This window comes from Psychromonas marina, assembly GCF_030161115.1.
Taxonomy (GTDB): Bacteria; Pseudomonadota; Gammaproteobacteria; order Enterobacterales; family Psychromonadaceae; genus Psychromonas; species Psychromonas marina.
In genome coordinates this window covers 1-57,671 of record NZ_BSPQ01000010.1, presented here as the reverse complement: position 1 = coordinate 57,671, position 57,671 = coordinate 1, and the positions used below count along the sequence as shown (strand labels likewise).

Genomic DNA, 57,671 nt, shown 5'->3' with positions numbered 1-57,671 from the left:
TCTTCGCTGGTATCGGTCACCAGACGTGGATCAAGGAACCAGTCTTGCTCATTGGTTTTCTCTAATTCCCCCGTTGTCTCATTATAATCCCAAACATCTTTTAACAATGCTCGAGGCACTTCACGTTCAATGACTTGTACCGCACTAATCAAAAAATCACCGCTATTAGTATTTTCATCAAATCCATAAACGGCATAATCATTGCTATTAACGGCGACATCACGCTCTACAGACCAAATACCCATATCATCGAGGCGCTCTATGGTCTTATGTGATTCTGCAACCGCGATGTTATCGATACTGTCATCTACCACCTGCCAAGTTAAAATGGCATATTCTGCCTCCAGACTTTCAACACGAGGGTCATAAAAAGTAATGGTCCAACTATTCCCGTCTACCACTACAGATGCTTGATAAACAGCAGATAAAGAAGCTAACGCTATTTCAATGTCTGTTGAAGTTGCATTTGTATAGAGATAAACACTTTCTCCCGCCACATTGATTTGCACAACCTCTTCGGGCGTGGTGAATACAATTTTTTGTACACTATTATTAGTGACTTCAGAAAAATTTTGAGCAGCGCTAACTTCACCTCCTGCATTAAAGTCATAATATAGCTGCAGCGTTTCATCTGAATAAACACTAATCGCCCATTGATCCTGTGCATCATTTAATGACACATCAATAGAGGATACTTCTATCCCCTCACGGTTAGCGTAAGCTAGCAATTTCTGTTGAAATAAAGCGGTTGTTAATGGCGTAACCATTGTTGATGGGTTAGCACCAGCATAAAAATCTGCACTATTTAAATCGAACAAACCTGCTGAAGTACGCGTAATTTCATATTGCGTATTGGTATCTGTTATTGCATAACTCGCATTTGATGACGTCCAGTTAACCCCATCATAAGTAAAGGTAACTTCTACAAGGTTCGCATTCTGAGTTAGGCTCAACTTAATAACATCATCAATCGCAGGAGTCGTTGTTGGGTATGCCACTGTTGCAGGGGTTATAGAACCATCACCTGTTGGACTGGTAATTGTTAATAGTTCATTAGCGTTCACCAAGCCTGCTGTGAAGGCAAATTTAAGATAAGTATTATCTGCAGGAACAGGCACTGCGAAGCTGTTGCTGACCGCAACAGATTGTTGGACATCAGCCGTTTCCATCGGCATAATAATAGGCGTAATTTCAACTGCAAAATATTCTGTTTGTCCGGTTGGCATGATAATAGTAAATTGTATGAAGCCTTCAGGATCCGAACTAATCACTGCATTGATACTCGCCGCTTCCAACACTGAAATACCGGTGAATAAACTACTCAGATCATCCGCGGTATATTGAATGGGATAATCCGACTCAGTTTCTGTTCCATCTAATTGGTAGGCAGTCAGGTCAACAATCGCAGTTGCACCGTTATAACTTACCTTAACTTGCTCGAAACCTAGCGGAATTGATAATAACTGCTGAGAATAATCCAGCTCCATCTGTTCAAGTTGTTTGCTACCAGAATTGTTACCATTATTAAATGTATATTGCACGGTTAAGTCTGGTGCAACTACGCCTTGAAAATCAACAATCCAGCCTGTTTTGTTGCCATTTTGCCCCGCTGTAACAACAATATCAGCTTCATCAATAGTGCTTACTGCGTTTGCAAATTCAGCCGCAGTTAAACCATCAGATAAATCAATGTGTGCGCCTCCAAAATTTATGGCACTTGCGGTAGACATGTTTTCAAAAAATAGGCGAGTATTATCTAATTGTGGCGTAGTGCTATTCGATCCTAATACTAGTTTTTCCGTTTGACCGGATAGCCCTATTAAGTCGTAATGTAAAATAACATTGAGTGCCGGATTGGCGCCAAAATCAATGTTCCAATTCGAGTTGTTATAAGTCAGCGTAAAGTTCGCCTCATTTAAGCCCAACGCGGCCGCTATTGATGATTTAGTTGTCGTAATATTACTGCTATCTAAAGACACCGCAGTGGTTGCTCCTCCAACAATTTCAAGGGCAAAATTACTGGCACTATTAATATTCGGAAGTATTAACTTACTACCATTTAATAGCGTTTCTACTTGTGCATTTTCACCCAACAAAGTCCCTTCTTGCCATTGAGAAATCAATACCAAGGGTTGAGAGGTACGACTAGATTCAGCCTGAAGACCAATACTAACCCCATCCGTAAGGTCTGCATCAGACACAATCAGCGTCCAATCTGTAGCACTTAGGTCATCAGCTAGCACTTCAATGGTTACACCAGAAAGTGTGCCAATAGCATCTAATAACTGTTGTTTAGTGGTTGTTGCACTAATAACAAAAGATGACTTGATAGTAGAGAATATATCGATGCTACCATCAAGCACATTATTATGCTCTAAGCTGAAACGGACATCGCTTAATACACCTGTTTCTTCACCAACATATAATGCATTTTGTCCTTCACTGGCCGTTAGGCTACTTAAAGGTTCAAAATCAACACTAGTAGTTAATTGCAAGCTAGCTTCGAGTGAGCCAGCAACGACTATTTTCCATTCATCTGCAATATAGCTAACTTGTGCATCAAACCCGGTTAATGCTTTAACCTGTTTAGCAACTGCGTTAACCAGTTCAGCATTATAATTATCGCTATTACTATCAACAACAATATGACGAGACTCCTGATCTTTGCTCAGAGAGACATCATCGAAGTTAATTGTTTTGTAGAGTCCGTTATAGAAAATATGAACGGATTCACCGATTGAGATAATAGAATCAGTGAAGTGATAGGTATTCGATGGCGATGCCTGTTGCGTTTCGGTCAGACTCCATACCGGCAAACCATCTTGGGTACTAACCACTAATTTAACCTGTGGTGAATTTTCAAAACTACTGATGATTGTAAGTAATGCATTCGTAGCAGCACTCCAATCAACAGCTTTTCCAGTTAAGTCAGCAGTATCTAATGCAGCCACAATTTTTTCGTGAACGGGTAACAAGTTGACTTGCTCTGTACCCATTTGTAGAGCTGCTGTTTTCATCCAATCAGACCAAATTAACTGACTGTCTATCATCGCTGTTTCAAGGATTAATGATGGCGTACCATCGCTATTAAAAGCATAATCCCATACACCGGCATCGGCTTCTGCAATACGTAAAAATGCAGCTAAGTCACTTGAATCTGCTTCTTTATATTCTTGTCCTGAATAAGCTTGTTGCTGATAATGATAAGCAAATTGTTTCGCGCCCGCTGAGTCAATTTGTATAACCCAAGGAGAGCCCGTTTCACCAGCATCTGTTGATGATACAGACACACTGACATTATCAAGGGCGTCATTAATAGCCGTAGCGACCTCTGCCGCTGTCATCCAACTGTAGAGGGTTACAACATTATTAAACTCTGTATTTTCAAGGTTGTTGATCAGACCACTGTCTATCGCTGCAGTGTTATAACCATAAAATAGAGTTACTCTATCTAAGCCCCTTTCAAGGCTAATTTCTTGCGTATCGTTACCTACAACTTGAGTTGCCGGAATATAAATATCATCAAGAATAGGCTCTGAAGTAACTGGATCAAATGAGTAAATACCACTTTCTAGAGAAACACGGTAGAAATATTCTCCCTGTCTGGCATCCATACTATCACTGGTGGTGACGGCTGAATCTGCATATACGCTATGATCACCTTGGTTATCTGTATACTCAACCGTTAATAAAGCATAATTTGCCTGATTGTCAGCAATAAAACCAAACTCATCAAGGTTCAATAATAGGCGCTGTTTACCAAGATGGGTTAACGAGCTAAGGGCCAAATCACTTGACGAAAGCTTGTTTTCAGCAATACCTACAAGCAGTTTAAGCCCATCAGTAATACTCTGTTCTGAATTATCAGCAATATCAACGCTCGCACCCAAATAATTAATGCTGATATTAGTCGCGCTAGCGGGGATGATAGGAACATATTGCAAGTGATTATCTGCTCGAGTCACAGCTTGGGTTTTTCCTTCACCCGAATCAGCCTGCCACATTGTTTCAAGTTCAGAACCCGCATCTACGTCCACGACTAATAAGTCGGTATCGATTAAATCACTAATGTGCAAATCATCATCACCGGCTTTTAACTCTAGTGTTAAGCTTTCTACATTGGTCAGCGTGATTTTATCAAAAGCAACGTCGGGGTTAGTTTTATCATCACGAACACTTAACACAGCAGCTGTACTAGCGATGTCTTTAGCCAAAGTAACTTCATTTGCATTGTCGTTCAGTATGGCACTCAGAATATCTGCATCTGCACCACCATCGACAATAATATTACTGCCCGCAACGTAGTTCCAAAGAATAGTATCTTCGCCTGCCTCACCGTAAAAACTACCGGTACTTTCACGTGCATCAATAAGATCATCACCTTCGCCTGCATGCACCTCATTTTCACCTGAGCCACCAGAAATTTGATCGTTTCCCGAACCTGCATAAATAATATCATCGCCACTTCCGCCCATAATGACATCACCATGTACATTTTGTAGCTTGAAATCTTCTTCCAGAATTTCTGTTGTAGTCAACGTCACAAGCCCAGTGTCAGCATCATATCTACTACTGTCAAAAGGTGTGCCATCGGGTTTGTAATAGGAACTGATTATGCCAGCAGTCGTTGTCGGAGCAACGGTTTCATCACCTGAATCAATAAAGTCTGCGCCACCATAAGTGGCAATCGTATCCATACCACCACGCTTATTGCTCTCTTGTAAAACAAGTGCATAAACCGCTGCTCTCTCTGCTGCATTAGACATATCAATGCCAGCGGCGGCTAAATTTAAAAGAGTGATTGCATTAACCGTAGTTATCGTGTCATCAGCAAAAATAATATCGTCAGCGGCACCACTAAAGATCGAATCATTACCGGTTCCCGCAAGTGCAACAAAGCTTTTATAACCAACATCTTCACCATCAAGGTATAAGCTATCGTTCCCCTCATCACCAATCATCATAATATCGGCTTTGATAGTGGAATCAACAGAGATAATATCGTCTCCAGAATCCCCTTTGAGTATGATATTACCTACCGTATCGCCGCTATCACCGGCATTAATAACGATCGTATCGTGCCCTAAACCACCATTAATGAAGATATTGAGTGGCGTAATTTGTGGCTGAAAGACACCTGCTGAGAGGGTCGATGTATTGATATCAGCTTTACCATTCAGATTGATTTCAACAACATCATTACCATCACCTAAGTCTGCAAAATCAATACTATTTATAATTCCATCGAGTTTGCTGATTCGGTAAGAATCTTGATTACCAGTGCCTTTAACTTTTAATGTATTAACTGCATTAGCACCATAAACTTCAACACGCTGCCCTGTGCTGACAATGATAATATCTTCATCATTACCATTTGTAAGGCCTAATAATGTTGTCGACAACGTTGCTAGCTCTGAACTTGTGTAATAATCAAAATCAAGCATGCCGAGCTTGAATAAAGATTCAATTGTCCAAGGCGTATCACGATCAAGTCCTTGAACAGTAAAGGCATTAGCTACATCAGAATCATCCCCCCAATACTCAAGCGTTAACTCCTTGCTAGCCGCATCATAACGAGTCAGATGTTCGGGAGATGTGTGTACACACTCCCATTCAAAGGATGCAATGACTTCTTCTACAAATCGATCTCTTGCTTCAAAAATAGTAATAGTTGCAAAAGGAGTCTCAATGCCTACCCACAAGAATGCTTCTATAAACAGTGCTAACTGTCCGTGAACATCAAATAGACACTGCGGTCCGTGAGTGATACGCTCAATTAACTCTGCGCCGTATAACTTACCGTCACCAATCGGATTACCATCTTCAAACTCGGTTAATTTATCATTCAAATCAAAGCCAATAACAGCTTCGATACCACCAATAATCCCAGCTTCTACAAAGCCGCCAAGGCCCAATGATAGGCCTGCAAAAATTTGTGCCGTCAGGGTAACCTCATCCAAATCACCGGCTGTATTCTCAGCGCCGTGATCATCGAGATAGAAACCATTCATGATGCGCCAAGCTTGTGATGGATCGTAGTCAGATTGTTGGAATTCGATGAAACCACTGGTATCAAAACCAAAGTCAAAATTAGTTTCTACGCCAATCGAGCCACCTATGATGGCATTCAAACCAGGATAAATTGGGTAAGATTTACTGTATAAAAATTCGAGATCAAGATCAGGTAAGTCATACCAGAACAAATCAACTGTTTTACCTGTTAATAAACCCAATGCAGATGCAGGATCTTCAAGAATAGGTAAACGGAAACGTCTTGTATCATTAAGCGTAACACCAGGCCCTGCGGTATTTTTGTCTAATCCTTTCTGATCTGGCCCAGCAGCAACAGAACTTGAACCTTCTCCACCACTCGCCGTTGACTTCTGGCTACCATCTGATTTTTTAGTATCTTCTGCAGAGACTTGAGAGTCCTTAGCCATAAGGAATGCTTCTGTGAGATAAAAATCACCAAAATTAAGCGTACCGCCCATCCCATCAACTGAATCAATAAACTCGATGGTTGACTTTAATACAGCCAATACTTTTTTAGCAGTATCAACCACTTCTGCTGGTAATTTTAGATAAGCTAAATCTAAAAATTGCATGGTTGTGAAGCCTAAATCAAGCTCCATTGTTAATAAATCGACTACGGGACGCAGCGGGTCAATAATATCTTTGATAATTTTGAGTGAGTCACCCAAAAAGCTATCCATAATAGAGCCTGCATCAAGGGTTACATCCCTTAACACAACTTCTGGCAGACCCGTTTCAAAATTAAAACCATTGTTACTAGACCACGTTGCATTACCCAAAACCTGATCATATTCAATAAAGGTATTCATCGATGGTAAAATAGCGCCGGCGGTTGTCGCTGCAACGGCAAATACATCAGCATATGCAACCGCACTCGCATTGAGTCCCAAGGAGATACCTTCACCTCTCCATTTTCCGTCACCATCCGCATCTTTAATATCAAGCCCTAGATGACCATTAATGCCCGCTTCACCATATAGATCCATGGTGAGAAAACCGAGGGTAGCGCTGACTGAAGTATGATTAGCTAGTAGATCAGGGTCGGTATAATCAGTACCCGCTTCATAAGCAAAAGTTGAACCATCATTCTCCGTGGTAAAATTGGCTTTAAGGTCAAGAGTGATCTCCTCCCCTTCACTATTAATCCCACTGGTATCAAGATAAATACCACCGCCATCAATACCTAATCCAATGCCCATTAGATAATCAAGAGCAACTTGTATTTTGGCATCAACATCTAAATTAAGACCTTCCAGGCCAACAGAGAAATCAATAGCAATATCTTCGGGATTAACATAACTGCTAGTAACTACCCCATCTTCAATGACTTCTACTTTGTCACCAACAAGGACACCACCAAACATAATATTAAAAGATAACGCACCTTCAGGAGATAAAGTTAACTGTATATCATCACTACTTTGTGGTCGTTTAGTGATGATTTTTCCATCCTCACTATATTGAAGATTGCCATATTCATCTAAAACCGGTACGACAAACCCAAACAATGAATCATTAATGTCTTTAAGGCCTTCGTATAGCGCCTCTCTGATAGCATTAACAATCACATCGAAAACGCCATCATCTTTATCAATCATTTGCTCTAAAAGGTTGGTCAGGCTAACTTTCCCATCCGTAATGGTCTGGCCATCAGGAATAACGTTATCAGTGACATAACCTGTAGGGACAGCTAGACGTACATCCATTACTGCTGAGCGCACACTGTTTAAACTTGCGGCCATATCATCGAAAGCTTCCCCCCCAATTAAAGGCAATTCAATGCTACCTATACCCTCTGCAACTTTGTCTATACCGCTAAAGAAACCATTTAATCCACTTAATACAACTTGCGGATCATTCAATAGTGAATACAGCAGTGCAATGCCACCAAAATCCATTTTGAATTCAGGTACTTGATAATTTATGCCATTAAAATCAAAGCCATCTTCTAAAGAGATGCTTGCCCCTGCATCAAAATGTAAGACATTATCAGCATAACCATCTTTATTTATGTCGGAGGTTGTTCCACCAATCGGTAATGCCTTGATTGGGAAGTACATAGGTAAATCAACTAGCACATCTGCTTGGCCTTCAACGATAAAGGCTTCAACAATGTCACTAAAGTCAATCCGACCATCATAAATAACATCTCCATCAACAAGTTCACCCGGCTCATCAAAGCCAATGGCAAATTCTGCATCTACGGACATACTTCCTTCGTCAATGATAAAACCAATATCACCTAACCCCAGATCACTGTGTATTCCGAGCAACATTTCGATATCAAAGGCATCCCCAGTAACGCCTGCGAAAAACCCTGATGTTGACTCTAGGTATAAGTCCGGAGCAAAAACATTAGATAAGTCAAAACCAATTCCGGCGGTAAGTTCTGCATAAGCACGAAGATCAATATTGGTACTGGCTTCAGCAGTTAGAGGCGTGATATCAAACGCATCACCAAGCCCTAAATCTTCAAGGTCAAAGGTAAGCTCTAGCTCGTCTGTATATTCATAAGCGAGATCAAAATCAGCTGTGAAGGTAGAATTAGCATAACCAAAACTCAATGGCGTAAAGTCACTACCGAGACCAAATGCACCTTGTAATTCCTGATTTAGTTTATCTGCAAGTTCACCTATCCCAGCGCCATCCGTCGCATTCAAAAATGCTCTAGTATCACTAATTGCAGCACCTAACTTCTCTACAAAGTCAGCACCATCGCCCAGTAAATCTGCCACTGACTGATCAATTATTTCAATATTTTGATAAAGCGAACCAGATTTTAGCAAACCGTTGGTTAAGGTTAAGCTGTGATCAACACCTACACCAGTAAGGTCAGTGACCGCTGCATTTTCACTAAAGGTTCCTTGGCTATCTAGGTAGCTTGCAACATGAGTCCAATGCTCTTCATAGGCCACAACTTCTGTAACACCATTAGCATCTATCTCTTCTCTTCCCCAGAAGGAGATTGAAGGATCACCGCTAATATATTTATTTAACGATATATTTAACCCATCTGAATTTAATACGTTGCGTGTACTAGCATCGCTATCATCTCGTCTGAATTGAGAAACAAACCCTGCAGCAGAAACTATAGCAGCATCAATTTCAGCTTCGTAAAGATACAAAGTACCAGAGTCTTCATAACCTAGATAACGCTCATCACCTGTCGCAACATCCTTCCATCCACTGATTGTACGAACCGTACCACCATCATTGACCTGCACAGAGGTGATGTTTGCATTCAATTCAAAATCACTTAATACTGTCGTTTCGATTAAGGTTGATGCAGGCATTTCGTATAATGGCACACTATCCGCACCACCAATCTGTACTGCAACATAACGTTCAGCATAAATATCATTTGGACTCAGGCTGTTAACCCAAACGTCTTCATTGATACCAACAAGATCGGTAAACATGTCTTCTAGTGCAGCTAAAATCATATCTAGAGAAAGTCCAGATAGTTTTAGAAGGTCTTCCATGCCTTCAACGTTAAGCGTCGTTGGGATAGACGCAAACAGTTCAAGTATTCCAACATCTGAACCTAAATCGGCACTGCTTGCAGAGATAATACCGGTATTGGTTTCAATACCCGGTAAATCAAATTTAGGGGTCACGGGTAACAACAAGCTATAGCCAGCTGTTCCATCAAGATTGGGTTGAGAAATGCGAGCGCCAGTAGAGTCGTTCAACAAATCAAAAATGGTTAAAGTACCATCTGCAGATATACCAAAACTTGCCTCCATTGCCACAACCGCATTTTCTGCAGTAAGTCCTATAGGCCCTAAGCTAACGCTCATATCAAAGGTACGCTGTAATGAACCAAAAACGCCTTCTAAGTCAACGCTTATCTCCTCTTCGAAGATCAACTCGACTTGATCAGATTCATTAACTCTAATCTCTTCGATGGTGTAATAACCGCTATTACCGGAAACGCCATCCCAGAAAAGCATCTCCCCAACTGCGTAATCTTCAACTTCTCCTTCTACAGTAACAGTGCGAGTAGCTTCATCAACGGCACTGACATTATTGAGCCCGCCCCCAACTTCAAGCGTTCCCTCTACGCCGATATTGGTCACATAGAACGCACCATCAGCATCAATACCAAAGGCAAAATCAAGGTCGATACCCGCCGTGAAATCGAAATCATGGACGCCTGCATCAAAACTAAAATCTAGTGGTAGGTTAAATTTTGGAATAGGTAAATCTATCCCCAACTCAGCAAGATCAAAGGACAAACCATCTTCGCCGAATGAACTCAAGCTCAGTGTTTCTTCCGCAAGTTTAAGCGTGACACCTATCTCACTGGTTCCTCCACCTGTACTTCTTACAAATGAATAATCACTGTCGCTGTTTGTATTCAAATAATCAATCAGTTCATCTATCGATGCACCAGGCGCAGCTGAAGTGAAAAAGCTATCTGTAGCGGTCTTAATCAGATCGACCTTATTACCAATAAAAGTACTGTCCAATGCATCACCAACAATGGATCCACCAAATAAATCAACCGCACTTAAACCAATAATAGGTATTTTAAAGCCATCGAGGTAACCGTCAATTTGGTTGCCAAGGTTATTACTCCAGTCGGCAAATGCATCTAAGCCTATTGATAATTGACTTGAATTAGTCGTTGCCGTTAATAAAGGTAATAGGCTTGCGTCTATTCCCGTTAAATCGTAACGCACCCCCTTATTGATTTGGCTGGCTAATAAACCAGAGTCGGTATGCTCTAAGCCAAGTGTATGACCAATTTCATGCAACATGACGGTCAGCAAATCTATGCCAGTTTCAGCATCATTACCCGCGTTCGCAACCCCGTTAGCATCAAATTCATCGTCGAAACTCTCGGTCAGGTCGATAAACCAACCATAACCAGCAGCAGTATCATCAAGCGTAATTAAGTCTGTTGAAGAGTTCGCAATCAAGGTTGGAGAATAGGTAGATAGGTCATCAAATTGGTAGTCTAAGGCATCAACAATGGCACTAGACACCCCCGCAGTAATCCATCGATTTTTCGCTTCCGCCCATAGGTCATCTGTATCTGAGCTTTGCGCCTGCACTAAAGGGTTAGCCGTTCCAATCGCAGCAACACTTAAGGCACTTGTTGAAGCCTTGGTTGGTATATCTGTAATGCCTTTTTCTGCATCCAACTCAACACGTAAGAATGAAACGTTGTAAATGCTCTTAGGGGTAATTATTTTTTCGATGCCTTGGGCAATAATAGTGCTAGTGACTGATTCATTGAGTATGGTTATTACTCGAAGGTTTTCAGAAATTTGTTGCTCAGTAATATCTCCTTTTATTTTTGAAAAATCTAACGTGTCTTCTCCATCTCCACCAATAACAATATCAGTACCAAAACCAACGACATTTCCATCACTGTCTTTAAGAGAATCATCAAAAACGAATGTATTTTTTTGGTTGTTACCAATTAACAAGTCATTTAAACGTCCGCCACCTAAATTCTCAATCGATTCCATGGTGACGTTTTGGCCAGTATCCGCAGACTTGATTAAAGAGCCAATCGCAATCGTTTCATCGGAGGCGTTATTTTCTAATATTTCTACATTGGTACGCTTATAACCGGTGATATTGAACTCTGCAAAGGTAAGTGTAAAACCGCTTGTAAGATTGCCAGAAACAATAATAGTAGCCCTTGGGGTTGTATCCCCGTAAGCAGTATCAATAGCCGCTTGAAATGTAGCCTCATCAAGCGTAGCAATATCGATAACATCCGTCGTAGGTGTCGGTGACAATAAATCAGAAGGGTTAATAATAGGCAACTGGAGTTTAAATGTACCCGTTGTATTCTGCACAACGTTCAAAATATAGGTTTCTTGGCTCAAGCTTGAACCGCCATTGGACCTATGAAGCGTTATCCCGCTACTTTTTATTTCAACATTTTCATGGATCATATCCATGGTATAAAAATCATCGCCATTTTTTAGTGCATCAGCAATGTATATTTGAATAATATTTCCAGTAATGGTCACCGCGACATCGGTTATGTTAGTAAGGCTTTCCAGAGCAGTTTCAATCATGGATGATGTTGCAGGCCAGCCCATGGCATTGGTGGTTTCAGCACCGTATTGCAACGCAAAAATACCACCATCCGCGTCAACTTGAATCTCTATACTGTTTTGATTACCTTTGAAGGTTTCTTCAAGCAGTGATTTTTCTAGACTGATATCAGTATAAGTAACTAAAGCCTGAACACCGTCTTCCACAAAGGATAATGTAAAGCCCGTTGCTAAATCTCCCATGACACTGATCGTGGCAGCAGAAACTAGATCGCCATAGGCATCATCTATGGCTGTTTGTAATGTCACTAGGTCAAGTGTTGCGGCATTCAAAGCAGTCGTTGTTACAGAAGGATTAACCCCATCAGGTAAGGTTAATGTAAATGTGCCAGCCGACCCCATCGCCAACTGCAGCAACTGAGTCGCAGGACTAGTCAAGTCAACACCCGCTAATGTTTCTGTAATAGATATTCCAACAACAGCACTATCATCAACCATAATTGCTTCACGATCACCTACATCATCAAAAGTAATCACATAACCCGAAAGTAAATCAGGCGCAACAGTCACACCACCTGCTGTGGTGATAGATGTCAGTGAATTTAACTTTGTTTCAATAGTAGCGGCCGTTAAGCCTAAAATAGAAAAGGTTGTCGTATCCGTTCCAAAACCTAGGGTTATATCGCCACTAAGTCCAAATATTTCCAAGTGTTGTTTTTCAAGGATATTTTGTGTTTGAGTTACGCTTGCATTTGCTGGTTGGGTACCATCATTCGCATTTGCAACTAACCAAGCTTTATTTTTATTAAGATCAGCAACTACGCCCGTTGAGCTATTAGAAAATATGACGGTATCTGAATCTGCTTTTCTGGTTTCTAAGAAAGAAAATGAGTCGGGATCACCATCACCGATAACCGTATCTGTTCCTCCAGCACCAAGCACGAAGGTGTTATCGCCATGATTACCTTTTAATATATCATCAAATGGACTGTCATAAGCACCGCTTAGGTTGGTGACCGCAAACTGAGTTGTTAGCCCACTTAAACCTAACCATTCATCGACACCTAATAGACGGTTTCCATCAATTCCGGTTGCACTTCCAAAAATCAATTCCGCAGCTGGAATCGTACCAAATGTACCAGCAGGAAGACCGAGTTCTTTAGCAAGATCTAGCTCAGGGTGAAGTTCAAATTGAAATTCTGCTCCATTCACATTTGCAGCGACCGATGATTGATAATAATCTACAAACAATTTACCCGAAGCGGCTAAGGTTCCTGGTAAAGTAGCGCTACCATGGAATGTAATGACATTATTTTTCTTGCCGCCAATTAAGTTCTCAATACCATTCGCAAAAATATAATTACCTAATGGAATATCACTTGGAACGAGGCTACCTAAAAGGCCATCAAAACCAAGGCTACGAGCCATGATGATATTACTGCCAATCGCAAACGGAGCATCGGTAGGCTCTGTTCCATCCGCATTTTGTAGGCCATGAAACAGATCCACAAATTCATCTAAATTATCAGAAGAAATTTCATAAATATCAATCTGCATATCAGAGTCAACACCAGACAAATCTAAGGTGTCATAAAAACCAGGGGCTACGCCATCAATTTTGATATCAGGAATTTCTGCAACAATGCCAACACCCCAGTTTCCACTAAACTTGTAGGTATCACCGCCGGTCAAACCAGACATCACGTGGATACCAGGTGCAAGTACATCACCAGTTAGTTTTTTGATCAGATAATTGGCAACCGCCTGTCCAGTTGTGGAGTCACCATCGACACCCAGCGCATTGGCAATAATATTACCTGTTACCGCAAACGTATTTCCACCAAAAGAGATAGAACCTACTGCCGCGCTAATAATCGCTTTAATCGCATCAACTTTACCGCTCAAAGAATCATTAGACCTGAACACATCGTAAATTTGTTTGGCGTCTTCTGTTGAAAAACTGATATTGCTACCGAGCATAAAGTTAGCACCGGCGCCGTAGTTTATATTACTGATATTCTTAATTGTGCCAGTGAAGCCAGGTAATGTTTGACTGTAATCTGCAGCTGCAACAATACTTTGAATCTCAGGGGAGTTACCATCAATCGTAACCTCCCAGATTCCATTGCCAACTTTTTCAACAGATACCGCTGAGAAATTTAGAGTGGGGGTACCTAGCGCTTTGTTGATAGCCGTTTCCATTTCCAAGGCTGTGGTCGTATTTTTCAAGGTAACGGTTGTATTGCCACCTACCGCTAAACGGAAGGTTTCGCTGTCATTTAGTTGACTTGATATCGTTTGGATTTGTGGCTTAGCGATAGCAGGATCTGCGGAATCAACTCTCTCTTGAGTAATGGCGACTTCAATATCTTTAAAAACAACCTTTAGCCCATTTTTAGGAAATTCCATTGGATCTTTAAATGTGACAGTCCAAACTTTTTGAAACTGATCAGAGGCTCCTTCAATGACAATAACGTCGGTGATGCCAACCAGCTCTTTAATTGCATTTTGCACTTCTAATCCGGTAGCATCATGCTGAATTTCTCCACTGGTTGAATCGCCATATGTCAGATAAAAACTGCCACTGGATAATTTACTAGAGATTGTCTGAACACCAGAAACATCTGCAGTACCTTTAACGGTTTCATTAATAACAACGCTGTTTGTTTTACTCTCCATTAAGCTCGCAACGTTAATTAAACTTTGCGCGGCAGTTTTCCAACCTGCGGAAGTAGGATCTGCAATTGCATTAGAGAAATCTATGGTATTAATAGCAGTAAAATTAGGTATCGTTAAGTTAAGGAAATCCAGTAACGACGGACCTTCACCTGTAATAGGTGTAAGTGCCAAATCAACTATTTTTGAAAGATTGAATAAACTTGTGCCAATGTTTGAATTTGAACGCAATCCTTCTCCACCAATCAAAGTACCGGCAAAGCTCGCTTCACCATTCACTTTGAAAAGATTATCGTTGCGACCGCCATAAATAACTGTATTGGCATCTATATGTGAGAAAATAACTGGATTGAGTCCATTAGACCCTATTGTCACTTTTAAACTTGTATAAGCATTACCATCAGCATCTACCTTATTGTTAAATTCAAACTTCAATGCTTTAGTCGAATCTCTAAAATCGATAATAATGGCTTGATTAGCATTAGAAGCGGCAGCAGTGTTAATGTTTAAAGGGCGATCAGCATCGGAAACAAAGCCACGAATCCACTCTGGTATTTTAGCGGCCACTTTACCATCTGAAGGACCCCAATCGTCTCCAAAATAGAAGTTTTGAGCACCAGTACCAACAACAATATTTTCAAGGTAATCAAATTCTGTGTCGGATACAGTGAGCGTATTTGCACCTGAATCAAATGTTGCTTTAACATCTCCATCTGACTGCTGCGTACCAATTAATTGATCCGGAGAGATACCATCAGTCCAGGTCAGGTCACCCGTTCCAGAAGTCAATCCACCTCCGGAAAGAACCCATGATAAATCATCGCTTACACGAGTAAAATCAACCGTATCCGTTCCACCATCTTTCAATTCATGGAGAGTATCTTGCCCCCAATTATCAGCAAAGATGTAAGTGTCGTCACCCTTACCACCAGCAACAATATCGTTACCGATATTGGCGATTAGCGTATCATCTCCTGAACCTAAGGTTATATTATTGGCTTTTAGATTAGCGAATAACATAATGCCGTTTTTAATTTTACTGGTATCAATATCAGCAGGATTATCGGTTAGTGGTCCATTAATCGAAATAACGTCCCCTTGGCTAAAACCAGACCCAATCGCTTCGCCCTGTGCATAGCCCATTTCTGTAATAACAAGTGCGTGTGAACGTTGTTCAGCACTATTTATAAAGGAGGATAATGCATATTGAAATGTTGCCCCACCGCCACTGATAAGCGTTTGACCATTAGCGCCGATGATAGAATTAATTTGTATATCATGCTGATTCTGATATTGAACCATGCTGCGATTTGTCTTATTGGCGGAAACATCATTCATTTTGAAGGCAGTAACAATACTGGATGTGTTATTTAATGACTCTACCGTTAACGTCAAAATGCTATTGGTAATTTCAACCGATATAATCGATTCGCCATTAGCAACAATATTCAGCGCTTGTTGTAACTGTTTTGCGAATAGATTGGCCGTATCTTGGTTAGTAAAATCAACACTTGTAATACTGGTGGTTTTTCCTGCTGCTAATTCAAAAATAAGAGCTTCATCGGCATTAACTGCCGCTAAGCTAATCTCATAAGATTCCTTCGTTAACTGCGTTGCATAATTTAAACCTGTTGCATAGGTTAATTGCGCATCATTAATTGATAGGACATTAAAATCAACATCTGCAGTGAATTCTGAATAATCTAAGATATTTTCATAGTTGGCAGGTACGATTGGCGAATCGTTTTTAATGATATGCCCAAGCAAAGCATTCTCATTATAAATTTGATAAACGTTTTTACCTTGCCCAGTTTTAATATCCTTAATGCCCCAAGCATCTAGCGTATAGGTGTAACCGGTTGTGTCATCAAAAGCAGTGACGGTTACATGACCATTTTCCTCAAGCTTAATCACTAAGTCATGCGTAATATTGCTCAAATCAAGCGTGGATATCTGTTTAGCCGTGTCTGAAAAACTTTCATCTGCAATTTTAACCTTACCATTACTGCCACCGCTTTTTTGATAAGCCCAATGGTCATAGACAGTGTAAGTATTTGCCCCACTACCAGGAATTATTGTTTCAATGAATGCCCCACTAGCAGAATTAGCATTATCCGTTATCTTGATGCCAAGTGGTTGTGAACCAGAAGGGTTTGTAGCGCTACCGGAAATAACGATTGAACGTTGTATTTCTATTTCCAAAGCATTGCTTATCGCACTAAAATCGACGCTATCAGCTTTACCCGAGGGGTTAGTTTCAATAACGGTATCAGTCCCCCATCCAGGCAGGAAGGTATAAATATCATTTCCGTCACCCCCCTCCATCCTGTCATTACCGCTGCTACTACGAATGACGTCACTACCTGCTCCAGTAAAAATAGTGCTCGTTTCACCAGCTCTTTGTGAGATCTGAACAATATTATTACCACCATCTGCATTAAAATATGCAAGATGACTCAGGCTGAAAGCTTGTTGAACCCCCTCTTTATTACCATCAACGGTGATTTTATATTCGCTAGTAGTGCCTACTTGCGTGACACGGCCATCAATATCATCCAAAAAATGAACCGATAAATCAGGATCACCTAGTAAATCAAGTTCACTTAACAAACCACCTTTAGCAATCAGTAAAGCAACATTGTCCGATGAACTCGCTATTGATCCAGCTTCAAGCACTCCCAATGAACCACCATCAAGAATAACAGCAACATTTTTCCCTGCTAATAAACTAAGTTCTACACCTGCCGTATTTGTAGTGGAACCGACACCTGCTTTTGCAACGTTTTCTATCGCTTTGGTTGGCGTAGTACCTTCTGATGAAGAGGTTTTAAGTTGACCAAGTGCAACTGACACTTGATTGATAGCGCTTACATCAAGACTTTCCAAGCGCGATTGAAGCGTAATTGTCGTACTATCATCAACAATTATCCCCTTGAGCTCTTTTCCTTGTTCAAATTCAATGGTTACCGTTTTACCGTTAGCAGTAATATCCATACGCAGCTTTGCGGCCACTTCTTTTAATACAATTGATGCATTGGTAAAAGCCTTTAAATCGACAATCGTATCAGAGGCATTAACAACAACGGTTCCATTTTCAGGGTGAATCATCTGACCATTAGTAAGGTGAGCACTGGTAATAACTAATTTGTTATTTACTACCGCGACATTTTGAGGTTCATCTGCAGCTAATAGCCCCTCAAACCTTGGATCATTAGCCGCAAAAGCTAACTGTTCCGTAGACATAATGTCGAGTTGATGCGTGATATAACCAGATTCGGACTCTAGAATCCAATCGCCACCAATGAAACTATTACCAGTCAAGTCATCAGAAGCTGCAATATCAGCTTCGGTAACACCCGCTAATCGATCCACAAAACTAATGCCGACTTCACCCTCGGCAATATTACAGCCGTAGATTAATATATCGCCATCGGCTTTTAATGCTCGGCCCCAAGCTTCAAGTTGCTGACGGTAACGCTCTAAGGAGTAACTACCTAAACTTGCCGTCCCCATACGCATTAAACCAGCTGCACCATGCGATAAAATATGTAATGCAGATACCTCTTCGTAATCGTCTAATAACTCCGCTAACTGCTTAATTCCGTCACCTTCACCATCCAATAATACAACCGTGACGCGTTGTGCCTGTGGACGTTCATAAAGATGCTCATCGCTACTGTTTTCACCATCCGTACTTTGAGTGACATTTTGAAGTGCGCTATCTTTTTCACTTGGAAACCATTCTGCAACTAACGCATTACCAGAACTAGTAGCTTCTGAGTGCCACTCTAACTCATCAGCGGCATCCCCCATAAAGGTGCTTAGCAGTGCACGATAATCTTCAACTGAGCGGTCAATAACGACAAACTGGTGGCCATTTAATTGTTGAATATGTTGAATTGTATTGGCCTGCGAGCCTTGTGCTTCAACCTCTACTGTATTGGCCTCTGGCGCTATACTTAGCTCTGGATTTACCTGACTTGTTTCTGTTTCAGCCTCAGTTGAAATTGAAACCGTTTGCTCACCTAAAATCTGTGCAACGCTACTCTCTTGATCAGTGATTAATTGATCTAATTCATCGCTGCTTAATTGTTCATTTGAAAGTAATTCGGTTGTGAATCGTTGATTCGGATTAGAAGCGTAAAGGTCAAGGTCAGCAGGTTGGAGCGTAGTCGTAGAAGTTAGGTCTGAAGATGCGGTGTTAAAAGAGGTCGTAGTTGCAGTGATTAGGTCTGGACTGGTTTCATTGCCGATATCATTATCAACATGATTATCAACATCATAATCATGTTGGCGAACCAACTGTAACTCTTGTTTGTTACTGGCTTCTGCTAGCCCCGCATCAATCAGTTGCTCTATCATCAACTCGTCATTAAGCAATTCAGCGCTTAACGCTAATGGAGCCGCATCTGCTGAGAGCAAATAGCGATTTTCCATCTGCTCCATCAGATACGTATTACGTCGACGCGCAGTCATCACTTTTCTATTCCACAGGTATTGACGTAAGTTCTGTAACTTATCGTAACGAGATCTAAATAGACGGTATAAAATAGCTGACATAATTTCTTCCAAATATTACTTTGTTAACGAAGAGAATCTTGAAAAATAAACAACCTAACAGCGATAGAGATGACAATTAAAAAATAACGCTAAGACGATAGTTCTATCACTATCCATATTTTCAGGATCACACTGCTTACTTAATACGAAAAAACTAATAGCGGCATTATTTTCCCTGCTATTAGTTTATTTTATTTATAACTGCTTGATCAGATATCTTAATTACCCTTCAAGCCAACCATTGATAGTGGAAATATCAGCTTCCTGCAGATCACCTGCCGCAAACTTAAGACGCAATACATTTAATACATAGTTGTAGCGAGCTTTGGTTAACGCTTGCCTTGCGTGGGACAAATCTTGTTCTACATCTAATACTTGTACCAAACTATTCTGGCCCACTCTGTAACCTGAATCTCTCGATTTTAAAAGACTCTCCTGCGCTTTTACCGATTGAGTTAATGCATTAATTTGTTCGATCGCTTCACCAATTCGGTGGTAAGCATCATGCGCAGAACGCTCAACAATACGCTGCTTATCATTACGGTCCTGCATCACGCTATTACGTTTTTCTGCACCTTGACGTAATTTTGAAGAGGTTTTACCGCCAGAGTAAAGAGGGATTTTCAATTGCAGCATCACATTGATTTCATCAATATCACTACCACCACCAAATACCGAACCATCGGTATTCGTGTTTTCAGCTGAAGCCACTAAATCTAAAGTAGGATAGTGCCCACCACGCAGTGCTTTTACTTCACGCTGTGCTTCTTCAAGGGATAATTTAATTGCTTGTAATTCAAGGTTATTCTTGGCAGATTTGCTCACCCATATTTCAGGGTCGGTAGGGACGGGTAATTGAAGGTCTATTTCAGGACGAAGTCTTGCCAACTCCCCCGGCATGCTGCCCAATGATTCACGTAGTGCATAACGGCTATCCATTAAACGACTTTTAAGCTCTACTTCTTTACTTAATGCATTAAGGTATTTAGCTCTCGCTTCTTCCACATCCTCTTTTCGCCCCACACCACTTTTACTTTTTTTCTCAGATACATCTAAATGCCTACTCATCGCTTTTTTTTCTGAGTGTACGGTCTCTAATTGGTCGCCCCGTTCAAGCACCAAAAAATAAGCTTCCGACAACCTCAATAACAGCTCCTGCTTAGCGAGATTGAACTCTATTTCTGCACGATTAGCACTAATTTTAGACTGTGAATAACGCTGCCAACGGGTGTAATCAAAAACCGACTGGGTCAAACTTAATCCGTAGGTCGTGGTGTCGTAGCGATCAGAGCCCGATGCAAAAACATCATTATCAGATTCATTGATCGACTGATCCGTGAGCTTATATTCATATTGAAAGTCTAAGGTAGGTAGTAAGTCAGCACGACTTTGACCAATAATCTCTTGATCTGCGAGATACTTATGGGTAGCCGAAAGATATTTAGCATCCTGTTTAGCGCCTATCCTCATAACCTCAATCAGATTTTGCGCATATGAAAGTGGTGACGAGACAGTTAACAATCCACTGATAATTAACAATGCAGCAGGTCTGGTCATTTTTTTGTTGATCGTTGCTTTTACTGAATCTAAACGCATATCTGTTGTCTTCCCTAGATCTGATCCATTTTTATTAATGCAGCCTGTTATGCTTCAGTTACTTTACCCAGCAATTTTTGTCGCTAAGGTCGTTCAACAGACTATCCGTCCTATCGTTAAACCTTAATGGTGATCGAGCCAACACCACACAAAGAATCAGCATTTAACATAAAATTAACACTCTCAAAGGTTAAATTTAGTACGCTTTGGTGATTAACGCACATCAGTTAATAACAAATATTTAACACTTGCAAGACTGACATTGAGCAGATAATGAATGTAATGTCATTTAAAATGCATTTTTATTTTGTTACTAATTGATACAAGAAGGATTAATTTACTTTTTACATTTACAAAAAATTCATAAAAACAAGAACAAGCACAGGTATTAATTAAATATGCTTTCCATTAAATGCATGTAGGGAGGTGTTGAAGGAAGGATTAATAAGAAATAGTGAGAGACTCTGGAAAATAGCGTTCTATAAAAAAATTTATCAGTTAAAAGCGAACAACTAAAAACTATCCGCTATCAATCAGTAATAAAACCAGGCCGCAGCACTATAAAACCCTAAAGCAATAACAGGTGGTTGACTGGTATTTTTTATCGGCTTGTAAAAAGGATGTCGGTTGCGGCCATTGTGGGTTATTGGGTGCATCTGGTAAGTATTGTGTTTCTAAGGCGATACCTGCATTGTTTTCATAAACTCTTGTAGCACGGCCGGGTGTGCCAAGTAAAAAATTCCCCGTATACAGTTGCATCGCAGGTTTATTGGTTTTCACTTGCAGTTGTAACGAAGCATCTGGCGCGGTAAGTGTTACTGCCACTTTTTTAGCGTCTTGATAACCCTCTTTCAATATAAAAGCGTGATCATAACCGAGTTGATTCTTCTGCTGCACATCGGTTAAAAAATCTTGTTGGATGGCTTTTTTCTGCAGAAAATCAAAACTGCTATTTGTCACGAATTGCAGCTCACCAAGTGGAATGCCATTATGATTCGTAGGCAGATAACGATCAGCATGAATTTGCAAAGAGTGAGACAAACAATCAAGTCCTGACTGATCGCCCATTAAGTTGAAATAAGCATGATTAGTCAGATTTACCGGACAACACTTATCTACCACTGCGCTGTAGTCAATCGTCACTTCATTTTGCTCGCTAAAATGATAACTTACATTCACAGAGAGATTACCCGGAAATCCCTGATCACCATCCTTAGAAAACAACGAAAAAGTGATTTTATTATTGTCTTGATGAATCACTTGCCAACGGCGTTTATCAAAGCCCTCAATACCACCATGCAGGGTATTTTCACCTTCATTTCTCGCAGTGTGGAAGCATTGCCCTGCGTTTGTAAATTTCCCGCCTTTAATACGATTGGCATAACGGCCAACAGTTGCACCAAAATAAGCTTGCTGCGCAAGGTGTTTTTGCATCGAATCAATACCCAACAACACTTCACGCAATCCATCTTGCATCTGAATTTTACAACTTAACCAGGTCGCGCCAATATCCATAATAGCGATGCTGGAACCATGCTGATTTGTTAATGTAAAAATGTTTGCTGGCAAGCCATCAGAAAAAGGCTGCAAGGTCATATCCTGTTCAATCGTCATCTTTTTTCCATCATTGTTGTAGAGTAATAATAACTAAGCAATAAAAGTACCGACAAAGATAAGTACTCTCTTTTAAGTTGCTCAACTTTTAGCATTCATTTTCAGATACACAATGACAACAAGAAAATAGCCAAAATAATCAAAGATAGAAGCATAAAACACAGCCCCACCGCTACCACTTTAAAATCAATAGCTTGTGATAATTAATTCGCTATTAAAGTGAAATCGTGTACCAAGGTAACATAGCTAGCTCGTTGTTAAATGGGGCTATATCCTCCAAAAATTAATACTTTCATCACTGATCTATTATTTTTTAAATTGATAATTTGTCACTTAATAGTCAATGCTCGGCAAACAATAGCTTCAACAAAATAAAATGTATACGTTTACAGTGGATGTTTTTGTAAAACATATCAACAGTGTTAAATAGCGCATAAAAAGGAAGATTGCATAAATTACTCAGAGATAAAAAGAGGTACCATCAATAATCAGGCGTTACCCAGCACAATCAATCTCTTGATAAGATCCTAAAGCCACTATCGCTAAGTTGACAGCATTCTAAAAAGAGATAATATTCTGAGCATAGGTACAAGCAGTGATCCTTGTACAACTTTGTTTATTACCTAGCATTCATTTTAATAAGGTAAATATGTCCACAATTAAAGACGTTGCAAAAGAAGCAGGAGTGTCTATTGCAACGGTGTCCCGCGTTGTAAATAAATCCCCTAAAGCGAGTAAATCAGCGGTTGAATCTGTTACTAACGCAATGAAAAAGCTAGGTTATCGCCCAAATGAAGCGGCGAGAGCTTTAGTAAGTCAAAAGAGCAATATTATCGGTGTGGTGGTCAGTGATGTTTCCGATCCATTTTTTGGTTTGTTGATCAAAACCGTTGACAAGATAGCTTATCAACATGGTAAACATACCCTTATCGGCAACGGTTATCATCAGGCAGAACAGGAACGAGATGCGATAGAGTTATTAATTAAAAATCGTTGTGATGCATTGATTGTACACGCGAAAGCGTTAACCGATGAGGAGCTGATTCACTACGCTAAAGAGGTCAAAGGCATGGTGTTGATCAATCGCTTTATTGAGCAGATAGCGGATCGATGTATTTCCCTTGATAACTATCAGGGGGCTTATATTGCGACGGAACATCTGATTAAAAACGGCCATAAAAATATCGCCTGTATTGCATCAAATCATCTTATTGAAGATGCCGATGCACGTAAATCTGGATACTTAGCCGCGCTTAAAGATCATGACATCATCCTTTCTGAAGATTATATTGCAGCAGCAACACCAGATGCTGAAGGCGGTATAGAAGCGATGAACAACCTATTAGAAAAGGATATCAATATCACTGCAGTTCTCGCTTACAACGATTACATGGCAGCAGGTGCACTTTCGGTTGCGCAGGAGAAAGGGATCCAAGTACCTAAACAACTTTCAATCGTAGGTTTTGATAATGGTTTAATTGCACGTTATCTTTATCCACGCCTAACAACGGTCAATTACCCGATAGAGTTGATGGCAGAAAAGGCAGCTATCTTGGCTTTAAAACGGGCTAATAATGAAACCGTTGAGACACAACAGTTAAATTTCTCACCCACCATTGTACTGAGAGACTCCGCTTGTAAAGCAAATAACTAACTTAACTCTATTGCAATCAAATGAGCGCTTAACGAATCGCAGCACAAGCTAAAAAAGCCAAGCTTATCAATAAGCTTGGCTTTTTATATTATCTATCAAGTAAATGAAAGTACCACATGGTAATGGTAATGCTGTTTAGTTAACAGAAACTCCTGATGCACACTTGGACTCCAAGAATCATCTCCCCCGACTCCCATATGAAAACCATCTAAACGCAGATAAAGTTGTTGCTCATCAATCAGTTCATTGGTGTGTTTTGCCTGTGCAATATTTGCTTGCTGGTAACGACTAACGGCTAAATGAAAATCACCTGTTACCATTAAAGGCCCCACTTGCGCTTCTTTCACATCGCAACGTAATCCGTTTTCAGAGGGGAAAATATAATCCGTGTGCAGCGCTTCAACAGGACAACTATAACGCCCAATGTGTGCTGACAGCGTTCTATCAGGATAATTTTCGTGGGGTCCTCGACCAAACCAAGAGACGGGTTTATCCGTTTTCGGTAAAATCAATTCCATGCCGATACGTGGCAGAGGTGGCAACGACTTAGCCACATCAACATTCACCGCGATGCTCACTTTTCCATGATGATCGATTTTGTATTGCCAGTGCGTTGCAATAATTAACTTGTCCGCTGAATAGTGGCCAAACTCTACATTTATCAATACCTGATGCTTTAAGGTAACCGCTTCTATACTCAGGCAACGACATACTAGGTCGTTTATTCCAGCGCTTTGCCAGCGTGAAACCCATGCCTTGGGATCAACACAATTCGCTTCACTGGTGCCAATATCATTATCTAAAGGTGCGCGGAAAAAGTTATCTTTAGGCCCAGCTAATAGCCTCTTTTCTCCCGCCACTAACCAATCAGTAATTACGCCCTGCTGCTTATCCATTTTCACAGTGAAGTTATCACCACTAATGGTTAGCGTGTTTTCACTTTCACTCACACAAGGCGCATCTGAGACAACTGGCGTTAATCGCGCTAATTGTGGGATGGATGGCAAAACAAACTGCTCAGTTGCAACAACAAAACCTTTCTCTGCCCAAGGTTTATCTTTATTTAAAACTACCTCGATATTAAGAAAATAATCACAACCGACTTTTTGATCAGGATGATTTTCGAGCAGCGTAAGCAGTTGCGAACATTGAGGGGCAATATCTAACTCGACTTCACCACTCACCATAACCTCGCCATTCTCAGTAATCGTCCAACGTAGGTTTTCATCTGAACTGTCAATAAACAGCTGTTCACTGTCGACTTTAATCGTGACGGCATCCGCTTCAATAAGGCTAAATTGATAAAATTGCTGGGCTTTTTTCACCTCATAAATACCTGGATGTAAGCTTCTATCGGGGAAAACTAAACCATTAATACAGAACTGTCGATCGTTGATTTGATCGCCAAAATCGCCACCATAGCCCCAATAATCAACCCCATTTTTATCTGTTTTGGTTAAGCCTTGGTCAACCCAGTCCCAAATAAACCCGCCCTGTAAACGCGGGTAGTCGCGGAATGCTTGCCAATACTTATCAAAGCTGCCCAAGCTATTACCCATTGCATGTGCATATTCACACAGGATTAAAGGTCGCTGTTCATTAGGCATAGACAACCATTTTTTTATCGCTATTTTAGGTACCACATCAGGTGCATTAGGCAGTAACTGATCCTCATCAACACGTGCATACATCGGCACAATAATATCGGTTGCCGCGGTGTCAGCCCCACCTCCCTCATATTGTACCGGGCGAGTTGGATCTTTGAGCTTAGTCCATTGATACATCGCATGATGATTATGTCCAATGCCAGACTCATTACCTAGGGACCAGATAATGATCGAGGCATGATTTTTATCACGCTCTACCATGCGTGTCATACGACGCATATAGGCACTCAACCAACTGTTATCATTGGATAAGCGCGACATGGGAAATTGCCCATGCGTTTCAAGGTTCGCTTCATCAACGACATACAATCCATATTGGTCGCAGAGCTCATACCAACGAGGATGATTAGGGTAATGTGCGGTTCGCACCGCATTAAAGTTATTTTGTTTAAGTAGCTTAATATCCATTAACATATCGTCGTCGTTAACGGCATGTCCTTTCTCAGGATGGTGCTCATGACGGTTAACCCCTCGTATCAATAGCGGGCATCCATTTACTTTAAGCTGACCATCACTAATTTCAACAACACGGAAACCTACGTCGTAGGCTTCTCTATCAACCACCTCTTGATCGCTGTTGAGTAGCGAAATAACCGCACGATATAGATAGGGTGACTCAGCACTCCATTTGTGTGGCGAAATAATTGCTATTTTATGCTCAGCCCTATCCTGTGCTCCACCTTTCTCATCAAAAATACGCTCACCAAAGGCTGCACAAATGGGCTCTGTTACTGGTAAACCCTGCGCATCAAACAACTGTACTTGTGCTCGAAAGTCGCTACTAATTTCACTTAGATAAGTCACCATATTAAGCTGAGCATGATTAAAACAGGCATCTAAATCGGTACTGATGGCAATATCTCGCAGTGAGATAATAGGTTTACTGCGCAGCGTGACATCTCTAAAAATACCACTCAACCACCACATATCTTGATCTTCAAGATAGGAACCATCAGACCAACGCAGCACCATCACCGTTAGTTGATTGTTGCCAGCCTGTAACTGTTCACTTAAGTCAAATTCAGCGGGTAAACGACTGTCCTGAGAATAGCCAATCCAAACACCATTACACCAAAGATGAAAGGCTGAATTCACACCATCAAAAGTGATTGTTTGCTTACGCCCTTGCCAAGTATCGGGAAGATCAAAGTTTAATCGGTAAATGCCGGTTGGATTATCAGCGGGAACAAACGGGGGATTATCTTCAAAGGGGTATTTTACATTGGTATAGATGGGTTTATCGTACCCCTGTAACTGCCAATTACTTGGTACAGTAATATTGGGCCACTCACTGTCATCAAAATCAACCTCAATACTGTCACAGGGAACCACTTCCGGTTTAGTAAATAATTGAAAACGCCACTGACCATTTAAAGTGTGTTGAAATTCAGAGGCCTGATTAAGCAGCGCAGCTTGTTGGGAATGAAAGGCATGCAAAGGTGCGTGTGCTTCTAAAACATGCTGATGAGTCACATGCTGATTTTCCCAATCGCGGGCGTTTATTATTTCCGGAAATGTTCTCATTTTATTCCTCGCGCTAATAGACTATTTAGTGAGTAGAGCTTTAACCTTAGTGACAAAGTGTACACCGCCCAAACATCATGTAAACGATTACACTGGTATCTATTTTAATAAAAATCGAATAATTAGAGCTAGGTTATGCTTCTTTCATTTAAAAAGGATTGAAAGTAAAAAAATGCACTTTCAATCGGGTGAACTTCAAAAGATAGCTATCAAATTAAACAACTTTTGTTTTTTACGTCTAACTTCTCTAATAATTTTAAAATGGTGACGCAGTTTTTACAGTAATCTAGTCGCATCTATTTATTCACTTTAATAAACGCTGAGCAAGCGATTGTTTCCATTACACTGAGGGCCGCTTATGTATAATCTTTTAGTTGCAGATGACCACCCTTTGTTCAGAGATGCGATCGCTAATATTATTACCACTCACTTTAATGGTTCAAGCATCGCGCAAACTGAAGATATCGAATCGATGCTTGCCTTTGTGGCAGACAATGAGGAGCTGGATCTGATTCTATTGGACCTCAATATGCCCGGCATGTCAGGGTTGAAAGGGTTATTAGCATTGCGTAATCAATACCCAACCATTCCAGTGGCCATTATTTCTGCAGAGCGAGATAAACGCACCATATTACAAACACTCTCCTACGGGGCGGTCGGATTTATCGCTAAATCCTCACCGAAGGCAAGCATTGTGGAAGCACTTGAAAGTATCTTTGCGGGTAATATTTACCTGCCTGCAGATATTATGCGCTTGCCTGAGGGGCAAAAATCTACCAGTGAGTTTGTGGTGTTACCAGAGAAAATAAGCGCATTAACGCGCCGAGAGTTAATGGTGCTAAATAATCTTGTTCAGGGAGAAGCAAATAAACAGATCGCATTTGCTTTAAACATTTCAGAGGCGACGGTTAAAAGTCATGTCTCCTCTATTCTCAAAAAATTGGGCGCATCTAATCGCGTTAAAGTGGTACTCGGTTGTGCAGATATAGATTTTAACCAATATCTTAAGCGCTAACCATCATCTCGTCGTTAATCTTTCCCATTCAGCAGATGTAGTAATGATATTTTCAGCTTCAGCGCTTTAACGGGTTTATTTAATAACAATAAACCATGCTCTTTAATTTTGTTTTTTAAGGACTTATTGTAATTGGCGGTGATCATCAATACGGGCAATATGGACCTGCGTAACAGATTGATCTGCTCAGCAACCTGCAAACCATTGATGCCATCATCAAGGTGGTAATCAACGATTAACATATCGGCATGATCATGACTCAAATCCACCTGTTGTTGTAAATCTGACAGGCTAACAGCGGTGACAATAATACAACCCCATTTTTCAAGCAGTGTTCTCATTGCTAGGCAAATATTAATATCATTATCAACCAACCAGATAGTCCGTGCAGCGAGTTCGGTATTGATTAATGTAGGTTGTGGCAACGTCGTTATGTCGGGTAAATCATCGTTACTTGCTAAGGGCAGCTGCACAGAAAACAACGAGCCTTTGCCAAGGGTGGAGGAAACTTTAATCGGATGATCTAATACCTTAGATAATTTTTCAACAATGGCAAGCCCCAAACCAAGACCATTACTAAATGCACTTGGTGATGATTTTAGGCGCTTAAACTCTTTGAATATTTCCGCCTGTTGATTCTGTTCAATACCCGCACCATTGTCCCACACCTCGATGCAAATATTATTCCCTCGGCGTCGACAACCGAGTAGTACTTTGCCTTTATCTGTATACCGAAAAGCGTTAGATAATAAGTTACGCAATATGCGCGCTAATAAAACACTATCGCTATAGACTAAGCAATCACAGCGTACATAACGTAACTGCACCGCATAAAACTCACTCTGTTGATGGTATTCATTAGCTAAGTTGTCTAGTAGTTCAGAAAGCTTAAAGCAGCCTTTATCCGCCCGCACCACCCCGGCATCTAATTTGGAGATATCAACGAGAGTACAGATCAGGTTTTCTAAATCATTCAATGAACTATTTACCGAGCTAACTAAACGATTAACGTCTGATGTTAGTGGATGCTCAACAATCGAACTCGTAAAAAGCTGTGCAGCATTAAGGGGTTGCAACAGATCGTGACTGACAGCAGCGAGAAATTTTGTTTTCGATAAATTAGCCTGCTTTGCTTCTCGAATCGCAATGTGTAAATCACTTTGCGCTTGACGCCGCTCTTCCACTTCAGCAACTAGCTTTTGATTTAAACTTTGCAACTGAGAGGTACGCTCTATCACTCTAACCTCTAGCTGATCGTGGGCTTTTTGAAGTGCTAACGCATTTATTCTACGTTCGGTAATATCTCGTATTAACACAAAAAAACCCAGTGCATTTCCGTTAGTATCAAGATTAGGCACGTAGGATTTAAGCAGATAACTGAGCTCTCCAACGCGGTTTATCTCGCGACTTTCAAAAATGACACTTTCTCCTTTTAAGGCGCGTTTTACATAGGGCTGAATCTGTTTATAGTTTAGGCTTTCATCGAGCGCTGAAATATCAAGCCCGCGTGTCGTGCTGCCATACCAATCAATATAAACTTGATTGGTAAATTCAAACTTAAGGTCGGCACTGATATAAGCGATCATTGCGGGTACGTTATCGGTAATTAAACGCAAGCGACGTTCATTTTCCTGCACCGACAAAGCATAACGATGACGCTCTGTAATATCGGTGTAGGTTTTAATTATTTTACCGTCATGTAACTGATGAACCCTCACCTCCAGTACCGTTTCATCACTTAAGGTTTGCACATAGGACTCTTTGCCTAAATGAAACTGGGTACGCAGATCCAGTTCCGTTAATCTTTGTAGCGCAGATAGATTGCGCTTTGAACTCAACTGTTGCTCACTCAACTGGCTGAGTTGCACAAAACGGTTATTCCATACTTCAATCTCATTTTGACTGTTGAATAACACCACGCCCTGCGACAAGTTATCCATCAAGTTTTGTAACTGCTGCGATTTTTGTGCCATCGCCTGCTCATAGCGGACTGTTTCCGCTTCTTTTAATGCACTGATATCGGTATAGAGTAAAACGCGTCCGCCCTCGACCGTGCGCCGCTCATTCAACTGAAACCAACGTCCATCAGGCAGTTGATAAACGGGTTTTAGTACCTCACTGCCATTAATGGTTTGCCTATTGTTGGTGCTTTTTTCTGTCACTGTTTTCAGGTTCAACACTGTCTCTGAGGGTAATTTTGAGCTAAGTAGAAAAGCCTCAAAATTGCTGTTCTGCAGAATAATCTCTCCGCTGCTATCTAATAAAACAAAGGCTTCTGAGATACTTTCTATCGCATCGGTAAAACGTTGCTTAAATGTTTTTAGTTGGCGGTTACTTCGCTCTAGTTGCGCTAAGGTTTCATTAAGTATTTCCGTTTTTTCTCTGACCTGCTCTGCTAAATGTACAGAGTGCTCAAAGGTGGCATAGGGTGCAGATTGATTGCCCCCCTCTTCTACCCGTTGCATCAAGGCCCGATTAATTTTTAATAGCTTGGCATTATCACGCTTTAATTGTTCATTTTGTTGCACTAATTCGACTTCACTCATCCCCATCTCCTGCGATATAAACACCACTAAAGGTTTGGTTAAGATGGATGCCATTGATATGTTCACCATAGCTATTAAACCCTGCTATCTGATATTCACGATTTAACGCCTGTGCTTGATGATGAAGGTTTTTATGATCGATCTCTAAACGCCTTAATACGCAATCACATGCCAGCACTAATTGTGGTTTTCCATAACGTAAAGTAAGCTGTGCGAGTTTGTCGGTCAGTGTCCCAAAAATATCGCCCATCTCTACCACCGTTAATACGATGCCAACATCTACGGCGCAATAAAACGTTAAGCTTAAGTCAGCTGGGTTTACCTTTTGAATCGCACGAATATAATATTGCCCACCCACTTTTACTGCGAGTGGATTAAGTGCAAATACCGTCGGACAGAGATCCTTAATATCCAAATTCAATAGCCGCGCATACTCTTGTGCTGCGGGCTCTGCATTGAGTTCATAGACAGTACGGCTATGCGCATCAACCTCGGTAACCACCAACTTATCTTTGGGTTGATTAATATGATCGCAACTAAACACCTCAAAGGAGAAGCTGCTGCTCACCATAATCACAACAGCAGCTTGCTGGAAAAACTGACCATCATAATAAACGTGGGTATTGATAAGATCATCATCTCCACCTGCAGAGCCACCAAAATGAGAAATGCCCGCTGCAGCAGAGTTTAAAGCCGCTAAAAAATGTTCCTCTTCAAAAGAGAGACCATCCAGCAAAGTGAGTAGAAAGGTTTTATCTGACTGTAAATTAGATTGTGTATTTACCTGTGTAGATAAGCTTTTGGAATTGCACTGTTCACTGAGTCTATTAATCGTTTGCTGTGCTTCAAGCAGATCAAATTCAGCCATCGATTCAACCAATTCTGCACTAATAGAAAAATAGCTTGCTGAAAAGCCGATAGCAACAATCGAGTGTGCCTGATTGCCATCATGGCTCACCTCACCTGCGGTAGTACAACCAACCACTTTAACATCACTAAATAGGTGCTGCATCGACTTTGATAACGTATTTAATGAGTAGGCAGAGGAGCAATAAAAGAGGATAAAGCCAATATCAGGGTTGTTAAGTTGCTGATGAATATCTTCACAGGCAAGTTGTGCATCGATTAAATTGCTAAGTGCGGTGATGGTTTTAATATTGCTCATGCTTTACCCTATTTTTGAACTGATTTGCTTAACAGTAAATTTCAAAAAATTGTGACAAAAACAATAACAAATATAGAAAATAGATAATGTGTCAGGGACAGAGGTTTTAAAAGAGAAAAAGCAGAAGGTTGTAAAGAAAAAAGGCTTGAAAGCTAGATGCTTCAAACCTTAAGCCTTCCAGCCCTTTAATTATTGTTTAAAAGAAACCCAATGGTGATGTGCTGTAGCTTACTAATAAGTTCTTCGTCTGCTGATAATGATCAAGCATCATCTTATGTGTTTCACGACCAATACCTGAGGCTTTATATCCCCCAAAGGCAGCATGCGCAGGGTACAGATGGTAACAGTTAGTCCAAACACGTCCAGCTTGAATGCCTCGTCCCATTCGATAAGCAAGGTTTGCGTCACGCGACCAAACACCCGCGCCTAAGCCATAAGCACTGTCGTTGGCAATCTCTAACGCTTGCGCTTCATCTTTAAAAGTCGTTACCGCGATAACCGGACCAAAAATCTCTTCTTGGAAAATACGCATTGAGTTATCCCCCTGCATGATGGTCGGTTGGATATAAAAACCATCATTAAGTGAGTCATCAAGCACCTCTTGCGCGCCACCTGTAAGTACTTTAGCGCCCTCTTCTTTACCGATTTCTAAGTAGCTCATTATCTTATCGAACTGTTGTTTGGAAGCTTGAGCACCGACCATTACTTCACTATCAAGTGGATTACCACGCACAATATTACGTGCTTTTTCTATGACACGTTCCATGAACTGATCAAAAATATCTTCCTGGATCAAAGCACGCGATGGACAGGTACAAACTTCACCTTGGTTAAAGAAACCTAATGCAAAGCCCTCTGCACATTTATCAAGGTAATCATCTTCATGTTGTACGATATCACTAAAGAAGACATTCGCTGATTTACCACCTAATTCCACCGTAGAGGGGATCAGGTTCTCAGCTGCACATTTTAGAATATGCTCACCCACCGGTGTTGAACCGGTAAAGGCGATTTTAGCAATACGTTTGCTGGTCGCGAGTGCTTCACCCGCTTCTTTACCAAAACCATTGACGACATTTAACACCCCAGCAGGTAACAGATCAGCGATCAGTTCCATCAACACTAAAATGCTCGCAGGTGTTTGTTCCGCTGGTTTTAAGACAATACAGTTACCTGCAGCTAACGCGGGAGCGAGCTTCCAAGCAGCCATTAATAACGGGAAATTCCAAGGGATAATCTGACCTACAACGCCAAGCGGTTCATGAAAATGATAAGCAACGGTATCATTATCTATCTGCGATAAAGTTCCTTCTTGAGCACGAATACAGCCAGCATAATATCTAAAATGATCTGAGCTTAAGGGCACATCTGCCGCCAGCGTTTCACGCACGGGTTTGCCATTATCCCACGTATCAGCAACCGCAAGCAGCTCCAAGTTTTCGTCAATACGATCCGCAATTTTCAATAATATATTTGAACGTTCCTGTACAGAACTTCTACCCCACGCATCTTTTGCAGCATGTGCAGCATCAAGTGCTAAATCGATATCTTCAGCAGTGGAACGCGGAATTTGACAAAACACTTCACCCGTAACAGGGGTCGTATTGTCAAAATAGTTTCCTTTCACTGGAGCGACCCATTGCCCACCGATAAAGTTTTCATATCTTTGTTTAAAAGTAACAATAGCGCCTGCACTGCCTGGATTTGCATAGATCATAATTAACCTCTTAAATAGTTGGCCGATAGTTTCTACCTGCCTAGTTATTTGGATGTGCGTCAGTATTTACGAGGTTTATATTAGCGTTATTAAGCATCAGTGCACCATGCACCATCAGCATGAAAAAACTCATACTTTAGTAGGAGAAAAAGTCGGTAATAAATTTAAAAAATCAGATAGGAGGACAAGCCATACTGGCAGAAAGTATCTATAATAATATAGGTTTCATAAACAATTTTAGGGCGTCATATGGACATGGATAAATTACAACTAATCAATACAAGAACGCATTGTATGGACTTATCTAGCGATCAACGTATTGTGCATTCATTAGACTTAAGTGGCACGATTATAGATGTCAGCCCTGGTTGGTTAAAAGCCACAGGTTATGAGAGAGGCGAAGTAATAGGAAAACACTTTGTTGAATTTCTTGATAGAGAATCTTTGATGAAAGTACAAAATAATTTTCCCTGCCTTAAAGATTATGGTTTTGTTAACAGTGTACCGCTGCATATCGTGCGTAAAGATAGGGTAGTCATCTATGTGAAGTTAACAGGTACCTCTAAGTACAATGAACAAGGGGTTTTCGAAAGAACTTTTTGTGAAATGAAATGTGGATAAAATAGGCATTTTTATACCCTCACAAACAAAAAAAGCATGCTAGTTTAATTTTGATCAACTAACATGCTCGCGGTATGGCGATAAAATCGACGCGTTAACCGCAAAACTCTTTAATGGCAACAATACTGTCATAGTCTCTTATTGATAAACCTTGCTCATCAAATAGGTGCAGATTATCTTCTTCAATATACAAGTCCATATTATCCCCGCGCTTCACTTGTTGATCCGAAGGAATATGCACTTTAAAACCATCAAAATTTTGATAATGACCAAATAGATAGGTGCTATTACCTAGACGTTCTACATTATCGGCATGAAATGATAGTGTTAATGCATTTGATTCGCCGCTCACTAACTGAATATGCTCTGGTCGAATACCTAATTTAATCTTGTCACCTTTTTTGCATGTATCTACATTTATATTGAGGCTAACATTTTGCCCATCGGGTAACGTCAAACTTACTTGAAAACCATCAATATCAGTCGCTATCGCATCGATAAAATTCATTTTTGGTGAGCCGATAAAACCAGCTACAAATTTATTACCCGGTTTGTAATAAAGATCCATCGGCGTGCCAACTTGCTCAACTCTACCGTCTCGCAAAATAACAATCCGATCTGCTAATGTCATCGCTTCGACCTGATCATGGGTCACATAAACCATGGTATTGCCGAGGTGTGAATGCAGATTGGCTATCTGTAAGCGCATCTCTACACGCAACTCTGCATCTAAGTTAGAAAGTGGCTCATCGAATAAGAACACTTCAGGGTCACGCACAATGGCACGCCCGATTGCAACACGCTGGCGCTGCCCACCAGAAAGCTCTTTCGGTTTACGAGATAATAAAGGACCAAGTTGTAACACGTCACTCGCATGTTTTACCTGTTTTTTAATTTTACTCGGCTCCACATCTGCCATCTTTAAACCAAAGCCCATATTTTCTTCCACGGTCATATGTGGATAAAGCGCATAGGATTGAAATACCATTGCAACACCGCGATCGCCTGGTTCTGCATGGCTAACATCAACATCTCCAATTGAAATGGTACCATCTGTAATCTCTTCCAAACCCGCAATCAGGCGCAGCAGAGTCGACTTACCACAGCCAGACGGACCAACAAAGACGGTAAACTCACCATCCTTTATATCTAAATCAATACCGTGGATGGTCTCAACCTCTCCAAAACGCTTTACCACTTTATGTAATGAAATTGCAGCCATGAATAATATCCTTTTCAGTTTAAATTTTTAACGTTTTTAAAGGTAGTTAACTCAGTCTTTCTGCTCATATAAGCAATTATTCCATCATAGTGGATGTTATTGTTTTCACAAACAGAAAATGTTTTCATGAACAATAAATTGTTTTCACAAACATTTAACAACAAACCAAAGAAACAACTAAAAACCAACACACTTTAAATCATAAATATCACTTTCAAGGTAATAGACTAGTTCAAATAATCGCCCAAATACACCCACAACCCCACTAAAATCGAGAAAGATCACAAAAAACACTGATAAGTTGGCCTATGTCTCATTTCAAACACTAACTAACGTAAATTTGTTACGTTATTGTTATTCTCGACTAATCTATTAGCCAATGATTGCGAAAACATAGGTAACACAATCACCTAATAGCCAAGCAAAGAGTTATCTGATAAACAAAAAATGGAGCAGATATGCAGGATCAAAATACGCCCACCTTAAGGGCTAACCAATTAAGAGATAAACCACCGATTACTCGGCGCAGATTTCCTAAGCAGTTAACGCCTTGGCTATTTATGGCACCGGCTTTGTTACTGTTCAGCTTATACGTTCTATACCCAATAATAAGTAGCTTTATCCTCAGTTTTTATAATTGGGATGGCATGGGAGATAAAGTTTGGGTTGGCTTTGGCAATTACGTTGAATTGTTTGATTCAGAAACCTTTTGGATAGCGTTGAAAAATAACATCATCTGGATGTTACTGTTTATGTTGGCCCCACCAATTGGCCTTGCCATTGCACTATTTTTAAATCAAGAAGTACGTGGGATACGTCTCGTAAAAGCACTGTTCTTTTTTCCTTTTGTTATCTCACAAGTGGTTATTGGCTTAGTTTTCACCTGGTTCTACGACCCTAACCTAGGATTATTAAACAGTATCTTAGAGGTTTTTGGGATTCAAACCATTGCATTATTATCCAGTGAAGAATATGTCACCTACGGCATTATCGCCGCGGGATTATGGCCACAAATAGCCTACTGTATGATTCTTTACCTAACAGGTTTAAATAGCCTTAGTCCGGATCAAATAGAAGCAGCACGCCTAGATCGCGCAAAAGGGCTAAAAATGTTGCGTTACATTATCTTGCCACAACTTTCTCCTGCGACATTTATTGCAGTAGTAGTCACCGTGATTGGCGCACTACGTTCATTTGACTTAGTGGCAACAATGACAGCTGGCGGACCTTGGGGTAGCTCAACGGTACTCGCTTATATGATGTATGAAGAATCAATATTTAATTATCGAATGGGTTACGGGGCAGCGGTTGCCGTAGTGCTATTCCTTATCATGGCCGTTTATATCGCCTACTTCCTCACCCGTATGTTAAGGAGTGAAAGCTAATGTATCCAAAATCAATTAAAAACTCATCACGTTTTGTGAACGTGGCTTACCGTATATCACTACCGATTACTATTTTATTATGGCTGATGCCACTGGCTGCAGTAATGATGACATCAATACGCTCAATTCAAGATATTAATCAGGGCAACTATTGGGGATGGCCAACAAGTTTCAACTTTATTGAAAACTACATGATGGTCTTCCAATCAACAGAGATGGGACAATACCTACTCAATTCAATCTTAATAACGATTCCTGCTGTGATGGGTGCGGTGGCGTTATCAACATTGGCAGGGTTTGCTTTAGCTAAATACAAATTCAAGGCTAACATTTGGATGCTTGCTATATTTATTGGTGGCAACTTTGTTCCTTTTCAAATATTGATGATTCCAGTGCGTGATTTAACGATTAGCTTAGGCTTATACGACACGCATATGGGACTAATTATGTTTCATATCGCCTTTCAAACAGGTTTTTGTACACTCTTTATGCGTAACTTTATTGTCGGCTTACCGAATGAGTTACTGGAGTCGGCACGTGTTGATGGCGTGAGTGAATTTAAAATCTTCTGGCATATCGTACTGCCCCTTGTGCGTCCTGCACTTGCGGCACTTTCGGTACTCGTCTTTACCTTTATCTGGAATGATTATTTCTGGGCATTGGTATTAGTGCAAAGCGACACTGTTCGTCCTGTAACTGCAGGTCTCAGCTCGCTCCAAGGTCAATGGCTTGCTTCATGGAACCTGATTTCAGCAGGTGCCGTTGTCGCAGCATTACCACCCGTCACACTGTTTTTCGCAATGCAACGACACTTTATTGCGGGATTAACACTAGGTGCAACTAAAGGTTAACCGTTAGGGATCAAGTTGGTCCCAAAACTAATTACAAGGAAACAATATGAAAAAATTACAAACTCTATTGGCTGCAAGTGCTCTTTCAGTAACGTTGTCATCAATGTCATATGCAGGAGAGCTGATCATTAACTCAGATGCTTCTGATCCCGCGCCTAAAGCAGCCTTTGCCGAAATTATAACGGCATTCGAAAAGCAAAACCCTGATATTAAAGTGACCTATAACCTTTATGACCATGAGGGTTATAAAACCACGATTCGTAACTGGTTAGTGACTTCGCCACCAGATGTTGTTTTCTGGTATGCAGGTAATCGTATGAAAGCATTCGTTGACCGAGGCTTATTCGAAGATGTAACAGACGTGTGGGATGATAATGAATTACATCAAGATTTCGTCAGTTCCAAACCTGCGATGACGGTTGATGGTAAACAATGGGGTGTGCCTTACACCTACTACCAATGGGGCATTTACTACCGTAAGGATATTTTCGATAAGTTTGGTATTAGCGAGCCTAAAACATGGGATGAACTACTTGCTGCCAGCGCAACACTGAAAAAGAATAATATTGCCCCCGTGAGTATCGGTACCAAATACCTTTGGACCACAGCAGGTTGGTTTGATTATATTAACTTACGTGTAAATGGTTTAGCTTTCCATATGGATCTGATGGACGGCAAAGTGCCTTACACTGACGCACGCGTTAAGAAAACATTCGAAACATGGAAACAGATGGTTGAACCAGGTTATTACCTAGAGAACCATGCCACCTACTCTTGGCAAGAAGCGCAACCCTTCTTATACCGTGGTGAAGCGGCGATGTACCTAATTGGTAACTTTATAACACCTAACTTCCCAGCTGAACTGGAAGGTAAAATGGCGTTTATGCAGTTCCCAGTGATTAACCCAGAAGTGGGCATGGCAGAAGATGCACCGATGGATACTATCCATATTCCATCAAAAGCTAAAAATAAAGTTGATGCGCGTAAATTCTTAGCATTTATGGCTCAACCTGAAAATCAAACCATCATCAATAAAGCACTCTTGCAGATTCCACCAAACAGCAAAGCCAAAGCGGTGGATAACGAGTTTCTTAATAAAGGCGTTGCAATGCTAAACAGTGCGGATGGTACTGCGCAGTTCTTTGATCGTGATACAGACCCTGCAATGGCGAAAGAAGCGATGAAAGGTTTCCAAGAGTTTATGGTAAAACCTGAACGTCTAGATAGCATCCTTAAACGTCTAGAGAAAGTGCGTAAACGTACCTTTAAATAGATGCCTCTGTAGCAGAGTTATTTTTAATTTTAAAGGTAACTCAACAATATAAAGCCCGCTTTCCTTATCGATTGAGGGCTTTTTTTATACTCATTTTTAGATTAAAAAACGCATTATAAAGTGCTTTCACATACCGTGAATGGATTAAGTATTACATGCAATACTGGAGATAAAATGACTAAGATTATTCACCTTATCAGCAAAAATTGTAGCCTAATCATCAAGGTTGAACATAACCCTGAAATTCTCCACTGGGGTGCCAAAATCAATCAGATCGATCCCGAATTATTACTTTCGACCGAACGCCCTATTTCCCAAGCTCGTCTTGATGTTGATGTACCTTTGTCATTATGCCCTGAGCTAGGCAGTGGTCATTTTAATGCGCCGGGCATTGAAGGGCATCGGAATAGCTATGATTGGGCCCCCGTTTTCAAACTCACCGAACAACAGTTATCAGATCAATCCGTTGTTTTTACATTACAAGATGATGTTGCAAAGTTGCAATTAGAGATTGATATTAAGCTTGATTTCGATAGTGACGTTATCCAGAAACGCATTAAAGTGACCAATATAGGTGAATCAAAATACAATTTAAGTAAGCTTTCTGCGACCCTGCCCCTACCAACCCACGCGAATGAATTAATCTCTTTTTACGGTCGTTGGAGTCGTGAATTTCAGACAAATCGCCAATCTTTTACACACGGTGGTTTCATGCAAGAAAACCGTCGAGGCCGAACTTCCCATGAAAATTTTCCGGGTCTTCTTGCTGGCAGTGAACATTTTAATGAACAAACGGGGCAAGTTTGGGGCTTCCATTTAGGGTGGAGCGGAAACCACCAGCTACGTGCAGATGTAAGAAGCGATGGACGTCGTTTTGTCCAAGCTGGTGAGCTATTGTTAGCTGGTGAAGCCGTTTTACAACCATCCCAAAGCTATACAACACCTTGGTTATATGCAACTTACAGTAATACGGGGCTCAACGGGATATCTAAACGTTTTCACCGTTTTGTACGTAACAACATTATAAAGTTCCCAGTCAATAAACCTCGACCCGTACACCTAAATACCTGGGAAGGTATCTATTTTGAGCACAACCCAGCATACATTATGAAGATGGCAGATGAGGCTGCAGTAATGGGTGTTGAGCGTTTCATTATTGATGATGGTTGGTTTATTGGCAGACATGGCGAACGTGCTGCCTTGGGGGATTGGTACCTTGATAAGCAAAAATACCCAAATGGTTTAGAGCCTGTTATCAGCCACATTAATGATTTAGGTATGGAGTTTGGTCTGTGGGTTGAACCGGAGATGATTAGCCAAGACTCACTACTTTATAAAGCACACCCAGATTGGGTACTTGAATTGCAAGGTTATCACCAACCCTCTGGTCGTTGGCAATATGTGTTAGACCTGCAGAACCCAGACTGCTTTAACTACCTATTTGAACGCTTAAATGATCTGTTAACAACCTACAATATCAGCTATTTGAAATGGGATATGAACCGTGAATTAGTACAACCAGGTCACCAAGGAAAACCTGCGGTTAATGGTCAAACTAACGCACTTTATGCCCTGCTTGATAAATTATTAGCACAGCATACAGAAGTTGAAATTGAATCCTGTTCATCGGGCGGTGGGCGTATTGATTTTGAAATTTTGAAGCGTACCCATCGTTTCTGGGCATCAGATTGCAACGATGCCTTAGAACGTCAAACCATTCAACGCGGAATGAGTTACTTCTTCCCTCCAGAGGTGATGGGAGCGCACATAGGCCCAGCAGAAAGCCATACAACTCGTCGTATGCACCATATTAACATGCGTGGAATGACCGCCTTAAGTGGACACATGGGTGTCGAGTTAGATCCTGTAAAAGTCCCCGAACAAGAGCGCCAAGCGTTTGCTAAATATATCACTCTGCACAAGAAATACCGTACACTGTTGCATAGCGGTGATAGCTTCCGTTTAGATTCACCAGACAAATCACAGAATATTTATGGGGTGTTTAACGCAGATGAAATGTTAATTACAGTGTGCCAGTTAACGATGCCAGATTATGCCCTACCCTCACCCTTACGTATTAACTGTATTGATAATAAGGCCAAGTACAACGTGAAGTTAGTGGAAGTTCCTGAAAGCAGTTTTCAGTTGATGAAACAACGTCCACAATGGTTAGATAAAACACTCACATTAAGCGGTGAAAATCTCAAAGAAATAGGATTAACATTACCGATTCTAGACCCAGAATCAGCGATGATGATCCACTTTGAAAAAGTAAAATAAGGCAAAAAAAGAAGTTGTTGGTGGTTAGTTTTTAGCGGTTAGTAAAGTCAAAGGCAGAAACGATTATCCCTCGGATTTAATTGTGATTGCAGAGCTTCTTTTTGAGATGTCGTTAGTTATTACTCACAATCAAAACAGAAAACCCGTTGCACTCCATGTGCAACGGGTTTTCTTTTAAACACTAAAGACTTATAACTAACGACTAATAACTTAAGCCACCTACTCCCCTAACAGTTGCTCTGCTTGTTTCAACAATTCGCGAATTTGCGTTTTATTATTTTGTGTTTGCTGATAAGGCTGAACCGTTTTTCTCTCAATAATTTCAGTCTTTATCGTTTCATGGTGAGCCTCTGTTACGTCCTGATTCTCCATATTAACAGCCAATGAAACTGCACGTTTTCCGATGGTTAAAAAGTCCTGCTTGATGGTGGTCAATGGTGGGTAAAAATAAGCACTATCAAAAGTATCATCGAAGCCAATTACCGACACTTGCTGTGGTACGCTTAAGTTAAACTCACTTAATGCCCTTAACACACCAAGTGCCATTTGGTCACTGCCAACCATAACACAATCAAAACTGCACCCATCACAAAGCGCCTCATGTGTTCGCGCATAACCACTGCGAGCCTGCCAATCACCTTCCAACTGGTCAATAATTTCAATATCCGGATGTTTCTTTAAAACATCTTTCCAAGCTTGGACACGAAGCTCTGATGCACTAGATTCATTTGGGCCGGTAATAAATAAAAAACGCTTTCTTTGCGTCAAAACCATATATTCAGCAGCTTTCACGGCACCATCATAATTAGCGGCATATACGGCATTTACTTTAGCTGAAGGTGGTACATCCACAAAGACAAAGTGAATACCTGGATATTGTTCGACTAACATCTCAGATTCCTCTTTATTAAGCGGAATATTCAAAATAATGAATTCAATGCGTTGCGCTTTTAGATCATTAAGCGCATCGGTTACTTTATCCATTGAATGCTCAGAAACAACCGATAAAGAGGTGCCGTAACCCAATTCACTAGACTGCTTACGAATACCATTGGCTACCATTGATGCACCATGTAGTAATAGCTCGCCGGTCACAAGGCCGATCATTTTAGATTTTGCACGCCCTAATAATTGCGCGCCTTTATTGGGGATATAACCAAGTTGCTTAATCGCGGCATTCACTTTTTCCCGAGTATCTTCTGCAACATTAGGCGATCCATTGGTGACACGCGAAACAGTTTGCGTTGATACATTGGCAAGTTTAGCCACATCCTTAAATGTCACGTTCATTATCTGCATCCATAGTTAATGTCTTCTTTAGAAAACTATAACATTTCCGCTTATTTGATACCACGATATGGGCGTGCAAAATAGCGTAAATAATTAACCCATAAATGCTTGTTATCGCTAACCTTAGTCTGTTTTTATATTTTATCTAAACAGTTCAAACTCACCGTCATAGACGCTCATTTTAAGCCCTAGGGTTGACCCAATAACAGCAAAGAATGCATTTTCTATGCCCTAACAAAATCCCTTGCAAACAAAATGTTTCCGAAAACATCACTCACGATCAAGATCTCATTATAGAATTTACAGTGTGACGAACACCCCACTTAAAATGCCTATTTATGGATCACAAAAACAACAAGTGCCAATATAAACACATATGTTTACGAAAACAATATTGTTACAAAAATAACAACAGGAACTAATATGAACAGTATTATTCATCTCACTAGTAAAAATTGCAGTTTGATCATTAAGGTTGAACGCACCCCTGAAATTCTACATTGGGGTCCAAGAATAAGCCAAATTGATCCCGACATACTACTCTCTACTGAACGTCCTATTTCACAAGCGCGTCTTGATGTCGATGTTCCGCTGTCATTATGCCCAGAGCTTGGTAGTGGTCATTTCAACGCACCCGGTCTTGAAGGCCATCGTGATAGTTATGATTGGGCACCAGTCTTTGACGTTTTTGATCAAGATCTATCTGCTCAATCCGTTATCTTTAAGCTTCAAGATCATGTTGCCCAACTGCAGCTAGAAATTGAAATAAAAATTGACTTTGAAAGTGATGTTTTACAAAAAAGAATTACTGTTATCAACACAGGTAAAACTAACTATTCGTTAACCAAACTCTCATCGACGCTACCCGTACCAAACCATGCCAACGAGCTGATGTCTTTTCACGGGCGTTGGAGTCGTGAATTCCAAACACATCGCCAAAGCTTCGCGCATGGTGGTTTCATGCAAGAAAATCGCCGTGGTCGCACCTCTCATGAAAATTTCCCTGGGTTATTTGTGGGTAGTGACAATTTTAATGAACAATGTGGTCAAGTTTGGGGCTTTCATTTAGGTTGGAGTGGTAACCACCAACTCCGCGCTGATGTAAAAAGTGACGGCCGCCGTTTTGTTCAAGCCGGTGAACTGTTATTAGCAGGGGAAGCCATTTTAGCGGAATCAGAAAGCTATAGCACACCTTGGTTATACGCAACTTACAGTACGGCAGGCCTGAACGGGATTTCTGAACATTTTCACCATTTTGTGCGTAACAACATTATTAGTTTTCCGGTTGATAAACCGCGTCCAGTGCACCTTAATACCTGGGAAGGTATCTACTTTGACCACGATCCTGCTTACATTATGAAAATGGCAGATGAAGCCGCAGTAATGGGTGTTGAGCGTTTTATTATTGATGATGGCTGGTTTATTGGTCGTCATGGAGAACGTGCTGCCTTGGGAGATTGGTATCTTGATGAGCAAAAATATCCAAATGGTTTAGAGCCAGTTATCAGTCACGTTAATGACTTGGGTATGGAGTTTGGTCTTTGGGTTGAGCCTGAAATGATCAGCCAAGACTCGCTACTTTACAAAGCTCACCCTGATTGGGTACTTGAGTTACAAGGTTACCATCAACCTTCTGGTCGCTGGCAATATGTGCTAGACCTGCAGAACCCTGACTGCTTCAACTACCTATTTGAGCGCTTAAATGATCTTTTAACAACCTACAACATCTCATATTTAAAATGGGATATGAACCGTGAGTTAGTACAACCGGGTCATCAAGGTAAACCCGCTGTGAACGGTCAAACTAACGCGCTTTATGCACTGCTTGATAAATTATTAGCGGCACATGACAAAGTTGAAATCGAATCCTGCTCATCGGGTGGTGGGCGTATTGACTTTGAGATTCTAAAACGCACCCATCGCTTCTGGGCATCAGACTGTAACGATGCATTAGAGCGCCAAGCGATTCAACGCGGTATGAGTTACTTCTTCCCACCAGAGGTAATGGGCTCACATATAGGCCCCGATGAAAGTCACACAACACGCCGCATGCACCATATCAATATGCGCGGCATGACTGCATTAGGTGGTCATATGGGCGTGGAATTAGACCCCGTTAAAGTGCCAAAAGAGGAACGCCAAGCGTTCGCAAAATATATCGCCCTACATAAACAATATCGTCACCTGCTGCATAGCGGTCGTAGCTTTCGTGTCGATACTGCAGATAAACGTCAAAACATCTATGGCGTCCATAACGACATTGAAATATTGATCACCGTATGCCAATTAACCATGCCTGATTACGCACTGCCATCACCACTGCGTATTAGCTGTATCGATCCGAGTGCACTGTATCAGGTGAAGTTAGTTGAAACCCCGACTACCAGTTTTCAATTAATGAAACAACGCCCCAAGTGGTTAGACAAAACACTGACCTTAAGCGGAGAAAACTTAAAAGAGATCGGTCTTACCCTGCCGATTCTCGACCCTGAATCAGCATTAATGCTGCATCTCAAAAAGCTTTAGAAAAAAAACTTGAAAGAAAAACACGCTTAAAAGAGAAACATGCTTGAAGGCTGGAAGGCTAAAAGCAGGAACAACAGCGTTCAAGCCTTCTGGCCTTATAGCTTTATAGCGCCCTTAAGTTTTTAACAATTTTATATGCTAGGCAGTTCTCACCAACCGCCTAGCGAATATTTCAAAGCGTGTAAGAGAAAAAGTGTAATAGAAAAATGTAAGTCAAAAATTTTTAATCTGCTAAGCAACCTGACAAGTCGCCTAGTGAATCAACAAAAACTTAACTCAAAGGAATGTACCATGTCATTTACTGTACTGATCTCATTTTTACTTTTTACGGGGTTTGTGTGTACTTACACTTACTTCAAAGTAAGAAAATCAAATAACGAATCCCAAGAAGGTTTCTTTCTTGGCGGACGAAGCTTAACTGGTGGACTAATCGCTAGTTCACTTATTTTAACGAACCTAAGTGCCACCAGCTTTGTTGGTATGAGTGGACAAGCATACTCACATAATATGAGTGTCATGGGTTGGGAAGTTGGCTCGGGTATTACCCTCGTGATCATCGCCCTGCTACTGGTGCCACGCTACTTAAAACAGGGTATAACCACTATTCCCGATTTTCTGGAAAGTCGCTATGACCTTTCGGTTAAGAAGTTCGTGACCCTGCTTTTCCTATGCCAATACGTTATCAATATCCTGCCAACAACCCTTTATGCAGGTGCGGTTGTATTAGGCGATATTTTTGATATCCAAACCTTATTAGGTGTTTCTGAATTCGCTTCAATTGCAATAATTTCAGCAGCAATCGGTCTGTTAGGTTTCTTCTATGCGGTTTATGGTGGTTTAAAAGCCGTTGTTATTGCCGACAGTATGAATGGTATCGGCCTGATTGTCGGTGGTTTGATGATTCCAATCTTTGGTTTGATCGTACTCGGTGACGGTAGCTTTATGGACGGATTACATATCCTGACAACGGCAGCACCAGAAAAACTACAATCTGTTGGTAAAGAAAGTGATCCACTACCGTTCTCAACACTGTTTACAGGTCTGATATTAGTGAACCTTTACTACTGGGGTACTGACCAATCGATCATACAACGTGTATTAGGCGCTAAAAACCTTAAAGAGGGACAAAAAGGGGTTATTTTAGCGGGTGCGATTAAAGTTATCTCGCCTCTATTCCTTATTATCCCAGGTATCATCGCTTACCATATTTTTGGTGCTGATGCAGGCAACCCAGACACAATGTACACACGTTTAGTAAACGAAGTACTGCCTAAACCGTTAGTAGGCTTCTTTGTCGCGGTAATGTTCGGTGCAATCCTAAGTACCTTCAATGGTGTATTAAACAGCTCAACAACACTGTTCGCTTTAAACGTTTATAAACCACTGTTTGGTGCTGGTAAAGATGACCATGAATTAGTCGCTAAAGGGCGTGTATTTGGTGTTGTTATTGCGATCATCTCTGTTTGTATCGCCCCTTTCATCATGTATGCACCTGATGGCCTATTCCAGTACTTACAAATGGTAGCGGGTTTCTTTAGTGTACCTATCTTTACTATCGTGTTTGTTGGTTACGTATCTAAACGCGTACCAGCCTTTGCTGCAAAAGTTGCATTAGTGGTATTCGTAAGTTCATACGGCGCCATGCAACTAATCTTTGATACGCCGCTGCATTTCTTACATCAGCTAGCAATACTATTCGTTATTTGTACTATCTTGATGTTAATCATTGGCTACGTTAAACCGCGTGAAACGGATTATATTATGCCTATCAATGAAGATATTGATATCACTCCTTGGGCATTCCGTTTCGAAGCATCAGCTATCATTCTTTATATGGTATTAGGCGCATTCATCTGTTTCTCTGAAGTCGGTTTGATGTCTGCAGATCCTACTGTTATGCAGGTTTATGGTGTTTGTGGTGTGATCATGATTGCGGGGATATTAATGACCCAATCACGTAAAAAAGCAGCGCTTGCATTACGTGAAGCTGAGTAACTTAAAAAGAAAGGACTCGCTGCCATTAAGTAGCGACGCATACCTAACGTAATCAACGGGGTGGTCTGAAAATGCCCCGTTATATTGCCCTGCATAGGATATTCAAAAACATATAGCGAAATTACATAAATAGAGTGGCGACAGTGACTATTCAGTTCCACGGAAAATGATGATCTAACATAGAAAATATCGCTATAGGCATTCAGGAAAAACAAAAAGCACACCATGGAAACGTTTACATTTGTGCTAATAAGATCACAATTTATATTTTATAAACTGTGTAAACTCAATGCCATCATAGAATTGAGGTACAAAATTCATGCCGACTATTTTGATTTTTGTATAAATTAATAGACAACAATATTTATCTAATTCACTTGAAAAAAGTAAGGAATTTGAGCATGTCAAAATTATTTTTTAATGAACGAAAAACACTGGTTAGTGATGCAATTGATGGCCTTATTTACAGTAACCAGCATGATAATTTAACTAGGCTAGACATTGATGAACACATTCGTGTTGTGATCAGAAAAGATTGGGATAAAAGTAAAGTTTCCCTCATTTCAGGTGGCGGCTCTGGCCATGAACCAGCACATGCAGGGTTTGTTGGTGAGGGTATGCTTACTGCTGCAGTATGTGGCGATGTGTTTGCCTCTCCCAGTGTTGAAGCGGTGTTAAACGCCATTATTCATGTTACTGGCGAAGCCGGCTGTTTATTAATTGTAAAAAACTATACTGGTGACAGGCTAAACTTTGGCTTAGCAGCAGAGAAAGCAAAGAAATTAGGCCTAAAAGTTCAAATGGTTATCGTCAACGATGATATCTCTATTGAAAATAGCAAAAAACCACGTGGTATTGCTGGCACTGTCTTTGTACATAAAGTAGCAGGCTACTACGCACAACAAGGTGCGACATTAGAAGAAGTAACGAAACAAGCAGAGCAATGTAATACCAACGTAAGCAGTATTGGTGTCGCGGTTACTAGCTGTCATATTCCCGGTGAAGAGACTGAAGATCGCATTCCAGCCAATAAAGCAGAATTGGGTTTAGGTATTCATGGTGAACCAGGCATTGCGGTGATTGATATCGACCATAGTCGTGACGTGGTTGAGTTGATGGCAGGTAAATTACTCGCAAAAACCAATGGTCAAAAATACGCTTTATTACTTAATAACCTTGGCGGCACCTCTCCTTTAGAGATGAGCCTATTAACCAAAGATGTCGTGGAGTCATCCTTAGGCAAGGAGATGACTTACCTATTTGGGCCAAAACCTTTTGTCACCGCGATTGATATGAAAGGCTTTTCTTTATCTTGTGTGATTCTTAGTGATGAAATTGAAACAGCATTACTTGCCCCCGTCGCAGTAGAGTCTTGGCAACAGGGAATTAAAGTAAACGATGCGACACCTATTACAGCAAAAAAAGCATCCAACAGTGTTGAATTTACCGCCTCTGAAAACGCGATTGTTGCAGAGGTCGTGAGTAAAATATGTACTACCGTCATTGGCCTCAAAGGTGAATTAAATCGACTTGATACGCTGGTTGGTGATGGTGATACGGGCTCAACCTTCTCATCGGGTGCATTAAAAGTTCAGCAAGAGTTAAATAATAACAACCTGCCATTGGACGATACACAAAAATTACTTGAAGTCGTTGGTGAGCACCTTGCAATGTCGATGGGTGGTTCAAGCGGTATCTTGCTTTCCATTTTCTTTACTGCCGCTGGAACACACTTTGGGCAGCATCAGAATTTACCTAAAGCATTGCTTAATGGCCTTGAGCAGATGAAGTTCTTTGGTGGTGCAAAAGTGGGCGATCGCACTATGATTGATGCATTAGAGCCTGCACTGTTAGCACTACAAAAGGAAAACTTGGCGGCGGCTATTGTCGCGGCTAAAGCGGGCACAGATAGCACAGCGCAAATGCTTGAAGCGAAAGCAGGACGTTCATCGTACCTTAACAGTGATAGCCTTGAAGGCGTGAAAGACCCTGGTGCAGTTGCCGTTCAGGAAGTCTTCGCAATCTTTAAATAACAGTAAAAATAACAAGTTTTTTTAACGTGAGTTCAATTGAGTTAATCTATTTAAAAAGGAAAAGTACCATGGATAAAATCATTATTTCTCCGAGTAAATATGTTCAAGGCGCAAATGCTCTTAATAGCATCGGTGAATACGTTAAACCGTTAGGTCAAAAGGCCCTAGCAATTGCAGATGACTTTGTAACCGGATTGGTAGGTGAGCAAGTAGCACAAAGTTTTGCTGCCTCTGAAGGAGAGTTGTTATTAGAAAAATTTAATGGCGAATGTTCTCGTGTCGAGATCGATCGTTTAATTGCCATTGCAGAGCAAAATGAATCAGAAGTGATTATCGGTATTGGTGGGGGTAAAACACTTGATACCGCCAAAGCGATTGCCTTTTATCGTAATGTACCTGTGGTTGTTGTACCAACCATCGCCTCAACCGATGCGCCAACCAGTGCATTAGCGGTTATCTACACTGAAGACAGCGAATTTAGTGAATACCTGATGATTCCACGTAATCCAAACATGGTTATTATGGACAGTAAAATCATTGCAGGTGCACCAGTCCGCTTACTTATTTCTGGTATGGGTGATGCACTATCAACCTACTTTGAAGCACGTGCTAATGCACGCTCTGGTGGTCAAACAATGGCAGGTGGCGCACCAACGCGTGCAGCACAAGCGCTTGCTAAACTATGTTATGAAACGCTTATTGAAGATGGTTTGAAAGCTAAAATTGCAGCTGAAAATGGCTTAACGTCACCAGCGGTTGAAAACATTATTGAAGCTAATACGTACTTAAGTGGTATCGGTTTTGAAAGTAGCGGATTGGCAGCAGCACATGCTGTGCATAACGGTTTAACCAAACTTGAAGAGTGCCATCACCTATTTCACGGCGAAAAAGTAGCCTTTGGTACGTTAGTGCATTTGGTACTTGAAAATGCACCAATGGAAGAGATTCAGGAGGTATTAGCATTCTGTAAATCTGTCGGTCTACCCACTAACTTACATATGATGGGTGTCAAAGAGCTCAACATGGACAAGTTAATGGAAGTGGCAGCTGCCTCATGTGCTGAGGGTGAAACAATTCATAACATGCCCTTTGAAGTAACCGCTGATTCTGTATTTTCGGCTATTTTAACGGCACATGAATTGGGTAAATAAGCTCTAAATTAACAGTTTGAAAGGTAAATAGTATATTTCTAATTTCAGCAATTATTATTTTGAATAATGATTGCTGAAGTTCCCTCCCCTAGAGAAAAAACGCATCACTAAATTATTGATATCTGCTTGATAACATTCATTGTTATGCCAATTAAATTAAGACTGTAATTCTTTACCTATTTTCTCACTTCATAAAATCATATGGAACGATTTTGAACAGCTTTAGCTGGCCACGCAGTGGTGGAGAAAAGTATGTTCGGAATAAAACTCACAACGCTGTTAATGAAAATTTAAACTAGCAATAATAATCAGACAAAACCCACTAATTATCTGATCAATTTTACTGCTTAAAAGACGTTATTTTTCCAATAGTATCAAGCAACCTCATGATTGCATCACCTAAAACATCTTCTATGTAAGCTCGCCATTAAATTGATTATTTAACAGTAAATAATGGATAAATATAAAAGTGAAAAGTGAATGTTAGAAAGACTAAGCGGTAGGAAATTATGTAAATAGAGTGAGGTATAACGTTATCGCTTCATCACAGTTGATATTAATAGAAGAGTAACCAGTATTGCTACTGGTTACTCTTTAATTAAAATGACAATTAAATAGATTCATCTATTGTATGCGTATCATCATCGGCACTGCTGTCTCCACTATCAGCAAAGCTTGCTGCATCATCCATAACGTCAATAGCAACGTCGGTATTATCAGCAGTCGTCCAATCTCCACCATCAGCAGCCATTTCACTATTAATTGGCGCTGCGGTATCTGCACTAGACCCTTGCATCTCATAACTGGTATCAACTTCAACAGTACTCCCTCCAACGGCGCCGTCAATAGGTTGATCAGTCGCACTCATACCAGACATTTGCACATTGATATCCCCACTAAACGATGAATCAATATTTAAGGTAATCGGTTGAGATGTATCACCAATGATATACCCCTCATCACTTTCCACACCAGATTGCGGTGTTACTCCTTCAGGAAGACCAGATAAAATCATATGATCAACACTATCATTACCTGATATTTCATCAGGGATGGCGATATTAACCACACCACCAGGTGCCACCGTATAATCTGGTTCAGCTTCACCTTCCGCAGTCAATGTCGTTGTCGCACTAACGGTTTCGATACCATTACTCACATCAAAGGAAAGTTCAGGATCCGCATCCGCTGTAGATTCAACGCTAAATGTACCATCAAGTAGGTCAGTAATAAGCGCATTATCTGATTGCACATTGCTGACTGTTAATGTATCTCCTTGGATAGTATCTACATTTTCTAGTAGTTGCTCTTCCGTGACAATCTGCGTTTCTGCAGCAGCAGTTGCAGCAACTTCCACTTCAACATCGGTAATATCTGTCGCAATATCATTTAGCGGTGTAATTTGTAATTCAGTACTATAGCTATCCCCAGTATCAGTGGTGAAGCTAACATCTACAGGTCCACTATAATCAGGATCAGACCAGAAAGTCCAAGTACTATTATCATTATCAATTAGCACGCCATCCTCGCCTTCATAATTAACCTCTTCAACGTTTGTTTCAGTTGAATCAAGTCCCTGAGTTTCTAATAGATCATCAGCTTCAATAAGAATTGAACCATCATCATGCATCTGGAACGGTGTTGCTGCAGGTACATCATTTATTAACTGGCTATCATCTTCTAGAGAACTTTCATCACCTACATCTAAGGTAACTGAAGAAACAGTCACGAAGAAGTTACCGTTGTAATCCTCTGGAGGGGTCATACTTAAATCTGTAAGATCCCATTCAGTGATATTAACCATCTGCCCTTCTTCGGTAATTTCGATAGTGTGAACGCCATCGCTCACTACGAATCCGATAGGGTAGCCAGTCATCACTAATGACTCCATTGTCTCTGATGCATCTAACATCTCAACATTCAGAGCAAAATGCCCCGTGGTATCTTCACTAAAGACTAACGGACCTTCGTGTGCTGTTGTAATAACAGTACCATCGGCAACTGGGCGGATGTAAACCGGGAAGTCCATGCTGGTTTCAGTATTACCATCTGAAACAACAATTTCTAACCCTGTCGTACCCGCAAAATCACCTGTAGGAACAAAGGTCCAAGTTCCGTCACCATTATCTGTGATATCACCTTCAGCCTCATCACCCTCCGCAGTAATGATGCGTGAAATACTTACCGAGCTGTCTACATCACCAAATAGTGCTAATAGATCTTCCTCGTTAAAGGTGATTTCACCATCCTCTTGGATAGTTGCATGTGCATTACCATTTTTGAATGGAGAGTCATCAACAGGAATTATATCCATTGATAGCTCACCACTTACCTCTTCACCCGTTTCATCAGAAATTAAGTAACCTAGGTTAATCATGCCATTGAAATTCTCTGGCGTAATAAGGTTATAGGTTCCATCCTGATTTTGCGTTAATGATGCATTGGCTGGATTACGAACAGTCAAGCTATCAAGGGTCAGGTTATCACTATCTATATCGCTTGCTTGTGAAAGGATATAGGCAGGGTCAATAGTGATAGCGACATCTTCGGTGCCTTCTAAATTAATCGTTGGCGCCATTGGTAAATCGTTAACAGGGTTGACTGTTAAGTCCATTCCAGCTGAAACGGTTTGTTCACCATCTGAAACATCAAATGTAAGCGCAAGATCACCGTTGTAGTCAGGATCTGGTGTGATTGAGAATGTACCATCCTGGTTATCTACCACGCTGCCATTGCCGCCAACAGCCAAATTACTCGCGGTTAACTCATCACCATCAATATCGCTAGCATTCGCTAATAACTGTTCTTGAGTTACTGTAATAACACCATCTTCATCAACGCTGTAAGCCACATTGCCGTTAACGACAGGTGCATCGTTGACTGCAAGCGTTGTTATACCTGCTGTAGTTTGTGCGGTTGCACCATCATCATCAATAACCGTGACATCTAAGCTGATTTCGCCATTGAAATTCTCGTTTGGAGAGAACGTCACTGAGCCATCTTGATTGGTGATTAAGACACCATCACTGCCTGAGTAGCTGACGCTATCAAGGCTAACCGTGCCATCTACATCGCTTGAGTTCGCAAGTAATTGGTCTGGACTGATGGTAATTTGGCCATCTTCGTTGACTGTGTAACTTGTGCTACCTGCAACCGGTGCATCATTCACATCGGCAACCGCAATATCAATGTTTGCAGGTGTTGTCACCGTGCCATCGCTGACACCAAAGTCGAATTGTACATCACCGTTGAAGTTTTCGTTTGGTGCGAAGCTGTGTGTGCCATCACCGTTATCCGTTAAGACACCGTCTGTGCCAGTGTAAGTAACGTCTGCAATAGAGAGATCATCTCCGTCGACATCCGTTGCATTCGCAAGTAGTTGCTCATCCGTGATAACAATAATGCCATCTTCATTCATTTCGAAGCTAACGTCTGGTGCAACCGCGGCATCGTTGATTGGGTTAACCGTAAGATCAACGCCTGCTGCTACGGTTGTTGTGCCATCTGAGACATCGAAGCTTAGGTCTAAATCGCCATTGAAGTCTGCATCTGGTGTAATGGTGAATGAACCATCTGGATTTTGAACAACACTTGCGTTGTCACCTACCGACAAGTTTTCAGCAGTTAATGTGTCACCATCTACATCCGTTGCGTTAGCAAGTAGTTGCTCTTGGCTTAGGGTAATGGTGCCGTCTTCATCAACCGAGTAAGCGACATTACCATCAACCACTGGCGCATCGTTCACTGCAATGGCAGAAATGCCCGCTGTGGTTTCAGCGGTTGCGCCATCATCATCGATTACCACAACATCCAGGCTGATTTCGCCATTGAAATTCTCGTTTGGAGAGAACGTCACAGAGCCATCTTCGTTGGTAATTAAGACACCATCACTGCCTGAGTAGCTGACGCTATCAAGGCTAACCGTGCCATCAACATCGCTTGAGTTAGCTAATAACTGCTCTGGGCTAATAGTAATTTGGCCATCTTCGTTGACCGTGTATGACGTTGAACCTGCAACCGGTGCATCGTTTACATCGGCAACCGCTATGTCGATGTTCGCTGGTGTCGTCACCGTGCCATCGCTAACACCGAAGTCAAGTTGTACATCACCGTTGAAGTTTTCGTTTGGTGCGAAGTCGTAAGTACCATTACCGTTATCGGTTAATACACCATCTGTACCGCTGTAGCTTACGCCATCAACGCTTAATTCATCACCATCAATGTCCGTTGCATTCGCAAGCAGTTGTGCATCAGTGATAACAATAACGCCATCTTCATCCATTTCGAATGAAACATCAGGCGCAACCGCCGCATCGTTGATTGGGTTAACCGTGAGGTCAACACCCGCTGCCACTGTCGTTGTACCATCTGAGACATCGAAGCTTAAATCGAGATCGCCATTGAAATCAGCATCAGGGGTAACCGTGAATGAACCATCTGGATTTTGAACAACGCTTGCGTTGTCACCTACCGATAAGTTTTCAGCAGTTAATGTGTCACCATCAACATCCGTTGCGTTTGCAAGCAGTTGTTCTTGGCTTAGGGTAATTGTTCCATCTTCATCAACCGAGTAAGCGACATTGCCATCAACCACTGGTGCATCGTTCACTGCAATGGCAGAAATGCCAGCAGTGGTTTCAGCGGTTGCTCCATCATCATCGATAACCACCACATCCAGGCTGATTTCACCGTTGAAATTCTCGTTTGGAGAGAACGTCACTGAGCCATCTTCATTGGTGATTAATACACCATCACTGCCTGAGTAGCTGACGCTATCAAGGCTAACCGTGCCATCTACATCACTTGAATTCGCAAGTAATTGATCTGGGCTGATGGTAATTTGGCCATCTTCGTTGACCGTGTATGAGGTTGAACCTGCAACCGGTGCATCATTCACATCGGCTACCGCGATATCGATGTTTGCAGGTGTGGTGACCGTGCCATCGCTGACACCAAAGTCGAGTTGTACATCACCGTTGAAGTTTTCGTTTGGTGAGAAAGTATGTGTACCATCACCATTGCTCGTTAATACACCATCTGCGCCAGTGTAAGTAACACCATCAACGCTGAGATCATCACCGTCAACATCCGTTGCATTCGCAAGTAGTTGCTCATCCGTGATAACAATAACGCCATCTTCATTCATTTCGAATGAAACATCAGGGGCTACCGCAGCATCGTTGATTGGGTTAACTGTAAGGTCAACACCCGCTGCAACCGTGGTTGTGCCATCTGAGACATCGAAGCTTAGGTCTAAATCGCCATTGAAATCAGCTTCAGGGGTAACCGTGAATGAACCATCTGGATTTTGAACAACACTTGCGTTGTCACCTACCGATAAGTTTTCAGCAGTTAATGTGTCACCATCAACATCCGTTGCGTTTGCAAGCAGTTGTTCTTGGCTTAGGGTAATGGTGCCATCTTCATCAACCGAGTAAGCAACATTGCCATCAACCACTGGTGCATCGTTCACTGCAATGGCAGAAATGCCCGCAGTGGCTTCTGCTGTTTCGCCATCATCATCGATAACTACAACATCCAGGCTGATTTCACCGTTGAAGTTTTCGTTAGGTGAGAATGTCACCGAGCCATCTTGATTCGTTGTTAATACACCATCACTGCCTGAGTAGCTGACGCTATCCAGTGATACTTCGCCATCTACATCGCTGCTATTCGCAAGCAATTGTTCAGGACTAATGGTAATTTGGCCATCTTCGTTGACCGTGTAACTTGTGCTGCCCGCAACCGGTGCATCATTCACATCGGCAACCGCAATATCAATGTTTGCTGGTGTCGTCACCGTGCCATCGCTGACACCAAAATCAAGTTGTACATCACCGTTGAAGTTTTCGTTTGGTGCGAAGCTGTGTGTGCCATCACCGTTATCCGTTAACACACCGTCTGTGCCTGTATAAGTAACGTCTGCAATAGAGAGCTCATCTCCGTCGACATCCGTTGCATTCGCAAGCAGTTGTGCATCAGTGATAACAATAACGCCATCTTCATCCATTTCGAATGAAACATCAGGGGCTACCGCTGCATCGTTGATTGGGTTAACCGTAAGGTCAACACCCGCTGCTACGGTTGTTGTGCCATCAGATACATCGAAGCTTAGGTCTAAATCGCCATTGAAATCAGCTTCTGGGGTAACCGTGAATGAACCATCTGGATTTTGAACAACACTTGCGTTGTCACCTACCGATAAGTTTTCAGCTGTTAATGTGTCACCGTCAACATCCGTTGCATTCGCTAATAATTGTTCTTGGCTTAACGTAATAGTGCCGTCTTCATCCACTGAGTAAGCGACGTTGCCATCAACCACTGGCACATCGTTCACTGCTAATGCGGTGATACCCGCGGTGGTTTCAGCGGTTGCGCCGTCATCATCGATAACCACAACATCTAGGCTAATTTCGCCATTGAAGTTCTCGTTTGGAGAGAATGTCACCGAGCCATCTTCATTAGTGATTAATACACCATCACTGCCTGAGTAGCTGACGCTATCCAGTGATACTTCACCATCTACATCACTTGAATTCGCAAGCAATTGGTCTGGACTGATGGTAATTTGGCCATCTTCGTTGACCGTGTAACTTGTGCTGCCCGCAACCGGTGCATCGTTAACATCGGCAACTGCAATATCAATGTTTGCTGGTGTTGTCACCGTGCCATCGCTGACACCAAAGTCGAGTTGTACATCACCGTTGAAGTTTTCGTTTGGTGCGAAGCTGTGTGTGCCATCTCCGTTATCCGTTAATACACCGTCTGTGCCGCTGTAGCTTAGACCATCAACACTTAATTCATCATTATCAATGTCCGTTGCATTCGCAAGTAGTTGCTCATCCGTGATAACAATAACGCCATCTTCATTCATTTCGAAGCTAACGTCTGGTGCAACCGCGGCATCGTTGATTGGGTTAACCGTAAGGTCAACACCCGCTGCTACAGTCGTTGTGCCATCTGAGACATCAAAGCTTAAATCGAGATCGCCATTGAAGTCTGCATCTGGAGTAACCGTGAATGAACCATCTGGATTTTGAACAACACTTGCATTGTCACCTACCGATAGGTTTTCAGCAGTTAATGTGTCACCATCTACATCCGTTGCGTTAGCCAATAATTGTTCTTGGCTTAAGGTAATGGTGCCATCTTCGTCAACCGAGTAAGCGACATTGCCATCAACCACAGGCGCATCGTTCACTGCTAGTGCCGTGATACCCGCAGTCGTTTCAGCGGTTGCGCCATCATCATCGATAA

General features: G+C 41.3%; 21 protein-coding genes (1 of these 21 running past the window's edge). 11 read left to right on the top strand and 10 right to left on the bottom strand.

Translation table 11 applies throughout. The annotated features are described in order from the left end of the window. From QQK09_RS11205 to galM, 3 genes are all read right to left on the bottom strand, one after another. A protein-coding gene (locus QQK09_RS11205; protein WP_284204230.1) for a DUF4347 domain-containing protein crosses the window boundary here: on the bottom strand, positions 1 to 19,289 show its 5' portion. It extends 18,946 nt beyond the left edge of the window; the window shows 19,289 of its 38,235 coding nt (coding positions 1-19,289); its start codon is at positions 19,287 to 19,289; its stop codon lies beyond the left edge, outside the window. 222 nt (positions 19,290 to 19,511) lie between these two features. Continuing rightward, positions 19,512 to 20,885, bottom strand: coding sequence for a TolC family outer membrane protein (locus tag QQK09_RS11200; RefSeq protein ID WP_284204229.1), 1,374 nt, complete (start codon positions 20,883 to 20,885; stop codon positions 19,512 to 19,514). A 558-nt stretch (positions 20,886 to 21,443) separates the two neighbouring features. Next, positions 21,444 to 22,499 (bottom strand): galactose-1-epimerase, encoded by a 1,056-nt coding sequence (gene galM, locus QQK09_RS11195; protein WP_284204228.1) that lies wholly within the window; start codon positions 22,497 to 22,499, stop codon positions 21,444 to 21,446. 649 nt (positions 22,500 to 23,148) lie between these two features. Between galM and QQK09_RS11190 the strand changes: the two genes are divergently transcribed. After that, complete coding sequence (locus QQK09_RS11190) at positions 23,149 to 24,153, top strand: substrate-binding domain-containing protein (RefSeq protein ID WP_284204227.1); 1,005 nt, start codon at positions 23,149 to 23,151, stop codon at positions 24,151 to 24,153. Between the two features lie 95 nt (positions 24,154 to 24,248). Here QQK09_RS11190 and QQK09_RS11185 read toward each other — a convergent pair whose 3' ends face one another. Next, positions 24,249 to 27,344 carry a beta-galactosidase gene (locus QQK09_RS11185; RefSeq protein WP_284204225.1) on the bottom strand — a complete coding sequence of 1,032 codons (3,096 nt, stop codon included), beginning with the start codon at positions 27,342 to 27,344 and terminating at the stop codon, positions 24,249 to 24,251. A 358-nt stretch (positions 27,345 to 27,702) separates the two neighbouring features. Between QQK09_RS11185 and QQK09_RS11180 the strand changes: the two genes are divergently transcribed. Then, positions 27,703 to 28,359 carry a response regulator transcription factor gene (locus tag QQK09_RS11180; protein ID WP_284204224.1) on the top strand — a complete coding sequence of 219 codons (657 nt, stop codon included), beginning with the start codon at positions 27,703 to 27,705 and terminating at the stop codon, positions 28,357 to 28,359. Positions 28,360 to 28,373: 14 nt separating this feature from the next. Here QQK09_RS11180 and QQK09_RS11175 read toward each other — a convergent pair whose 3' ends face one another. The 3 genes from QQK09_RS11175 to exaC form a co-directional block, all read right to left on the bottom strand. After that, positions 28,374 to 30,905 (bottom strand): hybrid sensor histidine kinase/response regulator, encoded by a 2,532-nt coding sequence (locus tag QQK09_RS11175; RefSeq protein WP_284204382.1) that lies wholly within the window; start codon positions 30,903 to 30,905, stop codon positions 28,374 to 28,376. Next, entirely contained in the window at positions 30,898 to 32,070 is a 1,173-nt protein-coding gene (gene nosP / locus QQK09_RS11170; RefSeq protein ID WP_284204223.1) for a nitric oxide-sensing protein NosP, read from the bottom strand. Before nosP ends, QQK09_RS11175 begins: the two co-directional genes overlap by 8 nt. Before the next feature lie 196 nt (positions 32,071 to 32,266). After that, positions 32,267 to 33,787 carry an acetaldehyde dehydrogenase ExaC gene (gene exaC, locus QQK09_RS11165; RefSeq protein ID WP_284204222.1) on the bottom strand — a complete coding sequence of 507 codons (1,521 nt, stop codon included), beginning with the start codon at positions 33,785 to 33,787 and terminating at the stop codon, positions 32,267 to 32,269. Positions 33,788 to 34,042: 255 nt separating this feature from the next. Between exaC and QQK09_RS11160 the strand changes: the two genes are divergently transcribed. After that, positions 34,043 to 34,408 carry a PAS domain-containing protein gene (locus QQK09_RS11160; RefSeq protein ID WP_284204221.1) on the top strand — a complete coding sequence of 122 codons (366 nt, stop codon included), beginning with the start codon at positions 34,043 to 34,045 and terminating at the stop codon, positions 34,406 to 34,408. A gap of 94 nt (positions 34,409 to 34,502) precedes the next feature. Here QQK09_RS11160 and QQK09_RS11155 read toward each other — a convergent pair whose 3' ends face one another. Further along, positions 34,503 to 35,630 (bottom strand): ABC transporter ATP-binding protein, encoded by a 1,128-nt coding sequence (locus QQK09_RS11155; RefSeq protein ID WP_284204220.1) that lies wholly within the window; start codon positions 35,628 to 35,630, stop codon positions 34,503 to 34,505. A 458-nt stretch (positions 35,631 to 36,088) separates the two neighbouring features. Here QQK09_RS11155 and QQK09_RS11150 point away from each other — a divergent pair, with 458 nt between their 5' ends. From QQK09_RS11150 to QQK09_RS11135, 4 genes are all read left to right on the top strand, one after another. Further along, on the top strand, positions 36,089 to 37,015 hold the full coding sequence (locus QQK09_RS11150) for a carbohydrate ABC transporter permease (RefSeq protein ID WP_284204219.1): 927 nt from the start codon (positions 36,089 to 36,091) through the stop codon (positions 37,013 to 37,015). Further along, positions 37,015 to 37,866 (top strand): carbohydrate ABC transporter permease, encoded by an 852-nt coding sequence (locus QQK09_RS11145; protein ID WP_284204218.1) that lies wholly within the window; start codon positions 37,015 to 37,017, stop codon positions 37,864 to 37,866. The genes QQK09_RS11150 and QQK09_RS11145 overlap by 1 nt, the downstream gene beginning before the upstream one ends. A gap of 46 nt (positions 37,867 to 37,912) precedes the next feature. Beyond that, on the top strand, positions 37,913 to 39,139 hold the full coding sequence (locus QQK09_RS11140; protein ID WP_284204217.1) for an ABC transporter substrate-binding protein: 1,227 nt from the start codon (positions 37,913 to 37,915) through the stop codon (positions 39,137 to 39,139). A gap of 174 nt (positions 39,140 to 39,313) precedes the next feature. Then, positions 39,314 to 41,419 carry an alpha-galactosidase gene (locus tag QQK09_RS11135; RefSeq protein ID WP_284204216.1) on the top strand — a complete coding sequence of 702 codons (2,106 nt, stop codon included), beginning with the start codon at positions 39,314 to 39,316 and terminating at the stop codon, positions 41,417 to 41,419. A gap of 219 nt (positions 41,420 to 41,638) precedes the next feature. On the opposite strand, the gene QQK09_RS11130 is transcribed toward QQK09_RS11135, so the two are convergent. Next, positions 41,639 to 42,709, bottom strand: coding sequence for a LacI family DNA-binding transcriptional regulator (locus tag QQK09_RS11130; RefSeq protein WP_284204215.1), 1,071 nt, complete (start codon positions 42,707 to 42,709; stop codon positions 41,639 to 41,641). Positions 42,710 to 43,132: 423 nt separating this feature from the next. On the opposite strand from QQK09_RS11130, the gene QQK09_RS11125 reads away from it, so the two are divergent. The 4 genes from QQK09_RS11125 to QQK09_RS11110 all read left to right on the top strand — a co-directional run bounded on the left by QQK09_RS11125 (position 43,133) and on the right by QQK09_RS11110 (position 50,414). Next, complete coding sequence (locus QQK09_RS11125; RefSeq protein WP_284204214.1) at positions 43,133 to 45,235, top strand: alpha-galactosidase; 2,103 nt, start codon at positions 43,133 to 43,135, stop codon at positions 45,233 to 45,235. 291 nt (positions 45,236 to 45,526) lie between these two features. Beyond that, a complete protein-coding gene (locus tag QQK09_RS11120; RefSeq protein WP_284204213.1) occupies positions 45,527 to 47,230 on the top strand; it encodes a solute:sodium symporter family transporter in 1,704 nt (567 codons plus the stop codon). 401 nt (positions 47,231 to 47,631) lie between these two features. After that, positions 47,632 to 49,263 carry a dihydroxyacetone kinase subunit DhaK gene (locus QQK09_RS11115; protein WP_284204212.1) on the top strand — a complete coding sequence of 544 codons (1,632 nt, stop codon included), beginning with the start codon at positions 47,632 to 47,634 and terminating at the stop codon, positions 49,261 to 49,263. A 68-nt stretch (positions 49,264 to 49,331) separates the two neighbouring features. After that, complete coding sequence (locus QQK09_RS11110; RefSeq protein ID WP_284204211.1) at positions 49,332 to 50,414, top strand: glycerol dehydrogenase; 1,083 nt, start codon at positions 49,332 to 49,334, stop codon at positions 50,412 to 50,414. Between the two features lie 610 nt (positions 50,415 to 51,024). Here QQK09_RS11110 and QQK09_RS11105 read toward each other — a convergent pair. Beyond that, positions 51,025 to 57,671, bottom strand: a 6,647-nt coding sequence (locus QQK09_RS11105; RefSeq protein ID WP_284204209.1) for a tandem-95 repeat protein, incomplete at its 5' end; no start/stop codon positions are given.

What these genes read in the sequence shown, in the direction of transcription:
- QQK09_RS11180 (WP_284204224.1), top strand. Translation starts at nt 27,703, where the DNA reads ATGTATAATCTTTTAGTTGCAGATGACCACCCTTTGTTCAGAGATGCG.
- QQK09_RS11125 (WP_284204214.1), top strand. Translation starts at nt 43,133, where the DNA reads ATGAACAGTATTATTCATCTCACTAGTAAAAATTGCAGTTTGATCATT.
- QQK09_RS11150 (WP_284204219.1), top strand. Translation starts at nt 36,089, where the DNA reads ATGCAGGATCAAAATACGCCCACCTTAAGGGCTAACCAATTAAGAGAT.
- QQK09_RS11175 (WP_284204382.1), bottom strand. Translation starts at nt 30,905, where the DNA reads ATGAGTGAAGTCGAATTAGTGCAACAAAATGAACAATTAAAGCGTGAT.
- nosP (WP_284204223.1), bottom strand. Translation starts at nt 32,070, where the DNA reads ATGAGCAATATTAAAACCATCACCGCACTTAGCAATTTAATCGATGCA.
- QQK09_RS11145 (WP_284204218.1), top strand. Translation starts at nt 37,015, where the DNA reads ATGTATCCAAAATCAATTAAAAACTCATCACGTTTTGTGAACGTGGCT.
- QQK09_RS11200 (WP_284204229.1), bottom strand. Translation starts at nt 20,885, where the DNA reads ATGCGTTTAGATTCAGTAAAAGCAACGATCAACAAAAAAATGACCAGA.
- QQK09_RS11155 (WP_284204220.1), bottom strand. Translation starts at nt 35,630, where the DNA reads ATGGCTGCAATTTCATTACATAAAGTGGTAAAGCGTTTTGGAGAGGTT.
- QQK09_RS11110 (WP_284204211.1), top strand. Translation starts at nt 49,332, where the DNA reads ATGGATAAAATCATTATTTCTCCGAGTAAATATGTTCAAGGCGCAAAT.
- QQK09_RS11115 (WP_284204212.1), top strand. Translation starts at nt 47,632, where the DNA reads ATGTCAAAATTATTTTTTAATGAACGAAAAACACTGGTTAGTGATGCA.
- QQK09_RS11190 (WP_284204227.1), top strand. Translation starts at nt 23,149, where the DNA reads ATGTCCACAATTAAAGACGTTGCAAAAGAAGCAGGAGTGTCTATTGCA.
- QQK09_RS11140 (WP_284204217.1), top strand. Translation starts at nt 37,913, where the DNA reads ATGAAAAAATTACAAACTCTATTGGCTGCAAGTGCTCTTTCAGTAACG.
- QQK09_RS11160 (WP_284204221.1), top strand. Translation starts at nt 34,043, where the DNA reads ATGGATAAATTACAACTAATCAATACAAGAACGCATTGTATGGACTTA.
- QQK09_RS11120 (WP_284204213.1), top strand. Translation starts at nt 45,527, where the DNA reads ATGTCATTTACTGTACTGATCTCATTTTTACTTTTTACGGGGTTTGTG.
- QQK09_RS11185 (WP_284204225.1), bottom strand. Translation starts at nt 27,344, where the DNA reads ATGAGAACATTTCCGGAAATAATAAACGCCCGCGATTGGGAAAATCAG.
- QQK09_RS11130 (WP_284204215.1), bottom strand. Translation starts at nt 42,709, where the DNA reads ATGAACGTGACATTTAAGGATGTGGCTAAACTTGCCAATGTATCAACG.
- galM (WP_284204228.1), bottom strand. Translation starts at nt 22,499, where the DNA reads ATGACGATTGAACAGGATATGACCTTGCAGCCTTTTTCTGATGGCTTG.
- QQK09_RS11135 (WP_284204216.1), top strand. Translation starts at nt 39,314, where the DNA reads ATGACTAAGATTATTCACCTTATCAGCAAAAATTGTAGCCTAATCATC.
- exaC (WP_284204222.1), bottom strand. Translation starts at nt 33,787, where the DNA reads ATGATCTATGCAAATCCAGGCAGTGCAGGCGCTATTGTTACTTTTAAA.